Below are 57671 nucleotides of genomic sequence, written 5' to 3'. Positions count from 1 at the left end.
GACACGGATTTAGCGGATTGACGCGGATTTTATTGTATTTTAAACATAAGCGTAGGTCATTGCAAGGAACGAAGCAATCTAAATATATTTATTACATTCTTAAGTCTCTGACTTTTCAGATTAGGTGTTTCAACAGGTTAAAAAATAAAATGAAAGCAATAATAATTATTAGTATATTAGTTTTACAGTCATTCTTTATGTTATTAATTTCAATAATAATTCTTTACAAAAAAAAGTTGTACTACGAATACATTGATAAAACAAAAAAAATAACATTGACTGATTATGTAACTAAATTTGATGGTAACTGGTTATTTAAGAATATAAATTATAAGTCATTAACAGAGGAACACCCTGATGATGAAAAATTAAAAAGAAACATTAAACTAATTATAGCAACAGGTAAGTTTTCAGTTGTTTTAGCGATATTATCTCTACTCCTTATGATATACTCAAAAGTTGAAGGTATAATATGAACTACTTCCCGCGAAGCCCCACTTTGCGAAGTCTGTGAGTTTAGTGTAATTTTAGAAAATGCTGGAGACACGGAAAAAACCCACAAAATCATGAACTTAGATCTACATCGAAATTTAATACCAGAAAAACATAGACCGCTTCGTTCCTCGCGGTGACGGCGCGTGAAGAAAAGTAACTTAAAAAACTCTGTGCTCCTCTGTGCCTCCTTTGTGTAATTCTGTGAAACAACTGCACAAAGAGACCGCTTCGTACCTCGCTGTGATAGTGCATGAAAAAAATCTGCGCCAATCTGCTAAATCCGTGTCATTCGCGTTCCATTCTACTTCAAAAAGTCGATATTACGCACCAGTCCCGAATATTTTGTGCGCTTTACAGCCGAGTTTTTAAATACCGCCCTAAAGGTATCTTCGGTAATTTCTTCCCAGTCCTTTTTGGTTAGCGAAAGTAAATCGGGGTGCGGGTTAAAAAGCGGTTCTCTGTGCGGCTTGCTAAAACGGTTCCAGGGGCAAACGTCCTGGCACACATCGCAGCCAAAAGCCCAGTCGTCAAAACTGCCTTTCATATCATTCGGAATGTTCTCTTTGAGTTCTATAGTAAAATAGGATATGCATTTACTACCGTCTACCACATAGGGCGCAATAATTGCCTCTGTAGGGCAGGCATCAAGACAGGCTGTGCAGGAACCGCAATGGTCGGTCACGGCATGGTCATATTCCAGTTCAATATCCACCACAAGTTCAGCAATAAAAAAGAACGAGCCAACCTGTTTACTTAGCAAGTTACTGTTCTTCCCTATCCAACCCAAACCGCTTTTCGCAGCCCAGGCTTTATCTAATACAGGTGCACTGTCTACAAATGCCCTGCCCCCTACCTCGCCAATATTCTCCTGAATGGAATGCAAAAGCTCTTTCAGCTTATCTTTAATTACAAAATGATAATCCTGCCCGTAAGCATATTTAGAAATTTTATACGTGCCATCGGATTGTTTCTCTTCGGGGTAGTAATTAAGCAGTAATGATATTACACTTTTAGCACCATCTACAAGTAACGTTGGGTCGAGGCGCTTATCAAAGTGATTTTCCATGTACTGCATTTGGCCATGGCGGTTTTCGTTAAGCCATTTTTCCAACCGTGGAGCTTCCTCTTCCAGAAAACCTGCTTTAGATATACCACATGACAGGAAGCCAAGGCGTTTGGCTTCGGATTTGATAAATTGCGTATGTTTTTGTTTGTTATTTATCATTACGGCATCACCCTGATTCATTTTTATTGATACCGTCATTGCGAGCGGAGGAACGGAGCGCGGCAATCTATCTATAAGATTGCTTCGCACCTCGCAATGACGAAACCCACGAAATCTGTTACGCCAAAGCTAAATCAAAAGTCTTAAATATCTAAAATAGCCCTCCCTGTATCCCCGGTCTTATTTTACCAAGGTGCTTATATGCTTTCTCGGTTACTTCACGTCCGCGTGGCGTGCGAATAATAAATCCTTCCTGGATCAGGAACGGTTCATATACTTCTTCAATGGTCTCACCACTGTCTGACACTGCCGTAGCCAGCGTAGAAAGCCCCACGGGGCCACCTTTAAACTTATCTATTATGGTTGTAAGTATTTTGTTGTCCATTTCGTCCAGACCGTGCGCATCAACATTCAATGCGCGCAGGGCGTAGCGGGCAATTTCGATGTCTATTTTTCCGTTGCCTTTTATTTGGGCAAAATCGCGCACGCGTCGCAGCAGCGCATTGGCAATACGCGGTGTACCCCGGCTTCTTCCGGCAATTTCTATAGCAGCCTCCATGCTTATGGGCACATTGATGATCATGGCACTGCGTTGCACAATGGTAGTAAGTAGCTCTGTAGTATAATATTGTAATCTGCTTTGTATTCCAAAACGGGCACGCATAGGTGATGTCAGCAAACCCGACCTCGTGGTAGCGCCAACCAACGTAAATGGGTTTAGTCCTATCTGCACTGAACGCGCATTAGGTCCGCTCTCTATCATGATATCTATCCTGAAATCCTCCATAGCAGAATACAGATATTCTTCTACTATGGGACTCAAACGGTGAATTTCATCAATAAAAAGTATGTCGCGCTCATCAAGGTTGGTCAGTAGCCCGGCAAGGTCTCCCGGTTTGTCCAGTACCGGACCCGATGTAATTTTGATTCCTACACCAAGCTCATTTGCCAAAATGTTAGCCAGAGTTGTTTTACCCAATCCTGGAGGGCCGTGAAAAAGTGTGTGATCTAATGCTTCACTACGCATATTGGCCGCCTGTACAAACACTGCCAAATTTTCCAGCACCTGGTCCTGCCCCGTAAAATCTTCGAAAGAAAGCGGTCGCAACTTTCTCTCAATATCCAGTTCTTCGGGGTTAAAGTTCCTGTTGGTAGGGTCTAAATTTTGGTTCATACTGCAAAGATAATTCAATTTGGTTTAAAGCTTACGCTCTATTTTTGCCACTAATTTCACTAATTATCACTAATCAGAGCTTATTAAAAAGCTCTTTGAAGTCAGATTTACAGTTACATCTGATAACCATCGGAAAGAATGATATTCCATTCAGGATGATTGTTTACATAATGCGCTACGTATGAACATGAAGGAACCACCGTCAAGCCATTGTCTTTAGCACACTGCAACGTTTGTTTTACCAGGCTGGCAGCAATACCCCTACCCCGCAATGCAACAGGAGTTTCGGTGTGTGTAAGATAGATCTTTTCACCTTCACGGATAAATTCTAAAAAAGCGATTCCACCCTGTGTGTGCAGTTCAAACTGGTTCTCTTCTTCGTTTATTTTAAATGTCTCTGTAGCCATGGTTTTATTTTAAAGATAGTGTTTTATATTTTATTGAAGAGATAGGTGTTTAGTCTTCCAAGAATAAAAACTGTTAAGAAATTAATATTTTTAAATATCTTTAGCAAAACTAACACACTATGTCTCAAACACCCAACGAAGATAAACATTTAAAACGCGAACTCGGCCTACTCGACGGTACTATGCTGGTTGTAGGCTCAATGATAGGATCGGGTATTTTTATAGTTAGTGCCGGCATGGTACAACAGGTAGGAAGTGCCGGATGGCTCATACTTATATGGGTATTGTCAGGCCTTATGACTATGATAGCAGCCGTAAGCTATGGCGAACTCAGTGCTATGTTCCCTAAAGCGGGCGGGCAATACATATATTTAAAAGAGGCTTACAACGAACTAATAGGCTTTTTATATGGCTGGAGCTTTTTTGCTGTGATACAAACCGGAACCATCGCCGCCGTTGGTGTTGCCTTTGCTAAGTTTACAGCCTACATTTACCCACCTTTTAGCGATGAAAATGTGCTTTATCAAATTGGCAGCTTTAGGCTGAATGCAGCGCAATTAGTTTCTATTGTAATTATCATATTACTTACATACATCAACAGCCGTGGAGTAAAGAACGGAAAGTATATTCAAACTATTTTCACTGTTGCTAAAATAGCCTCACTTTTTGGATTGGTAATTTTTGGTTTACTACTGGCAGCCAAATCAGAGGTGTGGAATGCTAACTGGTCTGATACATGGACAGCAAAGTCATGGAATAAGGAAACCAGCCAATGGAATATTATAGGTGGTAGCGTATTATTCTCGGCAATAGCCGCAAGCATGGTAGGATCGTTATTTAGCAGCGATGCATGGAATGGAGTAACCTTTATATCGGGAGAAATCAAGAAACCTGAACGCAATGTAGGGCTAAGCCTGTTTTTTGGTACGCTGATCGTTACTATTATTTATATATCTGCCAACCTTATGTATGTGGCCGTGATGCCCCTCGATGCCATTGCATTTGCTCCAAGCGAGCGTGTAGCGGTAGAAGCCTCACAATATATTTTTGGTACCACGGGAACTTATATTATTGCTATAATGATCATGGTATCTACATTTGGCTGCAATAACGGACTTATACTGGCAGGCGCAAGGGTATATTATACTATGGCAAAAGACGGCCTTTTCTTTAAAAAAGCAGCAACTTTAAACAATGCCAGCGTTCCGGGTTGGGGACTTTGGTTTCAGTGTATATGGGCTTCGGCATTATGCCTTACAGGTAAATATGGCGACCTGCTGGATTATGTAATGATCATTGTAGTGATATTTTACATCCTCACCATTTTGGGAATATTTATTTTAAGAAAAAAAATGCCTAATGCTGAACGCCCTTACAAAGCCTTTGGCTTCCCTGTACTACCTGCACTATACATTTTACTTGCCGCGGCGTTTTGCTTTGCGCTGCTTAAAGATAAAACCGATACATGCGGCTGGGGTGTACTTATTATGCTTGCCGGGATACCCGTGTATTATTTGAGTAAAAATAGGGCTAAAAATAATACTTTATAAAAGCTCTACTGACCGATGAAGCAATCTTTAGTTTAGCCACATTACAAAAACTAGTACAATATATTGATGACCAACGGTGACAACAATAGTATAAATATTATACTGGCGTTTCAATCACTCCTGAGCATATAGCAGTATTAAAGGCAATCATCGTCTAAATAAGTCCGCAAGTTTATGACTTGCGTGCCCAACCACCAGCCGCGCAACGCACTTGCCGGCTTTGGTGGTTTGGGGTTAGTGGGTAATTTGGAGCAGCAAATAGAATTGCTTAGGGGAGGCAAGGCTTTTTAAAAAATACTACCCCAAAGGGTAGAGATTTTTATAAAAACCTAAAGACTTTGGCCTTGCCCATATCCTAGGTGTCTAAAATCATGCGCCATTGAATCTGGAATAATATGGAGTATTACTTATTTATTTTGTGTATAATCTTTCCTCCAATTAGCAAAACTACAGGGAGGAAATATGATAAAACCAAATAGGAAGCATATAATTTTCCATCATAGGTTTTATAAAGTTTAAAAAGTTCTTCATATCTTTTTTTATGAAAAATCAACAAATAATTTAAAATTAGTGGAGGGGCTAAAAAAAGTATAAAAAAGCTTAAAATAGCGTCCAACTTTGTACCCTTAAAAATATCTAAGTTCAAATTATAGAAATGTATATTTAAGACATTCTGTAGTATAGTCATAAATAACATAATATTTAAGGCCATTGCCATTGACATAAAAGTCATTCCGTATAATTTCCACATTCCTTTGTTTTTAGGCAAAGATTTCATTTTCAAAAGCCCATCTACCCAAATTTTGTAATAAATATTAAACATAATCATAATTTAAGTTTCTGTAATTATATCATAAATTATAATACTAGCACCATATACTAACACTCCGGCTCCTATTGCCCATCCCACAGGATTAGAAACAATTCCAAGAGATACAAGAGCAGTAGTGGTTAGTCCAGTAACACACACAGCAAAATCTGAAGAATCTCTAAGGGAAACATTTGCAAATCCACCAGAATCATATTGGTTATAAACTTTATATCCCGAATATGAGGTTGTAAGTGCTGAAGCAAATGTCCCCGCATATTTAGCATACTTTAAATATCTTGTGCCTGTAGAACCAAGACTTCGTAAATAAGCTTGTATCATTAATATTGGAAATAGGAATTCCTCTATTTAACGCAACTGACCCCTCTATAATGGTAGTTTTAACATCATTTGCAAAACTCACGGAACCTATCCTTGCGCTAATCGTATCCATTTTTTTTGCTGTCGCATCTTCTTCCAGCATACTATTTATTTCCTCATAACTTACACCTGAAGATGGCTCTGAAACGGTTATTTATTGCTTACGATCAAACAATTTACCCCACTGCCTTAAAACCAATTTTTCCCTGGATTACACCCACCATTATCGCTTTTAGTAGAATTACCTGGGGCATAATGTCTTCTAATATTGCTTGACATTCTTCTAAAAGCCGCCTCCTGTGTATCTTTACTTGGCTTGCTATCCCATCAGGGGCAGTAAACCTAACTAGATTATTGTAACGATAGTTATAAGGTGTCCATCGTCTTGATACTTCAGATAACGGGTCAATATACAAAAAAGGCCATCCTTTCGGATAGCCTTTTAAAACTTTATATTTTATTAGTGGTGAAGTTGCTCTTCGCCCTCTTTCATCGGTACTGTTTGAGGCACAAAATCCTCATCATGCCCCGGTTTGCTGTAGTCGTAAGCCCAACGGTAAACCTCAGGTATTTCACCAGGCCAGTTACCGTGGATGTGCTCTACAGGAGTTGTCCACTCAAGAGTGTTAGCTCTCCAAGGGTTTTGTATTGCTTTTTTACCTTTAAAGATACTGTAGAAGAAGTTCCAAAGGAAAATTAGCTGGAATGCTGCACCAATAAGGGCAAACATTGTAATTACAACGTTAACATCGGCAAGGTCATCAAATAACGGGAATGCCGAGTTAGTATAGTAACGCCTTGGTAAACCTGCCATACCTACAAAGTGCATTGGGAAGAATACTCCATAAGCACATACAGCCGTTACCCAGAAGTGAATGTAACCAAGAGTTTTGTTCATCATTCTGCCATACATTTTAGGGAACCAGTGGTAGATACCCGCAAACATACCGTATAGTGCAGAGATACCCATTACAAGGTGGAAGTGAGCTACCACAAAGTAAGTATCGTGAACGTTAATATCAAGTGTACTGTCACCAAGTATGATACCTGTAAGACCACCTGTAATAAATGTAGATACAAAACCAATAGAGAACAACATCGCCGGGTTCATTTGAAGGTTACCCCTCCATAAAGTCGTGATCCAGTTGAATGCTTTTACAGCAGATGGTATTGCAATAAGTAATGTTGTAAATGTAAATACCGAACCAAGGAACGGGTTCATACCAGAGATGAACATGTGGTGACCCCAAACGATAGTTGAAAGGAATGCAATAGCCAATATTGAAGCAATCATCGCACGGTATCCAAAGATCGGTTTACGTGCATTTGATGTCATGATCTCAGAAACAAGACCCATCGCAGGAAGGATTACGATATAAACCTCCGGGTGACCAAGGAACCAGAAAAGGTGCTCAAACAATACCGGTGAACCACCTTGATAGTGCAGTACATCTCCGGCAATATAAATATCAGAAAGGAAGAACGATGTACCAAAGCTTCTGTCCATTATTAGCAGCAATGCTGCAGAAAGAAGTACAGGGAATGAAACGATACCGATTACAGCAGTTACAAATAAAGCCCATATTGTAAGCGGCAGTCTTGTCATAGACATACCTTTTGTTCTTAGGTTGATAACAGTAACTACATAGTTAAGTGATCCCATTAGCGATGAAGCGATGAATATGGCCATTGATACTAACCAAAGTGTCATACCTGCACCAGAACCACCAATTGCCTGAGGAAGTGCACTTAATGGCGGATAGATTGTCCAACCGGCAGCGGCAGGGCCTGCTTCAACAAATAAAGATATTACCATGATTACTGCAGAAAGGAAGAACAACCAGTATGAAAGCATGTTCATAAATCCGGAAGCCATATCCCTTGCTCCAATTTGCAACGGAATAAGAAGGTTACTAAATGTACCACTCAATCCGGCAGTTAATACAAAGAATACCATTATTGTACCGTGAATGGTAACCAACGCAAGGTAAATATCATTACGCATTACACCGTTTGGTGCAAATTTATCGCCTAAAAGCACTTTGAAAATTGTAAACGACTCCTCCGGCCATGCAATTTGCATACGGAATAACAAAGACATTACAATACCAATGATACCCATAATAGTACCGGTAATAAGGTACTGTTTGGCGATCATCTTGTGGTCAAGGCTAAAAATGTACTTTTCAATAAAAGTCTGCTTGTGGTAATGATGATCGTGGGCATCGTGTCCGTGTCCTTCGTGAGCGTGTATCTCGTCGTGTCCTACTGCTGACATATTTCTTTATTTAAATATATTGTAAAAAGAATTATTTTTTGATAACCTGTGCTACTACCGCAGTAGTATCAGCTTTAACGGCATTAGTTGTGTCCTGAGTTGCAGGTACAGCTTCTTCTGTAGCAGGAGCAGCCTCACCTTCTTTAGCCTCTTTAACGGCAACACCTAATGTTTTCTTGTCTTTAAGCCATTTGTTAAAGCTTGCCTCATCTTCAACAACAATTTTCATTTGCATGTTGTAGTGAGAAGCACCACATATTTTATTACATAACAGTAAGTAGTCAAATGTGTATGGCTCAAGTGCTGTACCGCCATCGGCAGTTAACTCGGCACTTTTCTTAGACCTGATCTCATTGATGTGTGCCACTTTCTTCATGATGGCAGGGTTCTGACGCATCTCATCAGTAGTAAGCGTAGGTACAAAACCAAATTCGGTTACCATACCCGGAACTACGTTCATCTGAGCCCTGAAGTGAGGCATGTAAGCAGAGTGCAATACATCCTGAGAACGGAATTTAAAAATAATTTGTTTCCCTTTTGGTAAGTGAAGTTCACTTGCCTGAATATCATCCTGAGCATTAGGGTCAGACATATCAACACCAAGAGTGTTAACACCTTCAATGTAACGTACGTTAGCTTTACCTAATTTGCCATCAGCACCTGCATAACGAACCTCCCAGTTAAACTGTTTGGCGTATACCTCTACATATATAGCGTCTTCTTTAGCCTCTTCTTCGATAAACATAATGTTAGTCCAGGCATAAAGTCCGTAAAGAATAAGACCTGCAAGAACAATTACCGGAATAATAGTCCAAATAAACTCAAGTTTGTCGTTATCGGCATAGTAGAAAGCTACCTGGCCTTTTTTACCTTTATATTTAAAAGCAAAGTAATGTAATAAGAACTGAGTAAGGGTTTGAGTGATAAAGATAAGAACAAGAGAAATGTTCATAAGGTTATCATACTGTGGGCCGTGCTCAGATGCAGGAGTGCCTAATACAAGGTGCCCCCATTTTATCAGCGAATAAATTGTAAAGATATAGATGAAGCCTAAAAAGCCAAACATCAGGTATCCGTTTACGCTGTTATCCTTGTCTGTAGCTACTTCAGGATTTTCATTATATGTAGCAGCTCCAATTTGTGTTAGCTGGAATATTTTAGTTAATTGCCATATTGCAATGCCTAATAAAACTAAAACTACAATTACCAATAAACTCGTCATTTGTTTATTACTTTAAATATTAATAATGAAAATGCTTACTTTCTTCAATCAGCGGGTTACGTTTTGCTAATAGCGGCACTTTAGTAAGTGCAGTAAACACCACAAGTATAAACAGGCCAAGGAAGAACAATACAGCACCTATTTCGCCTGCGCCTATAAACCACTGGTCTCCCACGGTAGCCGGCATGATCATGTTAAAGAAGTCTATATAGTGACCTAAAAGAATCACGATACCTGCCATTACAATAATCCAAGAAAGACGTTTAAAATCTGTATTAATAAGGATAAGTACCGGGAACAGGAAGTTCATAGCTACCATACCAAAGAAAGGCAGGTTATAGTTCTCTATACGCATTTTAAAATACACAACCTCTTCGGGCATATCAGCATACCACATTAGCATGAACTGAGAGAACCAAAGGTAGGTCCAGAAAACGCTGATACCAAACATAAATTTAGCAAGGTCATGGATGTGGCTTGTATTAACATACTCAAGATATCCTTTAGATTTAAGGTAAAGCGTTATAAGTGCAATTGTAGTGATACCGCTTACAAAGAAACTTGCAAATACATACCATCCAAATAGTGTGCTATACCAGTGTGGATCTACAGACATAATCCAGTCCCAAGACATGATCGATTCTGATACGATAAAGAACACAAGGAAAGCAGCAGCGCCTTTAAATGATTTTTTATAAGAAAGGTTATCAGTAGCTTCATCCTGCGCAAGAGATTGTTTTCTTGAATACTGACGATAAAAAATCCATCCACCAATAAACACAGCAGCTCTGATTAAGAAAAATGTACCGTTAAGGTAACCTGATTTTTGTTGAATAAGGTGATCTTCTGCCACAACTTCAGGATCAAGCCATATAAATAAATGGTGAAAATGAAGTACGCCGACAACAAGAAATATAAATACTATTATAGCACCAGGAATAAGGTAGCTCGTTATACCTTCCATAACTCTGAAAAGTACGGGAGACCAACCTGCCTGAGCAGCATTTTGTATAGCATAGAAAGCAAGTACACCTAAAGAAATAAGCATGAAGAACAAAGCAGCAACATATACCGCAGCCCAAGGCTTATTTTGTAATTGATGGAAAACGTGCTCAGCGTGTTCTTTGTGTTCGTCATGAGTAGCGTGTGCATCATGTGCTTTGTGGGCATCATGACCCGCAACAGCAGCCTCGGCATGAGCCTCATGGCTCTCTTCGGCAACAGCCGAATCGTGAGCAGCAGGAGCTGTGGCAACGATTGAAGAAACACTGTCTGAAGCAAGATGGGCTTTCTCTTCGTCAGTAAGCTTATGTCCCTCTTTAACGGTGTCTTCTACATGTGTAACATGAGCTTCATCAGCTTTATTTTCATGAGTTTCAGAATGAGTGCCTTCGTGATGGGCAGCTTCGCCATGTCCGCCATGATGTTGCGCTGCAATTATTGCTTCTGCCTCTTCAAGAGTTTTTGGTGCAGTAAAAAAACTATAACCAACACCTATGATACCAACGACCATAAGTATAAAAGCTAAAGTTTTTAATTTACTAGAAAATGTGTACATATATTTATGCTTTCAGTGTTCTACAATTATAATTCACTCTTAAGTTTCATTACATAGTGGGCAACCTGCCAACGCTCTTCCTGAGAAAGTTGGTTTGCGTGAGATCCCATCATGTTAAGACCGTAAGTTTCTACGTGGAAAATACTTCCCTCAGTAATAACCCTGTCTTTATAGTTAGGTACACCGGCAAATTTTTCCCTCTTTGCAAGGTTACCTTTACCATCACCCTTATCACCGTGGCAAATAGCACAGTAAATAGTAAATAGCTCTTCACCTTTTTTAAGGTCTACCTGTGTAGAATCTAACGGAGACTTAAGTTCTGCTTTAGCTCTCTCATAATCTGCCGGAGTATTAGCATACTCATAAGGAGTAAAGCCTCTTGGAACAGAACCTTTAGCAGGCAACTGACCCTCTTTTCCGTTAGAGAACGCAGCAGACTCCACATAAGGCTCATAAGCTACAGACTCATACATGTTAGGAAAATATTGGTAGTTTGGCTCCTGCTTGTTATGGCACGAGGTTAGCGCTGCAAAAACAGCTGCCAATCCTACTATTTTAGATAATGCTTTCATACGTTTCAATTAATGCTTTTCAACTACTTTTACCTCTACAGCTCCGGTATTCTGAAAAAATGTAACTAATTCATCTTCGTTGCCATTAACGGCTACTTCCATTAAAAAGTGGTCGTCTGTAGTTCTTACATCCGGGTTTTCGGCAGCTTTAAACGGCCATAATTTACTTCTCATGTAAAAAGTAATAACCATTAAGTGAGCAGCAAAAAATACTGTCATCTCAAACATAACCGGAACAAAAGCCGGCATATTCTCGATGTAGCTAAAGCTTGGCTTACCACCAATATCCTGTGGCCAGTCTACTATCATGATGTATCGCATCATTGTAGTTGCTACTGTTAAGCCTATTAATCCATATATAAATGAGGCAATAGCTATTCTTGTGTGAGGAAGTCCTATGGCTTTGTCAAGCCCGTGCACCGGGAAAGGAGTGAAAACTTCTTCAATGTGATGATGCGCAGCGCGTGTTTTCTTAACTGCATCCATTAGGATATCATCGTCATTGTACAATACATGTAAAACTTTATTGCTCATGTTCTTAGTGATGATTATGTTCTGAATGTGAATGGTTATCGTGGCTTTCGTGCAGCTTTTTATATTTCTCGCTGCTTGTTTTCATGATAGATTTAACCTCTGCCTGTGCAATTACAGGGAAACTCCTTGAATAAAGCAGGAACAATACAAAGAAGAAACCTATTGTACCAATATAGAAACCGGCATCTACAAATGTAGGCTGGAACATGGTCCATGAAGATGGAAGGTAGTCTCTGTGTAGTGATGTAACGATAATTACAAAACGCTCAAACCACATACCTACGTTAACCACAATTGAAATGATGAAAGACACCATAATACTTGTCCTGATCTTTTTAAACCACATTACCTGCGGAGAGATCACGTTACATGTCATCATCAACCAGTAAGACCACCAGTAAGGTCCTGTAGCCCTGTTGATGAAGGCATACTGCTCATACTCTACACCAGAGTACCATGCAATAAATAACTCAGTAATATAAGCCACACCTACTATCGAACCTGTAATCATGATTACAATATTCATTAGTTCTATGTGCTGAACTGTAATATAAGCTTCAAGATTAGATACTTTTCTCATGATGATAAGAAGGGTGTTAACCATTGCGAATCCTGAGAAGATAGCTCCCGCAACAAAGTAAGGCGGAAGGATCGTTGTATGCCATCCCGGTATTACCGATGTAGCAAAGTCAAACGATACGATGGTGTGTACAGAAAGTACAAGAGGGGTAGCAAGACCTGCAAGCACAAGAGAAACCTCTTCAAAACGTTGCCAGTCTTTTGCACGTCCGCTCCAACCGAAACTCAATATAGAATATACTCTTTTTGTAAACGGAGTAATAGCCCTGTCGCGAAGCATTGCGAAGTCAGGAAGCAAACCTGTCCACCAGAAAACTAATGATACCGAAAGATATGTAGAGATCGCAAATACGTCCCAAAGTAGCGGTGAATTAAAGTTTACCCAAAGTGACCCAAACTGGTTAGGAATTGGCATTACCCAGTATGCTAACCATGGACGTCCCATGTGAAATACCGGGAACATTGCTGCCTGGATTACAGAGAAGATTGTCATCGCCTCTGCAGAACGGTTAATCGCCATTCTCCATTTTTGGCGGAATAATAATAGTACAGCAGAGATTAGCGTACCGGCGTGACCGATACCTACCCACCATACAAAGTTAGTAATATCCCAGGCCCAACCAATTGTTTTGTTAGATCCCCATGTACCAATACCTGTTCCAACTGTATAGGCAACACAACCTACACCCCAAAGGAAAGCTGCAAGAGCTATGGTAAATGCTATCCACCATTGCTTATTAGCCCTGCCTTCTACCGGCCTTGCAACATCAACTGTTACATCGTGATAAGATTTGTCACCTATAATTAAAGGTTTTCTAATGGGAGCTTCGTAATGAGACGACATAAATTTTTATGTTTGTTTCTTTATTAATACTTTTTACTACTATGTATTCCTTACTTTAACGTGGTAGAATACATTAGGCTGCGTACCAATGTGGCTAAGCAGGTGGTAAGCCCTATCATCTTCTTTAAGCCTTACGATAGGATCTTCCTTATCGTTTACATCACCAAATACCATTGCACCGGTGCTGCAAGCAGCCGAACAGGCGCAGGCATCGTTAAATTCTCCTTTTGCAACAGTTCTTCCTTCACGTTTAGCTTTAAGGATAACTGCCTGTGTAGACTGGATACAGAAAGAACATTTTTCCATAACACCTCTTGAACGAACGTTAACATCAGGGTTAAGAACCATACGTCCAAGATCATCGTTCATGTGGTAATCAAAATCACTGTTCTTGTTGTAAAGGAACCAGTTAAAACGGCGCACTTTATAAGGACAGTTATTTGCACAGTAACGGGTACCCACACAACGGTTGTAAGCCATGTGGTTTTGCCCCTGACGACCGTGGGAAGTTGCAGCCACCGGACATACAGTTTCACAAGGTGCGTGGTTACAGTGCTGACACATTACCGGTTGGAATACTACCTGAGGATTCTCAGACGGATCTTCCATTGCATTGAATGTTTCAATAGAGTTCATCAGTCCGCTTGCACTTTCTTTTAGCTCTACATCACCTGCAAATGTTTCTTTAGAAGAATAATATCTGTCAATACGCAACCAGTGCATATCGCGGCTTCTTCTTATTTCGCTCTTACCTACAACAGGAACGTTGTTTTCAGCATGACATGCAATTACACATGCACCACAACCTGTACAGGCGTTAAGATCGATAGATAAGTTAAAGTGGTGTCCTGTAGTTCTGTCAAAAGACTCCCAAAGGTCAATTGAAGCAGCAGGAACTTCCTTATGATCATAAGATACTACCGGCATGATGTTCCAGTCAGCAGCGTCTTTTTCATTAAAATCTTTAAGTGTAGCTTCTTTAACAATATCTCCCCTACCCATAAGTGTTTTTTGCAGCTGAACGCATGCAAACTCATGGTCATCTCCGTTCTCCTTAGTAAGTTTAACCGATTGGAAAGAGTTAAAGTTGTTATATAATGTGTAAGCATTAACACCTACAACCATTTCTTTTTTCATAGCAGCCTGGCGACCGTATCCAAGAGCGATACCCACAGATCCTTTTGCCTGACCCGGCTGAATGATTACCGGAACTTTTTCCAGTTTTTTTCCATTAGCCTCTACAGTAACATAGCTACCATTAAGACCACCGTTTGCCACATTATAGTTTTCTAAACCAAGAGCTTCAGCATCAGCTTTAGAAACCGTTATATAGTTATCCCAAGATACTCTCGTAATAGGATCCGGGAACTCCTGCAACCATGGGTTGTTAGCCTGCTGGCCGTCTCCAAGACCAACTTTAGTATAAAGTACAAGCTCTAAACCACCTGATTTCTTAGCAGAAGCAAGAGTCGAAGCAGCACTGCCAAAATCAGCAGACGCTGCGGTAACAGTAGCAGCTACTTCAGGTACATGCACACCATCATGAACCAATTGGTTCCATGTTTTACCAGCAATATAAGTTGGAGTGAATGCCCTTAGATAATCATAGTAAGACTGAGCATTACCAGACCATGAAAGAAGCGCATCCTGGAATTGTTTTGTATTGAACAGCGGACGGATAGTAGGTTGTGTAATTGCATAGTAACCTTTAGCAATTGTAACATCACCCCAAGCCTCAAGATAGTGAGGCGCTGCCGCAGCCACTGTAGATATTGAAGCAGTTTCATCTTCTTTAAGAGAGAAAGAAACTGAAAGTTTTACTTTTTTAAGACCCTCTGTAAAATCAGCACTATTGGGAAGTGTGTACACAGGGTTAACATTGTTCATGATAAGAGTATGCACAGAACCGGCTTTCATGTCAGCTACAAGCTGAGCAACTGCTTTAGCATCACCCTTACGAACATAACGTGCTCCGGCAGGATTAAATGCAGCAGATTGAAGCGCGTTATTAATTGCAATAGCAAGCAACTGAGCATTTACATCATCAAGACCAGTTACAAGAACACCTTTACTACCCGCAGCTTTAAGCTGGTTAGCAGCATTTGCAACTGCCTGGTCATAAGGTTTTGTAACATCCGGAACACTTACAGAAGAACCTGTAATGATGTTATATATTTTAACAAGAGCATATTTTTGCTCTGTAACAGTCAATGGAATACGTTTGTCTGCATTGGCACCTGTAAGAGACATGTTAGACTCTATTTGGATATGCTTAGACATTTTTCCGTTTTTAGGGATACGACCAAGAGTATAACCCGAATCATAACCACCGCCTTGCCAGTCGCCAACAAAATCAGCACCAACAGAAAGGATAACATCAGCCTTACCAAAATCGTAATCAGCAAGAGCCCTTTCACCATACACCGCCTGGAAAGCATCTAAAGCCTCAGAAGATGAAACAGCATCATAAACTACATGCTTAAAGCCCGGATATTTAGCCCCAAACTCAGCAATCAGCTTATCAGTAGAAGGACTTGCAGTAGTACCTGTAAGCACCACAACCTGACCGCCTCCGGCCGCAGCCTGAGAAAGACTTTCCTTAACTTTAGCATCTACATCAGCCCATGTTGCAGGTTTACCTGAAACCACAGGTTGTTTTAAACGCATGCTGTCATAAAGAGAAAGTACAGACGCATGAACCCTACCATTTGCAGCAACTTTAGCCCCTGCAAGCATATTGTTCTCAACTTTTATAGGACGCCCCTCACGGGTTTTTATAAGTATGTTGGCAAAATCAAAACCATCTGCTATAGTAGTAGCATAATAATCAGCAACACCCGGAATAATCTCCTCCGGCTGAACCACATATGGTATAGCTTTTACAACTGGGCCTTCACATGCCGCAAGCGAAGCCGCAGCTGTACTAAACCCTACATATTTTAAAAAGTCACGACGGCTTGTAGAAGAAGATGACAAAGCTTCCTTGTCGCCAAGAAATTCATCCGTGGGGATCTCCTCAACAAACTCATTGTTTCTCAGCTTCTCAACAATAGAGCTGTTTTCATTAAGCTCCTCAACACTTTGCCAGTATTTTTTGTTTGATGCCATGTTATATATAGATATTAGCTTCTTAAAAATTTATTAATAGTGACATTTACCACACTCAGTACCACCCATATTGGCAGCAGTAAGTTTTTGAACGCCGTATTTTTTAGCAAGTTCACTGTGGATTTTTTCGTAGTAAGCATTACCTTCTACTTTTACATCTGTTTCACGGTGACAGTTAATACACCAACCCATTGTTAATGGTGCATTTTGCTTCATCACTTCAAACGTCTCAACAGGACCATGACATGTCTGACACTCTACACCTGCAACAGAAACGTGCTGAGAGTGGTTGAAATAAACGAAGTCAGGGAGATTATGTATTTTAACCCATTTAACCGGTTTTTGAACTCCAGTATATTTTTGAGTATTTTTATCCCAACCCACCGCATCGTATAATTTTTGAATCTCAGCAGTATAGAATTCTTTAGAATGATCTACATAAAGAGAATCTTTATCGCCAGCAAATTCAGAGATATTTTTATGACAGTTCATACAAACATTAAGAGACGGTATACCCGAAGTCTTACTAACCCTTGCAGAAGAGTGACAATACTTACAATCAATACCATTATCCCCGGCGTGGATTTTATGCGAGAAGTGAATAGGCTGCACAGGCTGATAATCCTTATCAACACCCACCTGCATCAAATAACCATAAAGAAAATAAGCAGATGAAAGCATTAAAAGAATAACAGTAACCAATACAAGGAACGAGTTTTTAGCATAAGCTTTCCAAAGCGAAACAGCCGGCTCATCCTGAGGAATCACAACACCGTTATTAGCCGCAACCCTTTTAAGAGTTTTATTAACCAAAACAAGCATTACAATAAGAACTCCAAGCACAAGCACTAAAGCACCTAATATAATATTATTAGAAATTCCATCTCCGGCACCTTCAGCAACCACAGGCGCAGCAGGTTTTTCTGCCACAGGAGCCACTTCAGATGTATAAGCAAGGATATTATCAATATCAGCATCCGAAAGCTGCGGGAACGCAGTCATCGTTACCTTATTATTATCATTAAATAATTTCACCGCATCAGCATCGCCAGATTTAATCATCTCACTACTGTTACGAATCCATTTACCTAACCAAGCCCTGTCATGCTTTTCAGCCACATTCCTTAAAGCAGGACCTGTAGATTTAGCATCTAATTTGTGACATGAAGCACAGTTAGCATTAAAAAGCTCTTTACCTTTAGCAGGATCGCCCGCACCGGCAGCCGGAGCAGCAGCCGCTTCCGGAGTTGCAGCAGGAGCATCCTGAGCAAAAGAAACGGAAAAAGTTAGCGAGAGCGCCAGGCAGAAGAATAAAATTCTCGAGATTGAAGTATGGTTACCCACTTTTTTCATATTAAAAATGATTATCGACTTTTTTGGTATAGTTTTTATTATAAAAGGTGTACGTAAACACTGTGCTTTTTTAAAAACTCCCACAAAAATACGACTTATGAATTATTCTCAAACCTTAAATAAATCTTAAAGGTTAATTTATAACAATTCTAAATAAATTAAGAGAAACTGAATAAAATAATTAGTTGTACATTTGCATCAAAGACACTTCATTATGAGAATTTTAACGATTAAGAACCTTAGTTTTTCTGCTTTTTTCTGTTTTTTTTTCAACACAACCATGTTTTGCCAAACTTCTGATGTAACAGTTTCACAAGACCCGCGATTTGAAGAACTGCTTAATGAAAAAAGAAAAATAAGCTCATCTATAACCGTAAACGACCGATACAAAATTCAAATCTTTTATGGCACTAACGATAAGGCCCGTAAAGCCCTTCAGGACTTCAAAAAAGATTTTAAAGGACAGGATGGCACCATAATATTTGAAAGCCCAACCTATAAAGTATGGGTAGGCAGCTACAAATCACGCATTGATGCAGAAAAGAATCTTGCCGCCATGAAAAAGAAATACCCTTATGCACTTATAGTAAAGCCAAACAAATAAGACACATAAACATACTGTTAAAATCCTGCCCTAATCCGGCAGGATTTTTTTTGATAAAAGCAGCATCACTCCCCCACTCTTACGGCAGCACCAAAAGTATTTTTCATCTCAGCCATAACAAACATACTGTGTGTACTGCCAATACTGCCTACAGAGCCTAATTTGTTAAAAACAAAATCCTGATAATGTTTCATATCACGAACGGTTACTTTTAATAAAAAATCAAAATCGCCGGAGATGTTATAGCACTCTATAATCTCGTCAATTCCCATAATATCTTCAACAAATTTATGACCAATACTCCGGTCGTGCTGCTTAAGTTTAATATTACAGAAAACCGTAAATCCCTGATTAAGTTTTTCGGCATCGAGTATGGCAATGTATTTTTTTATATAGCCTGTTCTTTCCAATCTTTTTACACGTTCAAAAACCGGAGACGGAGACAGGTTTACCATCTTAGCAAGTTCTTTGGTCGTGTAATTTGAATTTGCATGCAATATATTAAGGAGCTGTAAGTCTACAGCATCAACACCCTCAACAGAAAAATTATCTTTCATTAGTATATTTTTAAAACCTAAAAAGTGTTTTACACTTTAAAAAGTAAAATCAAAAGACAAATATGCTTATTTAAAGCAAACAATCAAAAATAAAAACTTCAAAACTAAATTTGTCAGGTATAAATCAAAACAACTAAACTGACATTATGCTGACAAACAACCTGGGGTATCCGCGCATTGGAAACCAACGTGAATTAAAAAAAGCCTGTGAAAATTATTGGGCAGGAAAAATTACTTTGGAGCAATTAACAGACGTAAGCAAGCAAATAAAACGCACTAACTGGCAATTGCAAAAAGAAACAGGTATTGACCTTATACCTTCGAACGATTTTTCATTATACGACCAGGCATTGGACCTTTCGTTAATGGTAGGCGCTATTCCTCCCAGATATGAAAGCCTTAAAAATGGAAATCCAACCGACCTGTATTTTGCCATGGTACGTGGTTATCAAAAAGACGGTAAAGATGTTACTGCAATGGAAATGACCAAATGGTTTGACACCAACTACCATTATATAGTGCCGGAATTTTATAAAAATCAACAATTTAAATTTACATCTGCTAAGACAGTTGATGAGTTTAAAGAAGCTAAAGAAGCTGGCTTTATTACAAAACCTGTACTTATTTCGCCTGTATCCTATCTACTTTTAGGTAAAGAAAAAGAAGATGGTTTTAATCGCATTGAACTCTTAGAGAATCTGCTGCCTGTTTATATAGAAATAATAGAACAGCTTGTGGCCCAAGGCACAGAATGGATTCAGTTTGATGAACCGTTTCTTTCTCTTGATGTTGCAGAAGATGTGAAAATTGCGATAACCAAAACATATAGCACTATACGCGATGCCTTCCCTGACCTAAAATTACTTGTAGCTACTTACTTTGACGGACTTGGCAATAATACCGAACTTGCAGCATCTTTACCCATTTGTGCACTACATATAGACCTTGTTCGTGGTGTTGACCAACTTGATGAAATATTAAAATTAGCTCCAAAAAACCTAAGCCTGTCATTGGGTATTGTTGATGGGCGCAATATTTGGAAAAACAACTATCAGGCATCACTTAAAATCATAGATCAGGCCAAACAAAAACTTGGTAAAGACAGAATTATCATATCGCCATCATGTTCGCTGTTGCATGTGCCCTGCGATCTTGAGAACGAAACCAACGACACGACACTCACACCCGAAATAAAACAGTGGCTGGCTTTTGCCCGACAAAAACTTGAAGAGGTAACCACCCTTCGGGACCTTGCCATAAGCAAAAATATAACTCAGGCTAACAACAAATTAAAAGCAAATATTGAAGCTAACGAAACAAGAGAACAATCGACGCTGATCCACAATAGCGCAGTTAAGCAAAGGACTGCTGCCATAACTGAAACTGATGCTACACGAAACAGCGTTTTCAGCATTCGCAAAAAACTTCAGGAAGCAGCATTAAATTTACCTTCCTTCCCAACAACAACAATAGGTTCGTTTCCGCAAACGGCAGAAGTGCGCTCTTGGAGGGCAAAACTTAAAAAAGGCGACCTAACTAAAAAGCAGTATGATGAACTGCTAAAAAAAGAAACTGAGGAAACCATACGCTTTCAGGAAGAAGCCGGACTCGATGTGCTGGTACACGGAGAGTTTGAGCGTAACGATATGGTAGAGTATTTTGGAGAACAGCTTAGCGGATTTAGCTTTACTAAAAATGGCTGGGTACAAAGCTATGGCAGCCGCTGCGTAAAACCCCCTGTTATTTATGGCGATGTTAGCCGACCTGAACCAATGACACTATATTGGACACAATATGCACAATCGTTAACCAATAAACCCGTAAAAGGAATGCTCACAGGCCCTGTAACTATACTGCAATGGTCTTTTGTTCGCAATGACCAACCAAGATACGAAACCTGTACGCAAATTGCCCTCGCCATTAGAGATGAAGTGAATGACCTGGAAAGAGCCGGAGTAAAAATTATCCAAATCGATGAACCGGCAATACGCGAGGGACTGCCCCTAAAAAAAACAGATTGGGCAGAATATCTTAATTGGGCAATAAGAGCATTCCGTATTTCAGCATCAGGCGTATCCGATAGCACTCAAATACATACACATATGTGCTATTCTGAATTCAACGACATTATAGAAGATATTGCCGCTATGGATGCTGATGTTATTACTATTGAATGTTCGCGCTCGCAAATGGAACTGTTGGAAGCCTTTGCTGATTTTAAATACCCTAATGACATTGGTCCAGGCGTGTATGACATTCATTCACCCCGTGTACCATCAAAACAAGAGATGATAACCCTGCTTGAAAAGGCAAAGGCGGTAATCCCTTCGGGTCAATTGTGGGTGAATCCGGATTGCGGACTTAAAACCCGCCACTGGCCGGAAACCAAAACAGCATTAAAAGAAATGGTAGATGCTGCAAAAGCATTAAGAGAAATAGAAGTTACTGTATAATATAAAAAAATTAAGGCTGCCATTGGCAGCCTTAAACATTTATTTGGAATTAGATATTATTGAAAGTCAGCCGGAGCTACACCTTCGTTAATTTTAGCTTCTGTAACCGTAAGCTCAATTTCTATACCTACATTCATTACCACTTTATAAGGCACTTTTACACCTTTTACCGCTTTATAATCGCTATAGTAAGTAGTTTGAACGGCTTTTTGACCACCCTGCTCAAGCTCCTTAGCTTCTGCAACTTTAAAGTTAGATTTCACATCATAATAGTAAGTAGTGGTTCCTTTTTTAACAGCATAAGCATCAGCACCATTAATAGTTTCTATTCCTGATAATGTTACCGCTTTATCTGTTGCAAGAGTTAACTCTTCAAACGGCACAGCACTTGCCTGCATGTCTTTAAGGTCTTCGCCCGTAAGCTCTACCTTTTGCCCCTGCTGTACTACATAGCCACCTTTATCGTTAACTACCTGTTTCATCATACTCATGCCCATAGCCTTCATTTCAAGCATCTGTTTGCGGTCAGCCGAAACTTTAACCACAAGCTCTAAAGGTGTGCCCTGTACAGTTCCTGTAGATTTAGTGTAAAGTGTTTTAACAGCCTTAAGAGCTTTATCACCTCCTACTGCTTTAACATATCCGTCAAGCACTGTTTTAGCAGTAACTCCGGCAGGAACAGGCTTGTTTAATACTGGTTTTTCTGTAGGCTTGCCCCATTTGTCAAAATACAATACCGGGATCTTTCTGCTCTCAAGTCCAGGAAGCACATCTGCAGCTTTACCAACAATAACTATCCTTGCGTTATCTGCCAGGAAGAACTTATTTGCTGCGGCTTTAATATCTTCAGCTGTTACAGCGCTGATGTTTTTAATATAACTTTCATAAAAATCAGCAGGAAGTCCCTGAGTTTGTGTAAGCAATGCATAGCGCGCAACAGTTGCAGGTTTTTCTATCTGCATTACAAAGTTGCCAATATATTTAGCTTTTGCACTGGCAAGATCTTCTGCACTAACAAGGTCTGTCCTTATTTTTTTAAGTTCGTTCAGTATCTCTACTACAGAGCTGTCTGTAACCGCATTTCTTACTTGTGTTGATGACGTAAATGCCGTAACATATTTGCTTGCACCAATAGATGAATAAGCACCATACGTCCAGCCATGAGCCTCGCGAAGGTTAAGGAAAAGCCTTCCTTCTCCGCCGCCACCTAATATCTGGTTAGCTAGAAGAGCTGCAAAATACTCTTTATCGGTCATTTTTAGGTTAACCACATTTACAACAGATATTTCTGACTGCACTGCGTTAGGAACATCTATAAAGTTAACCTGTGTGTACTGTACGTTTTTAGGATCGCTGTAACCAATATTTGGTGCAGTACCTGCAGCCCAAGAGCTAAACAGCTTGCTAACCTGCTTTTTAATATCTTTAAACTTAACGTCTCCCACTACAACAAGATATGCATTGCCCGGAACAAAATATGTACTGTAGTTTTGCTGCACATCGGCAAGAGTAACGTTGTTTATAGTTTCTTCGCTAAGAAACTCACCGCTTGGGTGGTTTTTACCAAAAGTCAACACATCGGTAACCCTACCTGCAATAGCCGGAACGTTTTTTTCTTCAGCTTTAAGGTTCTCTAATATCTTAGCTTTTTCTTTATCAAAATCAGCTTGTGTAAACACTGGGTTTAGAGCACCATCGGCCAATAATTCTAATATCCTTGAAGAATATTTAGACAATCCCTGACCTGAAGCACCACTTGCCCAAAAATTTATATTGGCACCAAGATAATCTGTTTCTTCATTAAACGCCTCTGCGCTCATCTTTTTTGTTCCGCTTCCTAAAAGTGCGCTTACCATATCGCTTGTACCTTTTTTGGCACCCTCAGCATAAGGAGCATTATCTATAGTAAGTGTATAAGAAACCCTTGGAAGTTTGTGGTTTTCTACCACAAGAACTTTAAGTCCGTTTTTAAGAGTAAATGTTTCGGGCTTACCAATATTTACTGTTGGTGCAGGCCCCGGCTTGGGCATAGTATTGTTTTGTGCCTGCATAGTAAAAGATAAAAATAGGCCGGCTAATATATATATAACTTTTTTCATGATGGTTTTTGTATGCTTAGTTTTGTGCTTTATCTTTTGCCGGTACATAGTCAAGTATCAGCCTTTGGTTAGGGTTCAGGTATTTTTTAGCCACTTCCCTAATCTCTTCCCTTGTAACGGTGCGATAAATATCAATTTCAGTATTAATAAGGTTAACATCGCCATAAAGCAAATAATAAGAGGCCAGGTTACCTGCAACACCTTCAATACTGGCATTGCTGTTTACAAACTGGTTTTCGAATGTATTTTGCAGTTTGGTTAGTTCTTTTTCAGAAATAAGTTCGGTTTGTATTTTTACGATCTCTTCGTCTGCCTCTTTCATTATCTCTTCAACTGTATGGCCCTGCATTGGCAATGCAAGGAATGTGTAAACACCATAATCTTCCTGGCTTATGTTAAAAGAAGCAAGCTCTAAAGCTATTTTTTTCTCTTCAACTATCTTTTTATACATCCTTGAACTTTTACCATCGCTTAGAATACTGGCTATCATGTCAAGCACGCGGGCTTCTCTTGTTTTCATAGACGGTGTCCTGTATGCAGCAACAACCATTGGTATTTGCACGTTAGGGTCTTCAAAAACCGCTTTTATAGGCTGAGTAATTGGAGCTTCTTCAAATTTTTGGCGGGTTATAGGAGTACCTTTTGGTATAGCGCTGTAATATTGCTGTATCCATTTTTTTGTCTGGTCTACATCTATATTACCGGCAACTACAAGAACTGCGTTATTAGGAATATAGAATTTTTTATTAAACGCCTTAAATTCATCCAGTGTAGCAGCATCAAGATGATCCATAGAGCCAATGGTTGTCCAACGGTATGGATGGTTTTTAAAAATATTTTTTTTAACCTCCTGCCTCATCTGTCCGTATGGGCGATTGTCATAGCTGCGTCTCTTTTCTTCTTTTACAACCTCATTTTGAGTATCTACGCCAATTTGGTTAATTACAGGATGAAGCATCCTTTCAGCCTCCATCCAAAGGCCAAGCTCAGTATTGTTAGAAGGGAATACCTCATAATAATATGTCCTGTCATCTGAAGTGTTAGCGTTATTATTTCCACCGTTGGCGGTAACTATCTTGAACCATTCGCCACGTTTAATGTTTTCAGTACCTTCAAAAAGCAGGTGTTCAAAAAAGTGGGCAAATCCTGTTCTTTCAGGATTTTCATCTTTAGATCCAACGTGATACATTACTGATGTAATAACTACCGGCGCTGATTTATCCTGATGCAGGATAACATGAAGGCCGTTATCAAGATCGTATTCTTCGAATGCTACCTTTTGTGCCGAAGCCGCACCTCCAATAAGCATGAGCGAGCTTAAGGCCATAATAGATTTCTTCATAAATTTAAGGTTGTTTATTATTTTGGATAATTGGTGTGCAATTTCGGCAATTTGTTACAATTATGCTAAATTATTTAAAGAAGCCTGCACCTTAATTTTACAACATTGACTGCACCTTAAAAAAACACTATATAATTTTTACTGCATAGGTTGACTGATAAAGAATAAGTTGTATATTTGCAGACTTAAAAAAATAATTAAACCATATTGTTATGTACGCAATCGTAGAGATAGCAGGGCAACAATTTAAAGTTAGCAAAGACCAAAAAGTATTCGTACACCGTTTAGAAGGTAATGAGGGCGACGCAGTTACATTTGCAAAAGTTCTTTTACTTGATGACAACGGAAACGTTACTCTTGGCGCCCCGGCTATAGAAGGTGCTTCAGTAGAAGCCAAAGTGCTGCAGCACTTAAAAGGAGACAAAGTAATCGTTTTCAAAAAGAAACGCAGAAAAGGTTTCAAAAAGAAAAATGGCCACCGTCAGGCTCTAACCCAAATCTCTATATCTAATATAGTAGTGCCGGGAGCAAAAAAGAAAACTGCTAAAAAAGAGGCGGAAGCTGCAGAATAATACTAACAATTTAAAAACAAAACATCATGGCTCACAAGAAAGGCGTTGGTAGTTCCAAGAATGGTAGGGAATCAGAATCGAAACGTTTAGGCGTTAAGATTTTTGGTGGCCAGGCTGCTGCTGCTGGTAACATTATCATCAGACAGAGAGGTTCAAAACACAATCCAGGCGAGAATGTTTACATGGGTAAAGATCATACTTTACACGCTAAAATAGACGGTGTTGTTAAATTCCAAAAGAAAAAAGACAACAAATCTTACGTTTCTATAGTTCCATTCGAAGCTTAAGGATACAAATTCGGTATTTGCCGGATAAAAAATATAAAAACAGCAGCAGGTTAATTCTGTTGCTGTTTTTTTATTGGCAAATGTTAACATTAAGGTGTTATTTTGCTTTTTTGTAACAACCATTTTTAAATATCTTTGTAACAAACCCCAAATGCTATGAAAAAAGTTGCCCTATTATTATTGCTTTGCGTGGTGTCTTTTTCATGCTCAGAAACCGCAATCGACCCCGGAGTATATTCAAAATCAATTACCGGACGCTGGAAAACCCTATTTTCATCGCGTGCAGGCGCTCAACTTATTAACACTCAGGACTGTGTTAACATGAAACCAACCGGATTATACTGGTCGTTTATTTTTGGGGCAGACGGAAGTTTCACCATGTACAATACCTGTAGTGGAGAAATTTTAGAAACCGGACTTTATACTTATGTAAATGGCGAATTATTATTAGAATTGAATGGAACTACCACCTATTTGATAACCAATATAAAAGAAGCCGGAGCAGACAGAATAAGCATGGATTCTGAAAGATCAAGCAGTGGTGGAATTGAAAGTTATCACCTCATAATGAAGAGATTCTAAATCTATATTTACACACTAAGCTACTTTTTTAGCGAGCCAATTCCTTATCGGTTCGTCATAAAACTTTAAGCAGGCATAGGCAATTGCAATGCTTAACATTAAAACCAATACACCTACCGGATAAGCTTCGTTAAGAGAAACATTTTTATTGGCAACCCACGCTGTATAAATGTATATAAGCGGATAATGAGTAATATAGATGGGATAAGAAATATCTCCTAAAAACTTAGATATTTTATAAGTCTTATTGTTACTCACTGTTCCTCCTGCCCCAAGATATATAATGAGAGGAAACACAAATATAATAGTAAGTGAATCATAAAGGCCATTAAGCCACAAATGTTCTGCTCCACCCACCCTTGGAAAAGCAAGAACAGCTGCCAATAGTGCTGCACTCCATAAAAAAGCGTTTTTAATAAGTGGTATTTTTGCCATACGACATAGCAATAAGCCTGCAAAGAACGGATACATAAGCCTTGTAAAACCTATTCTTAACTGAGGCAATGTTACACTCCAACCACCTATAACATCTCCGCTCTCTGAAGTAACTGCAAAATGAATTAAAGCTATACCCGATACAATCACCAAAATCCACAGGGCGGTTTTACTAAATTTTCTTACAAATAGTGCATATAAAATATTAGCAATATATTCGAAGAACAGCGACCAGCCCGGCCCGTTCAGCGGATGCATTTCGTCCCAGCCACGAATATCCATAGAAGGAGGCACAGGTATCAGGGTAAACCCTATAAGCATTATTAGCAACATTTGCCAAACCGACACACCTGCAATAAAAGGAAACAGGTTCGATTCTCCGAAATAGAAACCTATTGCACCAATTATCATCCCCATAACCACCATTGGCTGTAAGCGGATAAGTCTTCTTTTAAAAAAACCTTTAGCTGTTACAGTTTTACCCCACCTGTCATCATAAGCATAACCTATTACAAAACCCGATAGCATAAAGAAAAAATCAACCGCAAGGTAACCGTGGTTAATGATCTGGTTTAAATGACTCCCTCCGGCATGAGCCTCCAAAATATGAAAGGTCACCACCATAATAGCAGCCACGCCCCGCAAGGCATCAAGTATAAGGTAATGGGGCTTAGCAACCGGAACAACTGTACTCATCAGGGTATATTAAAAATTTTATTTTGTGTAGCTTTTCAAGCTACTATCGTTATAGTAATCTCATTAATCTTTCAAAGATAGCAAGTTGACCAAAACATGCAATAATGAATTTGCATACCAGTACAATTATTTAAAGAATGTAATACCGAATAATCAACATTTTTTATTAGCATACAAATTAAATGATTTGATTTTTAAACATATAATACTACCTTTGCGCGCCTTTAATCCCTTTGGAGGCAAACAATTAAAACTTTAAAAAGAAGATCGTTATGAGCATGAAGAAAATTGTTGAGTACCGAAAGTTGCTTAACGTTACCAAAACAGCTACCCTAAAAGAGCTTAAATCTATTTACAGGAACAGCATGAAGGATTTTCATCCTGATACGATTGCTGATGAGGCCGAAAGACTTGAAGCAGAGGCGAAGAGTACTGCTTTTATTGAAGCTTACCACTTTTTAGTAAGTATTGCTCCCGAAACTGCAGAGAAAAATAAAGAAGAATACAACAAAACCGTTGCTACAGCAGGTCTTGCCGATTTTTATTTTGACGATAGCATACTGCATATACACTTTACTGACGGTGCTAAATATGAATATTTTGGTGTACCTAAAGCGACTTATATTAAAATGGTAAACGCTGATTCGCCATCGCGCTTTGCCCGCAGAAATATTCATGGTGTGTTTACATACCGCAGCGCTTCCAAACTGGTAGCAGGCGAATAACAACGCGATTTACATACAATAACATAGACCCGCTTTAATAAAGGCGGGTTTTGTATTTTATAGAAATACATAAGTGTTTCTATTTTCTTAAAAAGTTTTATAGCCTGTACCTGTTTTGTAATTTTATAGCTTCAAAATTTTTATATGAACGAACTGCACCTTGAAACCAGCCCCTATCTATTGCAGCATGCCGGCAACCCTATCTTCTGGAAAACCTGGAATACTGAAACTCTTCAGGCAGCCAGGAAGCAAAACAAACTTATAGTTGTAAGTGTGGGATATAGTGCCTGTCACTGGTGCCATGTAATGGAACACGAAAGTTTTGAAGATAATGAAGTGGCGGCAGTAATGAATGCTCATTATGTTTCGATAAAAGTAGACCGCGAAGAACGCCCGGATGTAGATGCTACTTATATGAAAGCCGTACAACTTATGACCGGACAGGGTGGGTGGCCTATGAATGTGGTTTTACTTCCTGATGGTAAACCTGTCTGGGGCGGCACCTATTTTAGAAAAAATAACTGGATTGAAGCCCTGCAGCAATTACAGGAACTGTTTGAAACGCAGCCTGAAAAAATGGTTGATTATGCCGAAAAACTGATGCTGGGTGTTAGCCACACAGGATTAATAGCTCCAACTTCTGATAAAATTCCGCATCCGGGAAATATAAAACCTATAGTAGAAAAATGGGCTAAAAGCTTCGATTGGGATTATGGCGGCTATGCCCGGGCTCCAAAGTTTATGCTGCCAAACAATTACCATTTCCTGCAACGATACGGATATCAAACCAGAACTCAGGAACTGTTAGACTTTACAGACCTTACCCTTACACGCATGGCATGGGGCGGACTGTTTGACACTGTGGGTGGCGGTTTTTCGCGTTACTCAGTAGATATGGAATGGCATGTACCTCATTTTGAAAAGATGCTTTATGACAACGGGCAACTCATGAGCCTGTATTCAGAAGCCTATAAGCGCACTAAAAATCCTCTGCATAAAGAAGTAATACAAAAGACACACTTTTTTATAGAAACAGAACTTACTGACGGTAACGGTGCGTTTTACAGTGCCCTTGATGCTGATAGTCTTAACAGTAAAGAACATCTTGAAGAAGGGGCTTTTTATGCTTGGGAAAAGCAGGAACTTAGAGACTTGCTGAAAGATGATTTTAATTTATTTGCCGACGTTTTTAATATAAATGAGTTTGGATTTTGGGAAGATGGTAAATATGTGCTTATACAAAACAGGCCTTTAGAAGAAATTGCTCTAAGTGCCGGGATTTCTTTAGAAAACTTACTCATTAAAAAAACTTCTTGGGAGAAGCTATTGTATGAGGTTAGAGAACTAAGGGCAAAACCACGCCTTGATGATAAAATACTTACATCCTGGAATGCCATAATGCTAAAAGGATATATTGATGCCTACAAAGCATTGGAAGATGAAGTTTACCTTACCGCTGCCCGTCGCAATGCGGGCTTTATATCTGAAATATTATGGGATGTAAACGGAAATTTATGGCGCACATATAAAAATGGCACAGCCAAAATTGATGGCTTTTTAGAAGATTATACACATGTTGCCGAAGCATTTATAGCTCTTTATGAAGCTACTTTGGAGGAAAAATGGCTCACTTTTGCCAAACAACTAACTGATTATTGCCTGGAAAATTTTTATGATGAAGAGCAACAATTTTTCAGGTACACATCTGTAAAGGGCGAGCAACTCATAGCATCTCATTATGAGACCGAAGACAATGTAATCCCGGCATCAAACTCTGTAATGTCTAATGTACTTTATAAGCTAAGCCTGCTTTATGATAATGAATATTATGAAAGGGTAGCGTTACAGATGCTTTACAGAATGATACCCAATATGGATTATGCCTCTGCGTTCAGCAACTGGCTCAATTTATGGCTCAATCTCTCTTCAGATAATAAAGAATTAGCCGTATGTGGCAAAGAAGCGGTAGATAATATTAAAAAAATAAACAGTCTGTATTTGCCTCATGTTATTGTTGCCGGATGCAATTTAGCCTCTATAATACCCTTTTTAAAAGACCGCTTTGTACAGGACAACTTATTGTTTTATGTTTGCCAAAATAAAGCGTGCCAATTGCCGGACGCATCAATAGAAAAAGTAATAAACGATTTAAATATATAATATGGAAAGCAAAGCAGATGCATATATCGACTGGGCGGTAGAAGGACTTATTGGTTATATACCAAACGTATTAAAAGCTATACTGTTCTTTATAATTGGGCTTATTATTATTAAGTTGTTCAGAAGAATAATTACAACCATAATAACCAAAAATACCGACCACGACCCTACCCTGCTTAAGTTTATACTGGACGTTGTAACCTGGATACTACGTGTATTTCTTTTTGTACTCATTATTCAGGCACTGGGTGTAGAAACCACCACTTTTGCAGCAGCCATTGCTGCTGCGGGTCTTGCCATCGGTCTGTCATTACAGGGGTCGTTAAGCAATTTTGCAGGAGGTATTCTTATTATATTATTTAAACCTTTCCGTATTGGCGATTATATTGAAGCACAGGGACAGGGAGGCACTGTTAACAGCATACAGATATTCAGCACACGCATTATTACTCCAAATAATCAGGTAGTTTATTTACCTAACGGCACACTGTCCAACAATACCATAAAAAACTTTTCGCAGGAGCCTTTACGCCGTGCAGAAATACTATTGGGGGTTGGCTATAACAGCGATCTTAAAAAAGTAAAAGAAGTTATATACAGCGTTATTAAAAGTGATGAGAAGATATTAACGGAACCTGCCCCAAATATTGAGATCAAGAATCTTGCAGAAAACTCAGTAGACCTAATGGTTTTTATTTGGGCAGAAAGATCCAAATATGGTGCAATGGTGTCTGATTTTTATGAAAACATAAAAACTGCCTTTGACAAAGCGGAGATCGAAATACCTTTCCCTCAACGGGAAGTCCATGTAAAAAATGAAGAAAAGAAATAGTTTTAAAAGCGGTTAAAGTTTAATTAACCGCTTTTATTTTTAGTTTAAACCTGCCTTTCCAAAACCTCATCAAGGTTTTCAAGCCCGGCAGTAAAGCCTTCTTTAAAGCCCATTTCTATTGTTTTCTCTAAATCGGCTAATTCATCATACGTAATTTCAATGGTAACATTTGTCAGATCACCAGATCCGTTAAACGTATTTGTCCATACAGATCGTGGCCATTCTGTATTCACATTGCCATCTTCATCACAAAAGGCATCCTGTGCAGAGAAACTTTTTTGAATATCTATAGTTTTATAATCGGCCCTTGCCCAATGTTTTTCGCCTTCCGGCCCTACCATAGCATACAGCCAATAGCCACCCACAGTAAAATCAAGGGTTTTGGTTTCGGCTTTCCATGGCTTTGGTGCCCACCATTGGTCTAAAATCTCTTTTTGTGTCCATGCAGCCCAAACCTTTTCAACAGATGCCGCAAACTCTCTTTCAACCTTTACTTTCTTACTGTCTTTGTCAACAGTAAAATTCATCAATAGATTACTTTTCATCATTATCGTTTTTAAAGTTGTTTCTCAATACCTCATCTAACTGGCTAAAACGGGTTTCCCAATTTTCTTTAAGCTTCTTTAGCCATACTTCTACTTCATCTATTTTATCCTGATTAAAATGATAAAGTATTTCCCTACCCTGTCGCTCTTGCTTTAATAACTGGCAATCGGTAAGCATTTTAATGTGCTTGGAAACTGCCTGCCTGCTGCTGTCAAAATGCTCTGCAATTGCACCCGGGGTCATGGGCTGTGCAGCTATAAGCATTATTATAGCCCTGCGTGTTGGATCGGCAATAGCATTAAATATATCATGTTTCATTTTAAATAAGCAATCAATCAGTTGCATATATATATGCAATTATTTGGTTGCGCAATATTTTTAAGAAATATTTCTATATTTGATTCTTTACAAATCAACCAAAATATAATCGAAATGATTAAAACAGAAGGCTTCACACTAATTGGTATTGAGCTTGGCAAAAAAACGTATAATGCAAAAGGTCAATCGGCTATAGATTGTGGAAGCCTTTGGCAACAGTTTATTAGTGAAGACATTGCTAATAAAATAACCGGTAAATTATCAAATGACGTTTATGCCGTCTATTTTGATTATGAGGGCGATCATACTAAACCCTATTCTTTTTTTATAGGATGTAAAGTAAGCAATGATGCAACAATACCTGAACGTTTAGATAGTATAAGTATACCCGAACAAAATTGCACCGTAATTACAGCCAAAGGAAAAATGCCCGATTGTGTTGCCAATGCATGGCAGGAAATATGGAAATCTGACACCGAAAGGGCTTATGGTTATGATTTTGAAGTGTACAACGAATTAAGTGCTGATTGGGAAAATGCTACAGTAGACATTTATCTCTCGATTTAACAACATAAAATTACTGTAACTCGCTATTAAAATATCACACCAATAAATTCAACAAATGTGGTTTGTCGTTAAGATAATCTACATAAAAGCCTAAGTTTTTCATATTACTTAACAGCGCATCATAATCAGATGCCGTTTTAAGTTCAATACCTACTACAGCCGTACCTTTTTCTTTACTGTTCTTTTTGGTATATTCAAAATGGGCAATATCGTCGGTAGGGCCTAAAACATTCATTACAAACTCGCGCAATGCACCCGGCCTTTGCGGAAATTTTACAAGGAAGTAATGCTTAAGCCCGGCATACAGCAGCGCGCCCTCCTTAATTTCCTCCATACGGGTAATATCGTTATTACTACCCGATATAATGCAAACCACATTTTTACCTTTTATCTTTTCTGCATATTGTGCCAAAGCCCCTATTGATAATGCTCCGGCGGGTTCTACCACAATGGCATCTTTATTATAAAGCGACAGTATTACCTGACAGATAAGCCCTTCGTCTACCAAAAGCATATCGTGCAGCGTGTTGCGGCAGATATCAAAAGTGTAGTCGCCCACTTTTTGCACGGCAGCACCGTCTACAAACTTATTAATACGCTCTAAATGGGTTGCCTGCCCTGCTTCAAGTGCTTTTTTCATGCTGGGCGCGCCTGTGGGCTCTACCCCAATTATCTTTGTATTGGGCGATAGTTGTTTAAAAACACTGCTAAGCCCGGCAGCAAGACCGCCACCGCCTATGGGCACAAAAATATAGTCTATGGGTTGCTGTGCCTGTTCTAAAATTTCGAGGGCTATAGTTGCTTGGCCTTCAATAATTTTAGGGTCGTCAAACGGGTGTATAAAAACCGCCCCCTGTTCATTGCAATATTTTAAGGCCGCTTCTTTAGCTTCATCAAAGGTATCGCCTGCTAAAACTACCTCAACAAACTCTCCGCCAAACATTTTTACCTGATCCAGCTTTTGCCCCGGCGTAGGCGTGGGCATAAATATAGTGCTCTTAACCTCCATTTTATTGCAGGCAAGTGCTACACCCTGTGCATGGTTTCCTGCACTGGCACAAACTACACCCTGTGCCCTTTCGGCTTGGTTGAGTGTCGCCATTTTATTGTAAGCTCCACGAATTTTATAAGAGCGTACCTGTTGCAGGTCTTCCCTCTTAAAAAAAATATTGGCTTCATACAGTTCAGATGTTGTGCGGTTTACAGCAAGCGGGGTTTTATAAACAATGTGTTTTAATCGCTCGGCTGCATGCTTTACATCATCTAAAGAAGGAAAATATGTTGTGGGTTGAATATTCATCGTACTTATTTATCCTGCAGGGTTTTAAAAACCTTGCAGGTATTTGGTCAGCCAATATGACTGACAGATTGTTATAAAATAAACCTACAAGGTCTTGGAGACCTTGCAGGTTAGTAATAAAACGCTGGCATCGAATGCCTAGTTATTCTCCGGCCTCAGGCTGCGCACGGTTTTACCGGCCTGCCACATTTCGCTGTCGCGAAGTTCGGCAAGTTCGGCATCAAGACCAACGCGATAATCTTCTTTACTGTTACTCTCTATAGAATATCCGGCCTCTTTACCTGTGGCAACACTGTCATAAAGCTCTTCAAAAATTGGAGCCGTAGCATCGCGGAAACGCTTCCACCAGTCAAGTGCGCCACGTTGTGCGGTAGTACTGCAGTTGGCATACATCCAGTCCATACCGTTTTCTGCAACCAGTGGCATAAGCGACTGTGTAAGTTCTTCCACTGTTTCGTTAAACGCCTCGCTCGGGCTGTGGCCTTTTCTACGAAGCACATCATACTGTGCTGCAAAAATACCCTGTATGGCCCCCATAAGCGTTCCGCGCTCTCCAGTAAGGTCGCTGTACACTTCTTTCTGGAAATCCGTTTCAAATAAATAACCACTGCCTATGGCAATGCCTAACGATACTACCCTATCCCAGGCCTTGCCCGTAGCATCCTGGAAAATGGCAAAGCTGCTGTTAAGCCCGCGGTTTTGAAGGAACATGCGGCGCAATGAAGTACCCGAACCTTTAGGCGCAACTAAAAACACGTCTACATTTTCCGGCGGAACAATGCCTGTCTGGCTGTTGAACGTTACACCAAACCCGTGAGAGAAATAAAGTGCTTTGCCGGCTGTAAGGTTTTCTTTAACCAATGGCCAGTATTCAATCTGTGCGGCATCGCTAAGCAGGTAACATATAATAGAGCCTTTTTGCAGGGCTTCTTCAATTTCAAAAAGGGTTTCGCCCGGTACAAAGCCATCGGCAACAGCTTTATCCCACGATTTAGAATTTTTACGCTGACCTACAATAACGCTAATGCCGTTATCTTTAAGGTTTAGCGCCTGGCCCGGCCCCTGAACGCCATAGCCAATTACCGCAACAACTTCGTTTTGTAATGTTTCCTGTGCTTTTTGTAACGGGAATTCATCGCGGGTTACTACGTTTTCTTCTACCCCGCCAAAATTTAATTTTGCCATTTTTGTTTGTTTAATTTATTAAGTTTCTTAGATGCTGAAGCACTTAGGTTCTTAGCCTATATTACCCAGCTATATTATTTCTTATCTTTTTATTTGACAATCTTTCCTTTGAAAGGATAAATTATCAGGCATTATACACCTGCACTTTAACAACCGAGGAAGCTGCTCCCACTCCTTTGCTTCGCCAGTTCGGCTAAAGCCTCGGGTGGAGAGGGCTGGGGTGAGGCTGCTACATAGTAAAAACCCCATCCCTTTTATCAAGGAATTCATTTTCGGCAGCAGGTTCGCTTGGCATCGCCGCTTCAAATTCCAACACTGCTTTGTGTGTGCCTTCGCTTGCCTTAATAATGGCAATACGTGCACTGCGTACAAACTCTATAAGCCCCCAGGGCTGTAAGGCTTCTGCCAAAGCATCAATTTCTTCTTTGTGCCCGGTGGTTTCAAAAACCGTATAATCATTACGGATTACAACTGTGTTTGCCCCATACTGGCGCAACAATCGCTCTACCTTTACCTGTTCGGCTATAACCTTGGTAGGCACTTTATACATGGCCATTTCCTGCCATACAATTTCATCGTCGGTATTAAAAAATACTTTGAGCACCTCAACCTGCTTTTCTATCTGGCGCACAACTTTTTGCACCACTTCTTCGGCTTCGGTAATTACAAGCGTAAAACGGCTTATGCCTTCTACCTCACTTGGTCCGACGTTAACGCTTTCAAGGTTTATTTTTCGCCTCGAAAATATAATCGCAATGCGGGTTAACAACCCCACATGGTTTTCTGTATATACGGTTATGGTAAATTCCTTTTTCATTTGTTTTTTGTTTCAGGTTTCAAGTCTAAAGTTTCAGGTTCTGAACGTTAAAACAACCTGAAACTTTAAACCTGAAACAAATTATTACATTTCATCTCTTCCCAGCACAATCTCGCTTACGCTTTTGCCCTGCGGAACCATTGGGAATACATTATTTTCTTTTCCTACCATAACTTCCAGCAGGTAGCTGCCGTCATGGTCTAACATGGTTTTAAGAGCGTCGCGAAGATTTTCCCTTTCTGAAACGCTGTTGCCCGGTATGCCGTATCCTTTGGCTACCTGAACAAAATCAGGGCTTTGTATATCTACAAACGAGTAGCGTTTTTCATGGAAAAGCTGCTGCCACTGGCGCACCATTCCTAAAAAGCTGTTGTTTAGTATCAGTATTTTTACGTTTGGCTTAAACTGCATAATAGTACCCAGTTCCTGTATGGTCATCTGTACACCACCATCGCCTATAATGGCAACGGTAGTACGACTCGGGTCGCCATAGGCAGAGCCTATAGCAGCCGGAAGTGCAAACCCCATAGTGCCAAGCCCGCCACTGGTAACGTTGCTGCGCGAATGTACATATTGCGCATAACGGCAGGCCACCATTTGGTGCTGCCCCACATCAGTCACAATAATGGCATTGCCATTGGTAAGTTCGTTCAGGTTACGGATAACCTCTCCCATGGTAAGCACTGCATCGGTTGGGTAAACCTCATCCTGAATAACTTTCTCCTGCTCGCGTTTGGCACAATCGGTAAACTTTCGGTGCCATGCGCCATGCGTTTTCTTTTCTACAAGGGCAGTAAGCAAAGGCAGGGTTTCTTTACAGTCGCCCCACACCGGCACATCGGCTTTTACGTTTTTGTCTACCTCGGCAGGGTCTATATCAAGGTGAATGATTTTTGCCTGAGTGGCATATTTGTCGAGCCTGCCTGTAACGCGGTCATCAAAGCGCATACCTATAGCAATAAGCACATCGCACTCGTTAGTAAGTTTATTAGGACCATAGTTGCCGTGCATGCCCACCATGCCCACACCCAGCGGGTGGTCTGTAGGGATGGCGCTCATGCCCAATATAGTCCACGCGCTTGGAATGCCTGCCTTTTCGATAAACTCTTTAAACTCCTGCTCGGCATTACCTAAAAGGACGCCCTGCCCAAACACCACAAACGGACGTTCGGCAGCGTTGATAAGCTTTGCAGCCTGTTCTATATATTCGTTGCGCACTACAGGCTTCGGCCTGTAACTGCGAATAAAATCGCATTTTTCATAGCCCTTAAAAGCTATTTTCTGTAGCTGGGCATTTTTGGTAATATCAATAAGTACCGGCCCCGGCCTACCTGATGAAGCTATATAAAATGCCTTAGCCAATATTGCAGGAATCTCTTCGGCATCGGTAACCTGGTAATTCCATTTGGTAACCGGCATGGTAATGTTTACCACATCGGTTTCCTGAAAGGCATCCGTACCCAACAGGTGCGCAAATACCTGTCCGGTTATGCATACCAGCGGTGTACTGTCTATCATGGCATCGGCAAGTCCGGTAACAAGGTTTGTAGCACCGGGGCCACTGGTGGCAAACACAATGCCTGTTTTACCCGATACCCTTGCAAAGCCCTGTGCCGCGTGAATGGCACCCTGCTCGTGGCGCACCAATATGTGTTTTAGCTTATCGTTATAATCATACAGCGAATCATAAATGGGCATTATAGCCCCACCGGGATAACCAAAAATGGTAGAAACACCCTCGGCAAGCAATGCCTCAAGCACTACCTGGCCACCGCTGTGGGTTTTGGGTTCTTCTTTAATTTCCGGCTGTGCAGCCGAGGCTGCTTTTTCAATTGTCTTTTCCATACGCATCGTTTTTAAAACTCATCAGTAACACAACCTTCTGCCGCCGATGATACCGTTCTGGCATATTTATATAAAAGCCCTCTGCTCACCTTTAGTTTAGGCTGCTGCCAGGCCTGTTTTCTTTTTTCAAGTTCGTCGTCGCTAAGCAATACATTCAGCGTATTGTTTACTGCGTCTATTTCAATAATATCATTATCATTTACAAGGCCTATTACTCCGCCCTCATAAGCTTCGGGGGTAATGTGCCCCACCACAAAACCGTGGGTGCCTCCGCTAAAACGTCCATCGGTAATAAGGGCAACCGTTTTGCCGAGGCCTGCGCCAATAAGCGCACTGGTAGGCTTAAGCATTTCGGGCATGCCCGGTGCGCCCTTAGGGCCTTCGTTGCGGATAACAATTACATCGCCGTGCTGCACCCTGCCCGTCGAGATTCCCTCTATGAGGTGTTTCTCGCCATCAAAAACACGTGCAGGGCCTTTAAAGCGTTCGCCCTCTTTACCTGTAATCTTTGCCACACTACCACCTGATGCCAGATTGCCATACATGATACGCAGGTGTCCGGTTTCTTTTATAGGGTTGCTTAGCGGCTGGATTATTTTTTGGATTTCAAAGTCAAGGTCGGGCACATTTTCAAGGTTCTCGGCAACTGTTTTTCCGGTAACGGTAAGGCAGTCGCCATGCAGCAATCCTTCTTTCAGCAGATATTTCATAACGGCAGGAATGCCGCCGTTGTTGTGCAAATCCTGCATTAAGTATTTACCGCTTGGTTTGAAATCAGCCAATACAGGCGTTACATCACTCATGCGCTGAAAATCGTCCTGCGTAACCTCGACACCCACACTTTTTGCCATGGCTATAAAATGCAGTACGGCATTGGTGCTTCCGCCCAATATCACGATTATACGCAAAGCATTTTCAAACGCCTTACGGGTCATAATGTCGGTAGGCTTAATATCTTTTTCAAGGAGCAGCTTTATATATTCGCCTGCATCAAGGCATTCCTGTTTTTTTTCAGAGCTCAATGCCGGGTTGCTCGATGAGTACGGCAAACTCATGCCCAGTGCCTCTATAGCTGCCGCCATAGTGTTAGCCGTGTACATGCCGCCACAGGCACCCGCACCCGGGCAGGCATTGCGTATAACGCCATTAAAATCTTCGTTGCTCATTGTACCTGCTATCTTTTGCCCTAAAGCCTCAAATGCCGATACTATGTTTAAATTCTCTCCCTTATAACATCCGGGTGCTATAGTGCCGCCATATACCATTATCGACGGGCGGTTAAGCCTGCCCATGGCTATAATGCTGCCTGGCATGTTCTTGTCGCAGCCCGGCAGGGTTATAAGTCCGTCATAATACTGTGCGCCGCAGATGGCTTCAATACTGTCGGCAATTACATCGCGACTTACAAGGCTGTAGCGCATACCGTCGGTACCGTTGCTCATACCATCGCTTACTCCAATTGTATTAAAAATTAGGCCCGCAAGACCAGTATCCCAGGTGCCTTTTTTAACTATGGCAGCAAGTTCGTTAAGGTGCATGTTGCAGGTGTTGCCGTCATAGCCCATACTGGCTATGCCCACCTGTGCCTTTTTCATATCGTCGTCGTCAAATCCTATTCCGTACAGCATTGCCCGTGCTGCAGGTTGTGTTTCGTCTTGGGTAAAAACCCTTGAATATTTGTTTAATTCCATTATATTTAAGCCTCACCCCCAACCCCTCTCCAAAGGAGAGGGGAGCAGCTACACTCCTGCGAGTTAGCAAAGGGTATTTGTTTGTTTGGCCTCACCCCCAGCCCCTCTCCAAAGGAGAGGGGAGCGAGCTTCACTCAGATAAGGTGAGACTATTTAATTATTTTTTTGTTCTGTTATTTCCGTCAACCAACAACTAACAACCATTAACCTAGTTGCAGCTTGAACTCTTCCAGTGTTTTGCCTACTACTAAATTCTGATATGCTTTTTGTATGGTTGCGCTAAGGGTTGTGTCCCACTCTTTGGTAAAAGGAACATTGTCCAGCGAGTCTAACGCTAAAATTTCTGCTGCTGTTCCACAAAAGAAAGCCGCATCGGCACCGCGCATTTCCTCAGGAGTAAAGAATTTTTCCTCTACCGGAATTTCAAATTGGGCACATATATCCAATACGGTAGCACGCGTAATGCCCGGCAGTATGCTGCCTTTTGCAGGAGTGTACAGTTTGCCGTCTTTTTCATAGAATACATTAGCACCACTGCTTTCAGCCACATTACCATTACTGTCTAACACAAGGGCTTCATCATAGCCGGCATCTTTAGCCTCCTGACACGCCAGTATTGAATTTACGTAATGACCACTAACTTTTGCCTCAACTTTAAATGCTTTAGGATTAGGGCGCTCAAAAGACGATGTCATGATACGCATTTTATTGGCCATGTAACCATTTGTCCACTCCCAGGCCTGTATGGCAAGATAGCTTTCCTTACCTTTAGAAAGCGACATGTTAGGGGAACAAAACACTAATGGCCTGATATAAGCATCCCTAAAGCCATTTTTTTCCAGCACTTCATAAGTCAACGCCGTCAATTCTTCTGAGGTGTAGTTAAAAGGCATATGCATTAATTCTGCCGAACGACGAAGGCGGTCGTAATGTTCTTTTGCCTTGAATATTTTTGTTCCCTCATCGGTCTTATATGATTTTATGCCCTCGAAAATGGCGTAACCATAGTGAAGAGATTGTCCGTAAAGGTCTGTTGAAGCTTCAGAAGCCTTAACAAAGCTTCCGTTAAAATAGATGATGGTATTACTGTTATAGTACATAAGTTATTGATGATTTTATACAAAAAAGCCCTGCTCGTAGTGAGAAGGGCCGTAGATATTTTAGTGTGCAGGGTACCTTCTCACGTATGCAAGCAGAGAATGACGATAATGTTAACTTTTGTTTTCATAGACCTTAAAAAAAATAAGCCGCTCCTTTAATGTGGGAACGGCTTAAAATATCTTTATACAAATAAACAGCATCCCTTAGGCTCTATTGCTAATGACAATAATGCTGATGAGAACCACTGCTATGTTGTTGTTTGTTTTCATATTGATGTAGCGAATGTAAAAACATTTTTTCAACAAAACAACAATTAGTTTAAACTTTTTAAAGCAATAACGTTTTATTAACAAACATAATTACAAAAATATCTTAATAAAATTACACTATCCTCAATGAAGTATTTTCCTTCAACTATTTTTTAAATTTTAATTACCGTTTTAACCTTAATGATTAGAATACTTAAAAAATACAGACATGCCCAAATAATCATCTTTATATTATAATTATTTGAGCATATATAAAATAAAAACACTTCCGTATGTTCATCTCAGAACATACGGAAGTGTTGATTAATAAATTACTGGCTATTAATATCCGGAAAGAGGTATCTCTATAGTATATTTTTTACCTTCCGCCACTGTAAGTTTGCGGTCGCGGAGCCATGGATTGTGTATTTTTAATACTTTGTAGTTAATACCCTGTTCTTTAGCAAATACAGCAAGATCCGGCACAGTAGTGGTAACCTCAACAGTTTTTACAGGTATTGGTGCATAAAGTTCAGAAGGCTGTATGCTAAAACTATATTGTGCAGGGTGCTGCATAATTTCTTTTAAAGCCAGTATCCTGAAAACATAACGCGCGGTTTCATCTGTCAGTAGCAGATCATAATAGTTATTTACACCCTGAAACGTTATCTGCTTATTTACACCGCCCACTCCGCCATTGTATGAGGCAGCAGCAAGTGTCCATGAGCCAAACTTAGCATAAGCCGATATTAAATATTTACATGCAGCCTCTGTAGACTTGGCAAGATGGTAACGTTCGTCTACCACATCGTTAATTTCAAGACCACGCTCTTTGCCTGTATCGGGCATAAACTGCCACACTCCCCTTGCTCCGGCCGGAGATACTACATTTACCAGGCCACTTTCTATAACCGCCAGATATTTAAAATCGTCGGGCACACCATATTTTTTAAGTATAGGCTCTATAACCGGAAAAGCCCTGTTGGCACGTTTAATAATAAGCAGTGTGGTAGCATCAAGGTTGGCATTAACCAATAGTTCCCTGTCCAGCCTTTCGCGCACATCGGCAATATTTAAAGGCGCATTTTCTCCTGCAAAATCTATTTTAGAAGGAAAGTAGCGTTCTTTGCTAACCTTAACCTCATCTTTTTTACCGTCAATGGTATGCATCATTACACCACCAAATAATACCATCGAGGCCATTACACCCGTTTTCTTAATCCATTCCATTGTTCATCTTTTTTATTTGGTTATCTATTTTAATATCAACTCTGGCAAATGTTCATTAAGCCACTTAGCCCTGTCTATTATCATTACATGTTTTCCTCCTTTTACAGGAATATAATTTTTTAAATACTTTGCAGGAAAAACCTCATCGGCATCGCCATGTATATGTATCACTTCGGGTTCAGGCTCTGTCCTGTCCCATAATATTATTGTCTTAAACGCCCAGTCGAGATATTTCTTATCTCTTACCGAAAGATAAAGTTCATACAATTTAAGCCTCCGTGCAATAATACTGTTGCCCTTTGCAAATTTTGCCAGCCAGTCTACCTTTTGCATCATTGTTGTAGGAAAAAAACGGTAAGCAGCAATAGCCTTAGCAAACCGCATGCGCCTTGGGAACTCTGCATTGCAACGCACACTCGATATTATTATAACCTTGCGTGCCCTGATAACCTTTGCCATTTCCTGTACAATAACCCCTCCAAAAGAAACCCCTATAAGTACAGGATCCTGATGCCTGACATTATCACACAGCCTTTTTATGTAATTTGCCAATGGTTCATCTTTTTCGGGCAGGAGCCACTCCAGGTAGAAACATTCAAACTGATCTTCAGGCAATTTTATATTTTCGAATATCTTAGGGCTGGCAGCAAGGCCGGGCATAAAATATACAGGTATCTTCTGCATAACGTATGATTTAACGTACAAATAAGGGAACAATCAAAATTTATTCCGAAATTTGTATAAAATTAAAGTTTTTAACGGAGCACCACGCCGCTTTAAATTTTAATTTATCAATAAAGTTATGAGGACACGACTATTCCCTAAAAACGAACGCGGTACGGCTAATCATGGCTGGCTGCAGGCCAATTTCTCGTTTTCATTTGGTCCCTACTACAACCCGGACATGGCTCAGTTTGGCATGCTGCGCGTACTAAACGACGATACCATTGCTGCCGGTATGGGCTTTGGCACGCACCCGCACGACAATATGGAAATTATAACCATACCCCTTGAAGGTGGCCTGACACACCGTGACAGTATGGGTAACCAGGCTACTGTAAGTTTTGGCGAAGTACAGGTTATGAGCGCAGGCACCGGTATACAGCACAGCGAAATGAATGCGAGCGCTACCGAACGTGCAAAAACACTACAGTTATGGATCTTTCCGGAGCGGCAGGGAGTTACGCCTCGGTACGACCAAAAAGGTTTTGACCTTGAAGGCAACCGCAACCGTTTGGTAACTATAGTAACGCCACAGGATAAAAATGATGGCAATGCTTTATGGATACACCAGCAGGCTTTTTTGCACCTTGGCCTTTTTGATAATGATGCACCTCTAACTTATGACATAAAAATACCCGGTAACGGCATTTATCTTTTTCTTATAGAAGGCGCACTGGAAATTAATGGCGAAACCATAAACGAGCGTGATGCCTATGGAGCTGTTGAATTTGAAAGCCTTCCCATTAAGATCATAAAACCATCAAAAATACTTATTATAGAAGTACCAATGCAATTTAACGACAGCTATGGAAATTAAAGACAATGAATTCTCAAGGCAGTTTGAAACCACCACAGACGGAAAAACAGTAGCAATAGAATATTCTGTTCAGGAGCGCAAACTGTTTCTTACAAAAGTAAATATACCCGAAGGAGTTGAAGAAGAACCCTTGCTAACCGACTTTTTAAAAGAGATATTATCATTAGCCGAAGAACGCCGCCAGCGCGTAGTGCCTACCCACCCAAAGGTAGCGGCTTTTTTCAGGAAGAATCCGGGTTATAAAGATATGCTCCCTCCGGGAATACGATTATAATTTACACACACTAATTTCACAGATTATCACAAATTGGTTGGTGAAAATTTGTGAAATTAGGGTCAAAAAAACACAATAAATTAATACAGGAATGCAAAGTTTAAAAGGAAAGAATGCACTTATTACAGGTGCTGGTAAAGGAATAGGTAAAGCAGTAGCTCTTGCCCTTGCTGCCGAAGGTACTAACGTTATATTACTCGCACGCACCGCTGCCGACATTGAGTCTGTTGCTAAAGAAGCAGAGGCTTTTGGTGTAAAAGCTTTAGCGATAACTGCAGATATTGCCGATATAGATTCGGTTAATAATGCGGTTACCAAAGCAATTGACGAATTTAAAACCATAGATATTTTAATCAACAATGCAGGTATAGGTAAGTTTGGTAAATTCCTTGACCTTACTCCGGCCGAGTTTGAAAATATCATTAAAGTTAACCTGTTCGGAATTTACTATGCTACGCGCGCAGTATTGCCAACCATGATCGAAACACAGAGCGGCGACATCATCAATATATCATCTACGGCAGGTTTGCGTGGTGCAGCCGCCACAAGTGCTTACAGCGCCTCTAAATTTGCGGTGATTGGCTTAACGGAATCGCTTATGCAGGAAGTTAGAAAACATAACATCCGTGTAACATCGCTTACACCAAGTACCGTTGCTACCGATATGGCTAAAGACTTAAACCTTACTGACGGCAACCCTGAAAAAGTAATGCAGGCAGAAGACGTAGCCGAACTTATTGTTGCACAGCTTAAACTAAACAAGCGTGTGTTTATAAAAGAAAGCGGCATTTGGTCTACTAATCCGTAAAAATACATGGAGAATATTGCATGCCCGCTTTGTGGCTCAGCATCGCAACATTATTACACACAAGGGCAAAGGGAATTTTTACAATGTACCCTTTGCCTTTCGGTTTTTACGCACCCTAAAGATTATCTTTCTGCAGAAGCTGAAAAGGCACATTACCTTTGCCATAATAACGACCCCAAGGATGAGCGTTATCAAAATTTTGTAAGCCCTGTTACCAATGCGATATTAAACGATTTTAGTCCGCAACACAACGGCCTTGATTTTGGGTCAGGAACAGGCTCGCCGATCATGAAAGTTTTAAGAGATAATGATTATGATGTAGTTGAATTTGACCTGTTTTTTCATAATAACCCAAAGTTACTTCTGCAAAAATATGACTACATAGCCTGTAGCGAAACGGCAGAACATTTTAAAGAGCCTTATCGTGAATTTGAGCAACTTAAAAACCTGCTTAAACCTAACGGCAAACTATATATTATGACCGACAGGTTTGACCCTAACCGCGATTTTGCAACCTGGTTCTATAAAACTGATCCAACCCATGTTTTTCTGTATCATGAAAAAGCTTTTGAGTGGATACAACAGGAGTTTGAATTCAAAACAATTTCGTTGAATAAAAGACTGGTAGTTTTGGGGCTTTAACACCTATCTATTCATATAGATTAGTCATACGGACAAAGTACAACGAAGTATGACAATCTTTTCCGCTTTAGATTGCTTCGCCCCTCCTCCTTGCAAAGACAATACGAGAAGAAAGGAGTTTATATTGAGATTTCTCCATTCTCTCAAAACGCTAAAGATATAATAAGTCTTTAATTTTATATAGTAACTATGCCAAAAATGCCTCAAAAGCCTTAGCTATCCCATTATTTGCAAGAGTAGCATCGGTAAATTCTGCTTTAACAAGTCCATCTTCATCAATAGAAAGAAGCTTTACTTCCTGTAATGTATTTACAAGCTCCGGGTTCCACGGCATTTTTATTTTTACGTAGTTTTCTGTAAAACCGGTAATGTAGCCCTCCCTGTTTTCGCCTTCAAAAAGTACGGTACGGGTAGTACCCAATTGACTTTCATAAAATGCCCTGCGCTTTTTAACCGATAGGCCACGAAGCATCTTGCTGCGTTTATTACGCACATTCATAGTCACGGCACCGCCCATGCTTGCAGCAGGGGTATTATCGCGCTCACTATAGGTAAACACGTGCAGGTACGAAATTTCCATTTCGTTAAGAAAGTTGTAGGTTTCTAAAAAGTGCTCATCGGTCTCGCCCGGAAAGCCTACAATTACATCTACCCCAATACATGCATGTGGCATCACCTCACGTATTTTGTTTACACGCTCAGTATATACTTCTCGCAAATAACGCCTGCGCATTAGCTTTAAAATATCATTACTGCCCGACTGTAATGGAATATGAAAATGCGGCACAAAAGTGCGGCTTTGAGAAACAAATTCAATAGTCTCGTTTTTAAGCAGGTTAGGCTCTATAGACGATATACGCAAACGCTCTATACCCTCCACTTTATCAAGTTCCTGAACCAGCTCATAAAACGTATGCTCGTGCTTTTTGTTACCAAATTCCCCTTTACCATAGTCGCCTATGTTTACACCGGTAAGTACAATTTCTTTGATATTCTGAGCAGATATTTCGGCTGCGTTTCTCAATACATTTTCTAACGTATCGCTTCGCGAAATTCCGCGCGCCAGCGGAATGGTACAATACGTACATTTATAATCGCAGCCGTCCTGAACTTTAAGGAATGCACGGGTACGGTCGCCAATAGAATAACTGCCCACATAAAAATCAGCCTCCGATATTTCGCACGAGTGTACCTCGCCCAAATCGTTTTTGCTCAGGTCATTTATGTAGTCAGTGATTTTAAATTTTTCGGTAGCGCCAAGAACAAGGTCTACGCCATCTACAGCGGCAAGTTCTTCGGGTTTAAGCTGGGCATAGCAGCCCACAGCAGCTACAAAGGCTTTATCATTATGCTTAAGTGCTTTTTTTACAATCTGTTTAAACTGCTTATCGGCATTTTCTGTAACCGAACAGGTATTGATAACATAAATATCGGCAACTTCCTCAAAATCCACACGGTCAAAACCTTCCTCCTGAAAATTGCGCGCAATGGTAGATGTCTCCGAAAAATTCAGTTTACATCCCAGCGTATAAAAAGCGACTTTTTTTCTTGCTTCCATGATCATTTCTAAAGCCTTATAAATAAGCCTGCAAAGTTACGAACAAAAAATGATTTAAAAAATTGTTGTTTTATACAACACGAAGAATGGAACGCGGATGACGCGGATGCTACGCAAGCACGGATTTTCACAGATTAGCTTCACTCGCTTTAATAATTTATAATTCTTAGTAAACCTTGCTCCGATTCCTTTCTTCACGTACCGTCTTTGCGAGGAGGAACGACGAAGCAATCTAAAAAGATTGCCATACTCCATTTCACTTTGCCCGCAAAGACACCACGTGAAAAAATCCGCATAAATTCGCGATTGCGCAGCATCCGTGTCATCCGCGTTCCATAAACTAATTACTACATTAAACAATTAATGAATTATTACATTAACTAAAAGCCTCTGTCTCCAAACTCGCATCCCTATTTTCTAACACCGATGCTTCTTTATTCAGAAACTCATCTACATTACGGGCACACTCACGGCCTTCGCTAATAGCCCACACTACAAGGCTTTGTCCGCGACGCATATCGCCACAGGCAAACACTTTAGGATAACTTGTTTTATATGTTTTTTCGTCGGCTAAAAGATTGCCTTTAGCATCCGTAGCCATATCATAACGATCTATGAGTAACTGCTCCGGTTTTGAAAACCCAATGGAAATTAAAGCCATATCGCACGGTATAATCCTTTCCGAACCTTCTTTTTCTTTAGAGCTTACCGCCCTTCCGTTAGGGCCAAATTCCCATTCAAGGTCGGCTACCTTAAGGCCTGCAAGTTTACCGTTGCCATCGCTGATAAACTCTTTACTAACCGTGGCAAACAAACGTTCTGCACCCTCCTCCTGAGATGATGACACCCTATGTATTTGCGGATATTGCGGCCATGGTGTATATAAAGGCCTTTCGGTTCCCGGCTGCTGCATAAGTGCCAGTTGCGTGATTGATTTTGCGCCCTGCCTTACACTCGTGCCAATACAGTCAGACCCAGTATCACCACTGCCAATGATTACCACATCCTTTCCTGTAGCGGTTATTTCCTCATTTATAATATTGCTTTCAATATCGGAAAAAGCCAATGGGTCGGCACCCGCCACACGCTTGTTCTGTTGCTTTAAAAACTCCATGGCATAGTAAATACCCTTAAGTTCGCGCCGCGGAATAGGCAAATCGCGCGGCACCATACTGCCGCCCGCCATTACCACGGCATCAAAGTCCTGCAATATATCCGACAGGAATACATTAATACCCACATGCGCATGGTATTTAAACACAATACCACTTTGCTCCATTACGGCAACGCGCCTGTCTATAACCTTTTTTTCAAGCTTAAAATCAGGGATACCGTAGCGCAAAAGCCCACCTGCGGCATCGTCTTTTTCAAAAACGGTAACCCAGTGCCCGGCAGCATTCAGTTGGTCGGCAGCAGCAAGGCCTGCCGGGCCACTGCCCACAACAGCCACTTTTTTACCGGTGCGGTTTTCAGGCAGGAAGGGTTTTACAAAACCTTTTTCAAAAGCTATTTCTATAATGTGTTTTTCTATGGCTTCAATGGCCACAGCAGGGCGGTTAATGTTCAGCACACAAGCCGATTCGCAGGGTGCAGGGCATATCCTGCCAGTAAATTCCGGAAAGTTATTGGTAGATGTAAGTATCTCGTACGCTTCTTCCCACTGTTTGTTATACACCGCATCGTTAAACTCGGGTATTACATTGCCCAGCGGACAGCCGCTGTGGCAAAACGGCACACCGCAATCCATACAGCGCGACGACTGCTGACCCAATTTTTCTGCTGAATAGCCTGCCGTAAACTCGCCATAATGTTTTATACGCGCAGCCACAGGCTCTGTAGCCGGAAGCTCGCGGTTGTATTCTTTAAATCCTATTATTTTTTCCTGCTTCATTATTTCTTCTTTCTTACCTAACCTGCAAGGTTTTTAAAACCTTGTAGGTTTAATTTAACCAATTATTATATACCTACAAGGTTTTAAAAACACAGGTTTTCGGAAAACGAAAACAATATGTTTTTAGCTCCGTTAGGAGCGACATGTTTATAGAAAAAAGTACGGGATTTCTGTGAGCTTCGTAGAAGCGGCATGTAAAAATAACATGTCGCCCCTCCGGGGCTTAAAAAAATCGCTCTGTTTCTTTACTATAAACATTTCGTCCCTCCGGGACTTACTTTCTACACAAATGAAAATGACACTTTAATTATCTTCCGAACCCTCATGTTTTAAAACCTTGCAGGAGGTCAACTCCCATCTTAATACTTAATACTTGATACTTTGTACCTAATACTCCTTCTTCGCTTCCTCCAGCCTCTGCAATGCCTTTTTATAATCTTTAGGAAATACCTTCACAAAGTTGTCCAGTTGGTTATCAAAATCTTTAAGGATAAAATTAGCCGTGGCACTGCCCGTATATTCCAAATGTTTTTGCAACAGGCCGAAAAGCTCTTCGCGGTCGGCATCATTGCACTGCTCCAAGTCTATCATTTCGGGGTTACAGCGTTCGGCAAAGTCTTTATAAACATCATATATAAATGCGATACCCCCGCTCATACCTGCACCAAAGTTGCGGCCTATTTTACCCAGCACCACTACCCTGCCGCCGGTCATGTACTCGCAACCATGGTCGCCAATACCCTCAACAACCACCGTTGCACCCGAGTTTCGCACGGCAAAACGCTCTCCTGCACGCCCATATATATAGGCTTCGCCACTGGTTGCGCCATACAGCACCACGTTGCCCACAACACTGTTGGCCTCGGGCTTAAAGCCTGCATTTTGCGGCGGACAGATAACCAGTTTTGCACCGCTAAGGCCCTTGCCAAAATAATCGTTGGCATCGCCCTCTACACGCATGGTTAAGCCTTTAGTGGCAAATGCGCCAAAGCTTTGCCCGGCGGCACCATAAAACTGGAAGTTAAGCGTGTCCTGCGGCAGTCCGTCGCTTTTATACAGCTTGGTAATTTCGTTGCTTAGCAGCGTTCCCACTGCCCTGTCGGTATTTTTAATTTTAAATACGGCTTCCACTTTTTGGCCGTTTTGCAGGGCAGGCTGTGCCTTTTCAAGCAGCTGCCAGTCTAATATATCGCTTAGCCCATGGTCCTGCTCTTCAGTACAAAACAGGCTTACATTATCCGGGTTCGGTTCTTTGTACAACACACGCGATAGGTCTATATTTTTATGTTTCCAAAACTCAATATCATCGCGCTGTTTCAGGTTGTCGCTCTGGCCTATCATTTCATCAATGGTCCTAAAGCCAAGCTCGGCCATAATTTCGCGCAGCTCTTCGGTAATAAATTTAAACAGGTTTACCACATGGTCTACCTCGCCGGTAAAGCGGTTGCGCAGTTCTTTATCCTGTGTGGCAACGCCTACGGGGCAGGTATTAAGGTGGCATTTGCGCATCAGCACACAGCCTTCCACCACAAGGGCAGCCGTAGCCACACCCCATTCTTCGGCACCTAAAAGTGCCGCAATGGCAATGTCGCGGCCGGTTTTCATTTGCCCGTCGGCCTGAACCACCACGCGGCTGCGCAGTTTATTTTTAATCAGGGTTTGATGGGTTTCGGCAAGGCCAAGTTCCCACGGCAGCCCGGCATGTTTTACCGAGCTTAGGGGCGATGCACCCGTACCTCCGTCAAAACCGGATACCAACACCACATCGGCCTTAGCCTTTGTAACCCCCGATGCTATGGTACCCACACCTGCCTTGCTTACAAGCTTGACACTGATACGTGCCTTGCGGTTGGCATTTTTAAGGTCGAAAATAAGCTGTGCCAAATCTTCGATAGAATAAATATCATGGTGCGGTGGCGGAGAAATTAATCCAACCCCCGGTGTGGCGTGGCGCGTGCGGCCTATCCAGTCGTCTACCTTTTCGCCGGGCAGCTGTCCGCCTTCACCTGGTTTTGCACCCTGAGCCATTTTTATCTGTAGTTCATCGGCCTCGGTAAGGTAGCGGCTGGTAACGCCAAAACGCCCGCTTGCCACCTGTTTAATCGAACTGCGCATACTGCTGCCGTCTTCGGCAATTTCATAACGTGCTTCGTCTTCGCCACCCTCACCGGTATTGCTTTTTGCACCCAGTTTGTTCATACCCAATGCCAAAGTAGTATGGGCTTCCCAAGAGATAGAGCCAAAGCTCATAGCTCCGGTGGAAAAACGCCTGTATATGTTTTCGGCAGGTTCTACCTCATCTATAGAAATTGATTTTTGTTTTTTATCGAAAGTAAGCAGGCTTCGCAGCGTACAGGCTTTTTCGCCCTGCTCGTTAACCAATTTGGAGTATTTTTTAAACAGGTCGTAATCGTTAGTACGGGTTGAAAGCTGCAATAAATGTATGGTTTGCGGATTGAAGAGGTGAAACTCCCCTTTTCGTTTCCATTGCAGTTCGCCGCCCACAGGCAGCCTGTCTGACGGGATTTGTTTAGTACTGAAAGCAAAGCGGTGTTTTATTAGGGCTTCTTCGGCAATATCATCAAGCCCAAGTCCTTCTATGTTAGAGGTAGCCCCTGTAAAATACTGGTTTACCACTTCGCGATTAAGACCGAGTATTTCGAATATTTGCGCTCCCTGATAAGACTGGAATGTAGATATACCCATTTTAGAGAATACCTTTAACAATCCTCCGTTCAGCGCAGCGATGTAGTTATCTTTTAATTCATCCACCGACAATGATGTATCGCTCAATTCTTCGGCAATACGATCGCGTATGGTGGCAAAAGCCATGTAGGGATTAATAGCCGTGGCTCCAAAAGCAATAAGACAGGCCGCATGCTGCACTTCCCAAACATCTCCGGCTTCTACAATAATACCTACCTCCCCCCTCAATCCTTTACGGATGAGGTGGTGGTGCACTGCAGATGCAGAGAGTAATGATGGTATAGGTGCATGACGGCTGTCTATAGCCCTGTCCTGAAGGATGAGCATACGGTAACCGTCTTCCACTGCATCTACAGCATAGCGGCACACACGGTCAAGTGCTTTTTTAAGTGCATCGGGGCTGCCATCTGCCCTAAAATAACACTGAATGGTCTTGCTCTGAAAAGTGCCCGTATCTACACTGCGTATTTTTTCCAAATAATAGTTATCTAATATAGGATGGCGCAGCACAATACAGTGCGCAGCCAGAGGATCTTCTTCGAGTATGTTACCGCTTGTTCCTGCAAAACTTGCTAAAGACATTACGAGCTTTTCGCGTATAGGGTCTATGGGCGGATTGGTAACCTGAGCAAACAATTGTTTAAAGTAACTGCTGAGGTGTTGCGGTTCTTTACTCAATACGGCCAAAGGCGTATCAGTACCCATCGAGCCTACGGGCTCTTTGCCACTTAGAGCCATTGGCATTATTATATCTTCTATGGCTTCGGTAGTATAGCCAAAAGCCTTTTGGTATTTAAATACCTGGTCGTGTGCCAGTGCTGTAAATGTAGTACGCGGCTCGGGCACTTTACCCAGGGTTATCTTGTATTTTTCAAGCCATTCTGCATACGGCTGCTGCGAGCATATTTCCTTTTTAAGCTCATCATTAAAGATAATTTTTCCCTGTTCCAAATCTATCACGAGCATTTTGCCCGGACGGAGCCTGCCTTTTTTTACCACCTGCGAGGCATGTAAACCTAACACACCTGTTTCAGATGCCAGTATCATGCGCCCATCAGCTGTAATGCTGTAGCGTATTGGTCGAAGACCGTTACGGTCTAATGTGGCACCAATAGTTTTGCCATCGCTAAAACAAATGGCTGCCGGGCCGTCCCACGGTTCCATTAAGCACGAATGGTATTCGTAAAAGGCTTTTTGTACAGAGTCGAGGGCCTCATTACCGTCCCAGGCCTCGGGTACAAGCATCATTAATACGTGTGGCAACGAACGCCCCGAAAGCATGAGCATTTCGACCATATTATCAAGGCTGGCAGAGTCTGACTGTTTACCCGGTACCAGCGGCAGGAGCATATCAAACTCCTCACGCGTAAAGTGGGGCGATGCAAAACGCTGCTCGTTAGTACGCAACCAGTTAAGGTTACCCTGTAGCGTATTTATTTCGCCATTGTGGGCTATGTACCTAAATGGCTGAGCCAATGCCCATGACGGAAATGTATTGGTTGCAAAACGCGAATGCACCAAGGCATAGGCACTTGTAAGCCTTTTGTTTTGCAGGTCGGGAAAATAACGGCGCACCTGATTGCTGGTAAGCTGCCCCTTATATATTATGGTAGCCGCCGAAAGTGAGGCTATATAAAAACCTGTTTCATTTTTACGTATGGTACTGTTTATAGTATGCGATGCATAATTGCGTAGTACAAAAAGTTTGCGTTCAAACTCAATAGCTGTTACCATGCTCTCAGGGCGTTTTACAAACACCTGTTCAATTTCTGGCTCTACGCTCAGGGCTGTGTCACCAATGTCGTGGCGGTTTACCGGAACTTTACGGTAACCTAAAATATCAAGTCCCAACTGCTCGGCTGCGCTGCCAAATATTTCTTTACACTCTTCGTTAAAGTCCTTCCCTTTAGGAAAGAAAACCATGCCCACGCCATAATACCCGGCCTCAGGCAGACGGATGCCAATTTTTACACACTCGCTTACCAGAAATTCATGGGGTACCTGAAACGATATACCTGCTCCATCTCCTGTGTTATCTTCACAGCCACACGCACCACGGTGCTCTAAATTTTCTAATATGGTTAAAGCATCTGATATGTTCTGATGCGATTTTCGTCCTTTTATATTAGCCACGAGCCCTATACCACAGGCGTCGTGCTCATGGTCGGGATTATATAGCCCTTGCTGTCCGTTCTTCATTAATTTTTCCATTACTTCATTATTTATCCTAAATACAATACCTTTATACCGCAACCGCATATATAAAAGCTATTTGTAAAAGCGGGCGGTTAAATTATGAAAAATTTACATAACAAATGTTAAAACAACAACACCATTATTTAGAAACAAATCCAAATACGCCGTTTTACACACGTAAAATAGAATGTTTTAAATAATCGTCAATAAAAAAATCAAAAAAACCACCAATCGTTATATTCTTAAAACCACATGCGTTTATTTTTAAAATATCTGTATTCTATCTCATTTTTGTTACTTTTTGTTTCCTGTTCAAAAAAAGAAGAGGAAAACAAAGATGTATTGGTATTTAGATATAATGAAAACGCCGCCGTTAACTCTCTCGATCCGGCATTTGCCAAGATAAGACCTTCTATTTGGGTATGTAACCAGCTTTTTAACGGCCTTGTGCAACTTGACGACAGCCTGCACATTAAACCCGATATTGCCCGTTCGTGGACTGTTTCCCCAGATGGTAAAACCTACACCTTCAACCTCCGAAAGGATGTCTATTTCCATAAAAATATCCTCTTTGGTAAAGACAGTACCCGAACCGTGGTAGCTTCTGATTTTACATATAGTTTAAACCGCCTGCTCGACGAAAAAATTGCAGCTCCTGGCCGTTGGATACTGCAAAGTGTTGAAAAGTTCGAGGCCGTTAACGATTCGGTTTTCCAGATTAAACTGAACAAAACCTTTCCTGCTTTTTTAGGGCTGCTGACCATGAAATATGCATCGGTAGTGCCGCACGAAGCGTTCGACAAACCCGGGTATGACTTTAGGGCAAACCCTGTTGGCACTGGCCCCTTCCAATTTAAAATTTGGGAAGAGAATGTAAAACTGGTACTGCGCAAAAACCCGCTCTACTTTGAAAAGGACGATAAAGGTGTACAACTCCCCTATCTTGAAGCGGTTGCCATTACTTTTTTACCCGATAAGCAAAGTGGATTTTTACAGTTCGTACAGGGAAAACTGGATTTTGTTTCGGGTTTAGACCCGTCATATAAAGATGAAATTCTTACCCCAAAAGGTGAATTGGCTCCAAAGTACAGTAAAGATGTGAAAATGATCACCGGGCCATACCTTAACACCGAATACCTGGGTTTCAGGCTCGACGGTGCTGATAAAGCGGTTAAGGACAAACGCATCCGTCAGGCACTCAACTACGGGTTTGACCGTGCAAAAATGATATTGTTTTTGCGCAACGGTAGGGGCACGGCTGCTACCGGAGGCATGATACCTAACGGACTGCCCGGCTTTGGCGCAAAGGGCTATGATTATAATCCTGTAAAAGCCCGTGAGCTTATCGCAGGATACAAAAAACAAACCGGAGACAACAACCCGGCGATACAGCTTAGCACCAGTGCATCGTATCTTGATATTGCCGAATATTTGCAGCGCGAGTGGCAAAAATTAGGGCTTAATATTCAGGTAGATGTTAACCCGCCAAGTACATTAACACAGTCTATATCTAACGGAAAGGTTGGCTTTTTTAAGGCCAGCTGGATTGCCGACTACCCCGATGCCGAAAACTACCTTTCGCTTTTTTACAGCAAGAATTTTTCGCCGGGTGGGCCTAATTATACGCATTTCAGCAATCCTGAATTTGACAGGCTTTATGAGGCCGCTTTTCTTGAAACCGACGACACCAAACGCCAGGAACTCTACAAAAAAATGGATGCTCTTGTAATGGAAGAAGCTCCTGTTGTGCCGCTGTTTTATGACAAGGCTTCGCGATTTACCCGCAGCAATGTTATGGGTTTAGGTATCAATCCATTGAATTTATTGGTATTGAAACATACAAAGAAGGATTAATTTTTTGCACCAAATTACACGAATCATTGACAAATGAAATTAGCTAAGATTTGTATAATTCGTGTCCAAAATAAAATCGTTCCCAAATGTTTCCAGAATGAAGGTTTTTCTTGCTGCGTTAATTGGTATATTTGATATACGCTAAAAAGTACAGCAATGAAGATCCTTATTGTGGAAGACGAGCAAAGGCTTAGGGAGGTAATTAGAGAATCGCTTGAAAAAGAAAAGTATATTGTAGAAACCGCTCACGATTATACAAGTGGTATAGACAAAATAGGTTCTTATGATTACGACTGTGTGCTTATAGACATTATGCTCCCTAACGGCAGCGGATTAAATTTGGTACGCGAACTTAAAAGCCTCAATAAAAAAGAAGCCGTTATAATTATTTCTGCCAAAGACAGTGTAGACGATAAGGTTATTGGCCTTGACCTTGGTGCTGACGATTATCTTGCCAAACCTTTTCATTTAGCCGAGTTGCACGCCAGGATAAAATCGGCCATACGACGAAAAAATCACAATGGTGATACCTTTGTTACACTGGGCAATATAAAACTATCTCCTGAAATGCGCACAGTTACTGTAGATGGTACAGACCTTGCATTAAACAGGAAAGAATTTGACCTGCTCTATTATTTTATGATCAATCCTAATCGGTTGGTTAATAAAACTGCCTTAGCAGAATCGGTTTGGGGCGATTATATAGACCAGGCTGATAATCTTGACTTTGTATATTCCCAAATAAAAAACCTACGCAAAAAGCTTAAAGATGCAGGCGCGGAAACGGATATTACTGCGGTATATGGTATGGGTTATAAAATGACTGCCCCCTAACCCCCCGAAGGGGGAATTCTCACTCTAACGAAAAATATGGATAAGCCAAAAGACAAAAAAACCAGTTCGCTGCAAAACTACACGCTAAAATATATAGTGGTGGCGTTGCTGTTTATAATAGCTTTGTGGGCAGGACTGTTTTATGCTATTATTTTAGAAGAGGTTTATGATAATATAGACGATGGGCTTAAAAACTCCAAAATACTTATAGAGCGCGAAGCCTTTGCCAATCCTGCAATACTCAACACACCCGAATTTGGCATTAATCAGTTTAAAATAGAGCCCCTGCCTAAAGGTACTTATGATTTCTCAAATAAGTTTACCAGCACGTTTGAATTTATGGAGTATGATGATGATGATGAACCCATACGACTGCTCGAAACAGTATTTAACGATGCTCAAGGCAATCCGCATAAACTAACCATTCGCGCCAGCATGGTAGAAGAAGACGAATTGCTGGAAGACCTGCTAACAGCACTTGTGGCACTATACATTATGCTGGTAGTAAGCATTGCGCTACTCAACCGTTTTGTATTGCGAAGGGTATGGAAATCTTTTTATCAGCTTTTGGATAAGCTCAAAAATTATAAATTAGGCACAGGTAAAAGTTTTGAGGCACCACAATCGCATGTTTCGGAATTTGAAGTATTGGGCCGCGAACTCGAAGACCTGCTGCACCGCAACGAAACCATCTATGCCAGCCAGAAACAGTTTATAGAAAATGCATCGCACGAATTGCAAACCCCTTTAGCTATTAGCCTTAACAAACTTGAACTGTTTGCCGAAAGCAGTAACCTACCCGACGAGCAAATGGCTGAAATTGGCAAAGTGAGCGATACCCTTAACCGATTGGTACGCTTAAACAAATCACTGCTGCTGCTTTCTAAAATAGAGAACAGACAGTATGCTGATGAAGAAATCGTAAATTTTAACAGCCTTGCTGCTCAGCTTGCCGAAGATCTTGCTGACATTGCAGAGTATAAAGAAATTAAAATTGATATTCTTGAAGAAGCGCAGCTAGAATATAAAATGAATAAAGGTTTGGCGTTAACACTCTTAACCAATCTTTTAAAAAATGCTATGGTACA

At 40.9% G+C, this 57671-nt stretch carries 48 protein-coding genes (1 of these 48 cut by a window edge); 18 read left to right on the top strand and 30 right to left on the bottom strand.

The window, feature by feature from the left end; all coding sequences use genetic code 11:
- Positions 1–149 precede the first annotated feature (149 nt).
- Positions 150–476: a hypothetical protein gene (locus GR160_RS13655; RefSeq protein WP_160750424.1), complete on the top strand. Its 327-nt coding sequence runs from the start codon at positions 150–152 to the stop codon at positions 474–476.
- A 320-nt stretch (positions 477–796) separates the two neighbouring features.
- On the opposite strand, the gene queG is transcribed toward GR160_RS13655, so the two are convergent.
- The 3 genes from queG to GR160_RS13640 form a co-directional block, all read right to left on the bottom strand.
- Positions 797–1720, bottom strand: a complete 924-nt coding sequence (queG, locus tag GR160_RS13650) for a tRNA epoxyqueuosine(34) reductase QueG (RefSeq protein ID WP_160750474.1) — start codon at positions 1718–1720, stop codon at positions 797–799.
- 151 nt (positions 1721–1871) lie between these two features.
- On the bottom strand, positions 1872–2894 hold the full coding sequence (gene ruvB, locus GR160_RS13645; RefSeq protein WP_160750423.1) for a Holliday junction branch migration DNA helicase RuvB: 1023 nt from the start codon (positions 2892–2894) through the stop codon (positions 1872–1874).
- A gap of 113 nt (positions 2895–3007) precedes the next feature.
- Positions 3008–3301: a GNAT family N-acetyltransferase gene (locus GR160_RS13640; RefSeq protein WP_160750422.1), complete on the bottom strand. Its 294-nt coding sequence runs from the start codon at positions 3299–3301 to the stop codon at positions 3008–3010.
- Between the two features lie 119 nt (positions 3302–3420).
- Between GR160_RS13640 and GR160_RS13635 the strand changes: the two genes are divergently transcribed.
- Positions 3421–4851 carry an APC family permease gene (locus GR160_RS13635; RefSeq protein ID WP_160750421.1) on the top strand — a complete coding sequence of 477 codons (1431 nt, stop codon included), beginning with the start codon at positions 3421–3423 and terminating at the stop codon, positions 4849–4851.
- Positions 4852–5254: 403 nt separating this feature from the next.
- On the opposite strand, the gene GR160_RS13630 is transcribed toward GR160_RS13635, so the two are convergent.
- The 10 genes from GR160_RS13630 to GR160_RS13585 form a co-directional block, all read right to left on the bottom strand.
- The gene (locus GR160_RS13630; protein WP_160750420.1) at positions 5255–5674 is read right to left on the bottom strand and encodes a hypothetical protein; all 420 of its coding nucleotides are present in this window, start codon (positions 5672–5674) and stop codon (positions 5255–5257) included.
- A gap of 9 nt (positions 5675–5683) precedes the next feature.
- On the bottom strand, positions 5684–6001 hold the full coding sequence (locus GR160_RS13625) for a hypothetical protein (protein ID WP_160750419.1): 318 nt from the start codon (positions 5999–6001) through the stop codon (positions 5684–5686).
- Between the two features lie 499 nt (positions 6002–6500).
- Positions 6501–8318 carry a cbb3-type cytochrome c oxidase subunit I gene (locus GR160_RS13620; RefSeq protein ID WP_160750418.1) on the bottom strand — a complete coding sequence of 606 codons (1818 nt, stop codon included), beginning with the start codon at positions 8316–8318 and terminating at the stop codon, positions 6501–6503.
- A 31-nt stretch (positions 8319–8349) separates the two neighbouring features.
- Positions 8350–9540 (bottom strand): cytochrome c oxidase subunit II, encoded by a 1191-nt coding sequence (locus GR160_RS13615; protein WP_160750417.1) that lies wholly within the window; start codon positions 9538–9540, stop codon positions 8350–8352.
- Positions 9541–9559: 19 nt separating this feature from the next.
- Positions 9560–11098, bottom strand: a complete 1539-nt coding sequence (locus GR160_RS13610; protein WP_160750416.1) for a quinol:cytochrome C oxidoreductase — start codon at positions 11096–11098, stop codon at positions 9560–9562.
- Between the two features lie 26 nt (positions 11099–11124).
- Positions 11125–11670, bottom strand: a complete 546-nt coding sequence (locus GR160_RS13605; protein ID WP_160750415.1) for a cytochrome c — start codon at positions 11668–11670, stop codon at positions 11125–11127.
- A gap of 9 nt (positions 11671–11679) precedes the next feature.
- Entirely contained in the window at positions 11680–12204 is a 525-nt protein-coding gene (locus GR160_RS13600; RefSeq protein WP_160750414.1) for a DUF3341 domain-containing protein, read from the bottom strand.
- 4 nt (positions 12205–12208) lie between these two features.
- The gene (gene nrfD / locus GR160_RS13595) at positions 12209–13627 is read right to left on the bottom strand and encodes an NrfD/PsrC family molybdoenzyme membrane anchor subunit (RefSeq protein ID WP_160750413.1); all 1419 of its coding nucleotides are present in this window, start codon (positions 13625–13627) and stop codon (positions 12209–12211) included.
- A gap of 39 nt (positions 13628–13666) precedes the next feature.
- Positions 13667–16735, bottom strand: a complete 3069-nt coding sequence (locus GR160_RS13590) for a TAT-variant-translocated molybdopterin oxidoreductase (protein ID WP_160750412.1) — start codon at positions 16733–16735, stop codon at positions 13667–13669.
- A gap of 33 nt (positions 16736–16768) precedes the next feature.
- A complete protein-coding gene (locus tag GR160_RS13585; RefSeq protein ID WP_160750473.1) occupies positions 16769–18088 on the bottom strand; it encodes a c-type cytochrome in 1320 nt (439 codons plus the stop codon).
- 214 nt (positions 18089–18302) lie between these two features.
- Between GR160_RS13585 and GR160_RS13580 the strand changes: the two genes are divergently transcribed.
- Positions 18303–18692, top strand: a complete 390-nt coding sequence (locus tag GR160_RS13580; protein WP_237421227.1) for an SPOR domain-containing protein — start codon at positions 18303–18305, stop codon at positions 18690–18692.
- Positions 18693–18757: 65 nt separating this feature from the next.
- Here the strand turns inward: GR160_RS13580 and GR160_RS13575 are convergent, their stop codons facing one another.
- Complete coding sequence (locus GR160_RS13575) at positions 18758–19249, bottom strand: Lrp/AsnC family transcriptional regulator (RefSeq protein WP_160750411.1); 492 nt, start codon at positions 19247–19249, stop codon at positions 18758–18760.
- A 146-nt stretch (positions 19250–19395) separates the two neighbouring features.
- Here GR160_RS13575 and metE point away from each other — a divergent pair, with 146 nt between their 5' ends.
- Entirely contained in the window at positions 19396–21702 is a 2307-nt protein-coding gene (gene metE / locus GR160_RS13570) for a 5-methyltetrahydropteroyltriglutamate--homocysteine S-methyltransferase (protein ID WP_160750410.1), read from the top strand.
- A 56-nt stretch (positions 21703–21758) separates the two neighbouring features.
- On the opposite strand, the gene GR160_RS13565 is transcribed toward metE, so the two are convergent.
- Positions 21759–23801 carry a pitrilysin family protein gene (locus tag GR160_RS13565; RefSeq protein WP_202390784.1) on the bottom strand — a complete coding sequence of 681 codons (2043 nt, stop codon included), beginning with the start codon at positions 23799–23801 and terminating at the stop codon, positions 21759–21761.
- A 16-nt stretch (positions 23802–23817) separates the two neighbouring features.
- Positions 23818–25143 carry a pitrilysin family protein gene (locus GR160_RS13560; protein ID WP_160750409.1) on the bottom strand — a complete coding sequence of 442 codons (1326 nt, stop codon included), beginning with the start codon at positions 25141–25143 and terminating at the stop codon, positions 23818–23820.
- 212 nt (positions 25144–25355) lie between these two features.
- Here GR160_RS13560 and rplU point away from each other — a divergent pair, with 212 nt between their 5' ends.
- The 3 genes from rplU (at position 25356) to GR160_RS13545 (ending at position 26584) form a co-directional block, all read left to right on the top strand.
- Positions 25356–25715, top strand: a complete 360-nt coding sequence (rplU, locus tag GR160_RS13555) for a 50S ribosomal protein L21 (protein ID WP_160750408.1) — start codon at positions 25356–25358, stop codon at positions 25713–25715.
- 26 nt (positions 25716–25741) lie between these two features.
- Positions 25742–26002, top strand: coding sequence for a 50S ribosomal protein L27 (rpmA, locus tag GR160_RS13550; protein WP_160750407.1), 261 nt, complete (start codon positions 25742–25744; stop codon positions 26000–26002).
- A 156-nt stretch (positions 26003–26158) separates the two neighbouring features.
- Positions 26159–26584: a hypothetical protein gene (locus GR160_RS13545; protein ID WP_160750406.1), complete on the top strand. Its 426-nt coding sequence runs from the start codon at positions 26159–26161 to the stop codon at positions 26582–26584.
- A gap of 15 nt (positions 26585–26599) precedes the next feature.
- Here the strand turns inward: GR160_RS13545 and GR160_RS13540 are convergent, their stop codons facing one another.
- Positions 26600–27715, bottom strand: coding sequence for an acyltransferase (locus GR160_RS13540; protein ID WP_160750405.1), 1116 nt, complete (start codon positions 27713–27715; stop codon positions 26600–26602).
- 278 nt (positions 27716–27993) lie between these two features.
- On the opposite strand from GR160_RS13540, the gene GR160_RS13535 reads away from it, so the two are divergent.
- The 3 genes from GR160_RS13535 to GR160_RS13525 all read left to right on the top strand — a co-directional run bounded on the left by GR160_RS13535 (position 27994) and on the right by GR160_RS13525 (position 31432).
- Positions 27994–28440: a KTSC domain-containing protein gene (locus GR160_RS13535; protein ID WP_160750470.1), complete on the top strand. Its 447-nt coding sequence runs from the start codon at positions 27994–27996 to the stop codon at positions 28438–28440.
- A gap of 144 nt (positions 28441–28584) precedes the next feature.
- Positions 28585–30600: a thioredoxin domain-containing protein gene (locus GR160_RS13530; RefSeq protein WP_160750404.1), complete on the top strand. Its 2016-nt coding sequence runs from the start codon at positions 28585–28587 to the stop codon at positions 30598–30600.
- A gap of 1 nt (position 30601) precedes the next feature.
- Complete coding sequence (locus GR160_RS13525; RefSeq protein WP_160750403.1) at positions 30602–31432, top strand: mechanosensitive ion channel family protein; 831 nt, start codon at positions 30602–30604, stop codon at positions 31430–31432.
- Positions 31433–31476: 44 nt separating this feature from the next.
- On the opposite strand, the gene GR160_RS13520 is transcribed toward GR160_RS13525, so the two are convergent.
- Positions 31477–31980 (bottom strand): SRPBCC domain-containing protein, encoded by a 504-nt coding sequence (locus GR160_RS13520; RefSeq protein ID WP_370519224.1) that lies wholly within the window; start codon positions 31978–31980, stop codon positions 31477–31479.
- Entirely contained in the window at positions 31967–32296 is a 330-nt protein-coding gene (locus tag GR160_RS13515; RefSeq protein ID WP_160750402.1) for a helix-turn-helix transcriptional regulator, read from the bottom strand. The genes GR160_RS13520 and GR160_RS13515 overlap by 14 nt, the downstream gene beginning before the upstream one ends.
- Before the next feature lie 114 nt (positions 32297–32410).
- On the opposite strand from GR160_RS13515, the gene GR160_RS13510 reads away from it, so the two are divergent.
- A complete protein-coding gene (locus GR160_RS13510) occupies positions 32411–32863 on the top strand; it encodes a GyrI-like domain-containing protein (RefSeq protein ID WP_160750401.1) in 453 nt (150 codons plus the stop codon).
- A gap of 34 nt (positions 32864–32897) precedes the next feature.
- Here the strand turns inward: GR160_RS13510 and ilvA are convergent, their stop codons facing one another.
- From ilvA to GR160_RS13470, 8 genes are all read right to left on the bottom strand, one after another.
- Positions 32898–34163, bottom strand: coding sequence for a threonine ammonia-lyase IlvA (gene ilvA, locus GR160_RS13505; protein WP_160750400.1), 1266 nt, complete (start codon positions 34161–34163; stop codon positions 32898–32900).
- A gap of 138 nt (positions 34164–34301) precedes the next feature.
- Complete coding sequence (gene ilvC / locus GR160_RS13500) at positions 34302–35348, bottom strand: ketol-acid reductoisomerase (protein WP_160750399.1); 1047 nt, start codon at positions 35346–35348, stop codon at positions 34302–34304.
- Between the two features lie 229 nt (positions 35349–35577).
- Positions 35578–36165 (bottom strand): acetolactate synthase small subunit, encoded by a 588-nt coding sequence (gene ilvN, locus GR160_RS13495; RefSeq protein WP_160750398.1) that lies wholly within the window; start codon positions 36163–36165, stop codon positions 35578–35580.
- An 84-nt stretch (positions 36166–36249) separates the two neighbouring features.
- The gene (ilvB, locus tag GR160_RS13490; RefSeq protein ID WP_160750397.1) at positions 36250–38010 is read right to left on the bottom strand and encodes a biosynthetic-type acetolactate synthase large subunit; all 1761 of its coding nucleotides are present in this window, start codon (positions 38008–38010) and stop codon (positions 36250–36252) included.
- An 11-nt stretch (positions 38011–38021) separates the two neighbouring features.
- On the bottom strand, positions 38022–39701 hold the full coding sequence (ilvD, locus tag GR160_RS13485) for a dihydroxy-acid dehydratase (RefSeq protein ID WP_160750396.1): 1680 nt from the start codon (positions 39699–39701) through the stop codon (positions 38022–38024).
- Between the two features lie 203 nt (positions 39702–39904).
- The gene (locus GR160_RS13480; RefSeq protein ID WP_160750395.1) at positions 39905–40801 is read right to left on the bottom strand and encodes a branched-chain amino acid transaminase; all 897 of its coding nucleotides are present in this window, start codon (positions 40799–40801) and stop codon (positions 39905–39907) included.
- 591 nt (positions 40802–41392) lie between these two features.
- The gene (locus tag GR160_RS13475) at positions 41393–42280 is read right to left on the bottom strand and encodes a lytic transglycosylase domain-containing protein (RefSeq protein WP_160750394.1); all 888 of its coding nucleotides are present in this window, start codon (positions 42278–42280) and stop codon (positions 41393–41395) included.
- Between the two features lie 24 nt (positions 42281–42304).
- Positions 42305–42964 (bottom strand): alpha/beta fold hydrolase, encoded by a 660-nt coding sequence (locus tag GR160_RS13470; RefSeq protein ID WP_160750393.1) that lies wholly within the window; start codon positions 42962–42964, stop codon positions 42305–42307.
- Between the two features lie 118 nt (positions 42965–43082).
- On the opposite strand from GR160_RS13470, the gene GR160_RS13465 reads away from it, so the two are divergent.
- From GR160_RS13465 to GR160_RS13450, 4 genes are all read left to right on the top strand, one after another.
- Positions 43083–43820, top strand: coding sequence for a pirin family protein (locus GR160_RS13465; protein WP_160750392.1), 738 nt, complete (start codon positions 43083–43085; stop codon positions 43818–43820).
- Positions 43810–44094: a GNAT family N-acetyltransferase gene (locus tag GR160_RS13460; RefSeq protein ID WP_160750391.1), complete on the top strand. Its 285-nt coding sequence runs from the start codon at positions 43810–43812 to the stop codon at positions 44092–44094. The genes GR160_RS13465 and GR160_RS13460 overlap by 11 nt, the downstream gene beginning before the upstream one ends.
- 91 nt (positions 44095–44185) lie before the next feature.
- Positions 44186–44902, top strand: coding sequence for a 3-ketoacyl-ACP reductase (locus tag GR160_RS13455; protein ID WP_160750390.1), 717 nt, complete (start codon positions 44186–44188; stop codon positions 44900–44902).
- 6 nt (positions 44903–44908) lie between these two features.
- A complete protein-coding gene (locus tag GR160_RS13450) occupies positions 44909–45544 on the top strand; it encodes a class I SAM-dependent methyltransferase (protein WP_160750389.1) in 636 nt (211 codons plus the stop codon).
- A 187-nt stretch (positions 45545–45731) separates the two neighbouring features.
- Here the strand turns inward: GR160_RS13450 and mtaB are convergent, their stop codons facing one another.
- The 3 genes from mtaB to gltB form a co-directional block, all read right to left on the bottom strand.
- On the bottom strand, positions 45732–47102 hold the full coding sequence (mtaB, locus tag GR160_RS13445; RefSeq protein WP_160750388.1) for a tRNA (N(6)-L-threonylcarbamoyladenosine(37)-C(2))-methylthiotransferase MtaB: 1371 nt from the start codon (positions 47100–47102) through the stop codon (positions 45732–45734).
- A 376-nt stretch (positions 47103–47478) separates the two neighbouring features.
- On the bottom strand, positions 47479–48993 hold the full coding sequence (locus GR160_RS13440) for a glutamate synthase subunit beta (RefSeq protein ID WP_160750387.1): 1515 nt from the start codon (positions 48991–48993) through the stop codon (positions 47479–47481).
- Between the two features lie 387 nt (positions 48994–49380).
- A complete protein-coding gene (gene gltB / locus GR160_RS13435) occupies positions 49381–53910 on the bottom strand; it encodes a glutamate synthase large subunit (protein WP_160750386.1) in 4530 nt (1509 codons plus the stop codon).
- A 237-nt stretch (positions 53911–54147) separates the two neighbouring features.
- On the opposite strand from gltB, the gene GR160_RS13430 reads away from it, so the two are divergent.
- From GR160_RS13430 to GR160_RS13420, 3 genes are all read left to right on the top strand, one after another.
- Complete coding sequence (locus tag GR160_RS13430) at positions 54148–55749, top strand: ABC transporter substrate-binding protein (protein WP_160750385.1); 1602 nt, start codon at positions 54148–54150, stop codon at positions 55747–55749.
- Between the two features lie 156 nt (positions 55750–55905).
- Positions 55906–56583 (top strand): response regulator transcription factor, encoded by a 678-nt coding sequence (locus tag GR160_RS13425; RefSeq protein WP_160750384.1) that lies wholly within the window; start codon positions 55906–55908, stop codon positions 56581–56583.
- Between the two features lie 36 nt (positions 56584–56619).
- Positions 56620–57671, top strand: the 5' portion of a protein-coding gene (locus GR160_RS13420; protein ID WP_160750383.1) for a HAMP domain-containing sensor histidine kinase. 253 nt of this gene lie beyond the right edge of the window; 1052 of the gene's 1305 nt are visible here — the first part of the coding sequence; the start codon lies at positions 56620–56622; its stop codon lies beyond the right edge, outside the window.

It is taken from the genome of Flavobacterium sp. Sd200, assembly GCF_009826935.1.
GTDB lineage: Bacteria > Bacteroidota > Bacteroidia > Flavobacteriales > Flavobacteriaceae > Flavobacterium.
This window is presented reverse-complemented; position numbering and strand designations above follow the sequence as displayed.

What these genes read in the sequence shown, in the direction of transcription:
- GR160_RS13455 (WP_160750390.1), top strand. Translation starts at nt 44,186, where the DNA reads ATGCAAAGTTTAAAAGGAAAGAATGCACTTATTACAGGTGCTGGTAAA.
- mtaB (WP_160750388.1), bottom strand. Translation starts at nt 47,102, where the DNA reads ATGGAAGCAAGAAAAAAAGTCGCTTTTTATACGCTGGGATGTAAACTG.
- nrfD (WP_160750413.1), bottom strand. Translation starts at nt 13,627, where the DNA reads ATGTCGTCTCATTACGAAGCTCCCATTAGAAAACCTTTAATTATAGGT.
- GR160_RS13545 (WP_160750406.1), top strand. Translation starts at nt 26,159, where the DNA reads ATGAAAAAAGTTGCCCTATTATTATTGCTTTGCGTGGTGTCTTTTTCA.
- GR160_RS13615 (WP_160750417.1), bottom strand. Translation starts at nt 9,540, where the DNA reads ATGACGAGTTTATTGGTAATTGTAGTTTTAGTTTTATTAGGCATTGCA.
- gltB (WP_160750386.1), bottom strand. Translation starts at nt 53,910, where the DNA reads ATGGAAAAATTAATGAAGAACGGACAGCAAGGGCTATATAATCCCGAC.
- GR160_RS13585 (WP_160750473.1), bottom strand. Translation starts at nt 18,088, where the DNA reads ATGAAAAAAGTGGGTAACCATACTTCAATCTCGAGAATTTTATTCTTC.
- GR160_RS13565 (WP_202390784.1), bottom strand. Translation starts at nt 23,801, where the DNA reads ATGAAAAAAGTTATATATATATTAGCCGGCCTATTTTTATCTTTTACT.
- GR160_RS13530 (WP_160750404.1), top strand. Translation starts at nt 28,585, where the DNA reads ATGAACGAACTGCACCTTGAAACCAGCCCCTATCTATTGCAGCATGCC.
- GR160_RS13635 (WP_160750421.1), top strand. Translation starts at nt 3,421, where the DNA reads ATGTCTCAAACACCCAACGAAGATAAACATTTAAAACGCGAACTCGGC.
- GR160_RS13440 (WP_160750387.1), bottom strand. Translation starts at nt 48,993, where the DNA reads ATGAAGCAGGAAAAAATAATAGGATTTAAAGAATACAACCGCGAGCTT.
- ilvB (WP_160750397.1), bottom strand. Translation starts at nt 38,010, where the DNA reads ATGGAAAAGACAATTGAAAAAGCAGCCTCGGCTGCACAGCCGGAAATT.
- GR160_RS13620 (WP_160750418.1), bottom strand. Translation starts at nt 8,318, where the DNA reads ATGTCAGCAGTAGGACACGACGAGATACACGCTCACGAAGGACACGGA.
- GR160_RS13630 (WP_160750420.1), bottom strand. Translation starts at nt 5,674, where the DNA reads ATGTTTAATATTTATTACAAAATTTGGGTAGATGGGCTTTTGAAAATG.
- rpmA (WP_160750407.1), top strand. Translation starts at nt 25,742, where the DNA reads ATGGCTCACAAGAAAGGCGTTGGTAGTTCCAAGAATGGTAGGGAATCA.
- GR160_RS13640 (WP_160750422.1), bottom strand. Translation starts at nt 3,301, where the DNA reads ATGGCTACAGAGACATTTAAAATAAACGAAGAAGAGAACCAGTTTGAA.
- GR160_RS13655 (WP_160750424.1), top strand. Translation starts at nt 150, where the DNA reads ATGAAAGCAATAATAATTATTAGTATATTAGTTTTACAGTCATTCTTT.
- GR160_RS13535 (WP_160750470.1), top strand. Translation starts at nt 27,994, where the DNA reads ATGAAGAAAATTGTTGAGTACCGAAAGTTGCTTAACGTTACCAAAACA.
- GR160_RS13605 (WP_160750415.1), bottom strand. Translation starts at nt 11,670, where the DNA reads ATGAAAGCATTATCTAAAATAGTAGGATTGGCAGCTGTTTTTGCAGCG.
- GR160_RS13475 (WP_160750394.1), bottom strand. Translation starts at nt 42,280, where the DNA reads ATGGAATGGATTAAGAAAACGGGTGTAATGGCCTCGATGGTATTATTT.
- GR160_RS13430 (WP_160750385.1), top strand. Translation starts at nt 54,148, where the DNA reads ATGCGTTTATTTTTAAAATATCTGTATTCTATCTCATTTTTGTTACTT.
- GR160_RS13600 (WP_160750414.1), bottom strand. Translation starts at nt 12,204, where the DNA reads ATGAGCAATAAAGTTTTACATGTATTGTACAATGACGATGATATCCTA.
- GR160_RS13460 (WP_160750391.1), top strand. Translation starts at nt 43,810, where the DNA reads ATGGAAATTAAAGACAATGAATTCTCAAGGCAGTTTGAAACCACCACA.
- GR160_RS13450 (WP_160750389.1), top strand. Translation starts at nt 44,909, where the DNA reads ATGGAGAATATTGCATGCCCGCTTTGTGGCTCAGCATCGCAACATTAT.
- GR160_RS13425 (WP_160750384.1), top strand. Translation starts at nt 55,906, where the DNA reads ATGAAGATCCTTATTGTGGAAGACGAGCAAAGGCTTAGGGAGGTAATT.
- GR160_RS13625 (WP_160750419.1), bottom strand. Translation starts at nt 6,001, where the DNA reads ATGATACAAGCTTATTTACGAAGTCTTGGTTCTACAGGCACAAGATAT.
- ilvN (WP_160750398.1), bottom strand. Translation starts at nt 36,165, where the DNA reads ATGAAAAAGGAATTTACCATAACCGTATATACAGAAAACCATGTGGGG.
- queG (WP_160750474.1), bottom strand. Translation starts at nt 1,720, where the DNA reads ATGATAAATAACAAACAAAAACATACGCAATTTATCAAATCCGAAGCC.
- ilvD (WP_160750396.1), bottom strand. Translation starts at nt 39,701, where the DNA reads ATGGAATTAAACAAATATTCAAGGGTTTTTACCCAAGACGAAACACAA.
- GR160_RS13610 (WP_160750416.1), bottom strand. Translation starts at nt 11,098, where the DNA reads ATGTACACATTTTCTAGTAAATTAAAAACTTTAGCTTTTATACTTATG.
- GR160_RS13510 (WP_160750401.1), top strand. Translation starts at nt 32,411, where the DNA reads ATGATTAAAACAGAAGGCTTCACACTAATTGGTATTGAGCTTGGCAAA.
- ilvA (WP_160750400.1), bottom strand. Translation starts at nt 34,163, where the DNA reads ATGAATATTCAACCCACAACATATTTTCCTTCTTTAGATGATGTAAAG.
- GR160_RS13520 (WP_370519224.1), bottom strand. Translation starts at nt 31,980, where the DNA reads ATGATGAAAAGTAATCTATTGATGAATTTTACTGTTGACAAAGACAGT.
- metE (WP_160750410.1), top strand. Translation starts at nt 19,396, where the DNA reads ATGCTGACAAACAACCTGGGGTATCCGCGCATTGGAAACCAACGTGAA.
- GR160_RS13525 (WP_160750403.1), top strand. Translation starts at nt 30,602, where the DNA reads ATGGAAAGCAAAGCAGATGCATATATCGACTGGGCGGTAGAAGGACTT.
- rplU (WP_160750408.1), top strand. Translation starts at nt 25,356, where the DNA reads ATGTACGCAATCGTAGAGATAGCAGGGCAACAATTTAAAGTTAGCAAA.
- GR160_RS13515 (WP_160750402.1), bottom strand. Translation starts at nt 32,296, where the DNA reads ATGAAACATGATATATTTAATGCTATTGCCGATCCAACACGCAGGGCT.
- GR160_RS13575 (WP_160750411.1), bottom strand. Translation starts at nt 19,249, where the DNA reads ATGAAAGATAATTTTTCTGTTGAGGGTGTTGATGCTGTAGACTTACAG.
- ilvC (WP_160750399.1), bottom strand. Translation starts at nt 35,348, where the DNA reads ATGGCAAAATTAAATTTTGGCGGGGTAGAAGAAAACGTAGTAACCCGC.
- GR160_RS13560 (WP_160750409.1), bottom strand. Translation starts at nt 25,143, where the DNA reads ATGAAGAAATCTATTATGGCCTTAAGCTCGCTCATGCTTATTGGAGGT.
- GR160_RS13465 (WP_160750392.1), top strand. Translation starts at nt 43,083, where the DNA reads ATGAGGACACGACTATTCCCTAAAAACGAACGCGGTACGGCTAATCAT.
- GR160_RS13590 (WP_160750412.1), bottom strand. Translation starts at nt 16,735, where the DNA reads ATGGCATCAAACAAAAAATACTGGCAAAGTGTTGAGGAGCTTAATGAA.
- GR160_RS13540 (WP_160750405.1), bottom strand. Translation starts at nt 27,715, where the DNA reads ATGAGTACAGTTGTTCCGGTTGCTAAGCCCCATTACCTTATACTTGAT.
- GR160_RS13470 (WP_160750393.1), bottom strand. Translation starts at nt 42,964, where the DNA reads ATGCAGAAGATACCTGTATATTTTATGCCCGGCCTTGCTGCCAGCCCT.
- GR160_RS13580 (WP_237421227.1), top strand. Translation starts at nt 18,303, where the DNA reads ATGAGAATTTTAACGATTAAGAACCTTAGTTTTTCTGCTTTTTTCTGT.
- ruvB (WP_160750423.1), bottom strand. Translation starts at nt 2,894, where the DNA reads ATGAACCAAAATTTAGACCCTACCAACAGGAACTTTAACCCCGAAGAA.
- GR160_RS13480 (WP_160750395.1), bottom strand. Translation starts at nt 40,801, where the DNA reads ATGTACTATAACAGTAATACCATCATCTATTTTAACGGAAGCTTTGTT.